The sequence below is a fragment of the Pseudomonas inefficax genome (assembly GCF_900277125.1).
GTDB lineage: Bacteria > Pseudomonadota > Gammaproteobacteria > Pseudomonadales > Pseudomonadaceae > Aquipseudomonas > Aquipseudomonas inefficax.
On record NZ_OPYN01000074.1, the window covers coordinates 55,534 to 111,644 of the forward strand.

The window sequence follows — 56,111 nt, forward strand, 5'->3', positions numbered from 1 at the left end:
TCGGCCATCGGCATTGCCGCGGCCTATGGCCTGGTGTTGGCCCTGGAAGAGCGGCTGGCCGAGGGTGGCGACTGGGAAATGGACCTGGAAGAAGACTTCCTTACCCTGGCTGAGGCGCGACCTACCGCCGCCAACCTGTTCTGGGCCCTGAACCGCATGCGCGAGCGCCTGCAGCGGCTGCGCCCGGACGAAGATGTACTGGCGGCGCTGGAGGCCGAAGCGCTGGCCATCCACGAAAGCGACCGCGAAGCCAACCTGACCATGGCCCAGCAGGGAATCGAGCTGATCCGCCGCCACCAGGGCAACGCCCAGGCCCTGCTCACCTACGGCAACGCCGGCGCCCTGGCCTGCGGTGGCTTCGGCACCGCGCTGGGGGTGATCCGCGCCGGCTATCTGGAGGGCATGGTCGAGCGGGTATATGCCGGCGAGACCCGCCCTTGGCTGCATGGCTCGCGCCTGACCGCCTGGGAGCTGGCCAACGAGGGCATTCCGGTGACCCTGTGCGCCGACTCGGCGCTGGCCCACCTGATGAAAAGCAAGGGCATCACGTGGGTGGTGGTGGGTGCGGACTGCATCGCCGCCAATGGCGATGTGGCCAGCAAGATCGGCACCTACCAGCTGGCAGTCAGTGCCATGCACCACGGCGTACGGTTCATGGTGGTGGCGCCGAGCACCAGCATCGACCTGAACCTGGCCACTGGCGAGGACATTCCGCTGGAAGAGCGCGCTGCCGACGAGTTGCTGGACATTGCCGGTACCCGGGTGGCGCCGGATGTCGAGGTGTTCAATCCGGTGTTCGATGTGACCCCGGCCGACCTGATCGACGTGATCGTGACCGAGCGCGGCATCGTCGAGCGGCCGGATACGGCCAAGCTGGCGCAGTTGATCTGCCGCAAGCGCCTGCACTGATTTTTGCACTGCCTGTGCCGGCCTCTTCGCGGGTAAACCCGCTCCCACAGGGATAGCACAAGGCCTGAGGGCGGTGGTGTACCTGTGGGAGCGGGTTCACCCGCGAAGAGGCCGGCACAGGCTATAAAAAATCCAGATTTTCGCTCACGTGAGGCCACCTGCCACATCTCCCCACCTCCCATGCCTTTGTGATAACATCCGGCAGTTTCCAAGACCGCCCATCACGGCGGCCTTCATTGCGCAGATCCATGGCACAACTCATTGATTTGTCGTAAGTCGTCGCACCCTTATGCGCTGCGGCGGCGAGCTTCGTTCGGCCCTTGATGGAGCTGCGAAGTTTCACCAGAAAAAGGAATCAGGCTTCTCATGGGCGAACTGGCCAAAGAAATCCTCCCGGTCAATATCGAAGACGAACTGAGACAGTCTTACCTCGACTACGCGATGAGCGTGATTGTCGGGCGAGCGCTGCCCGATGCGCGTGACGGCTTGAAGCCCGTGCATCGTCGCGTTCTCTATGCGATGAGCGAACTGGGCAACGACTGGAACAAGCCGTACAAGAAATCCGCCCGTGTGGTCGGTGATGTGATCGGTAAGTACCACCCGCACGGCGACACCGCGGTCTACGACACCATCGTGCGTATGGCCCAGCCGTTCTCGCTGCGCTACCTGCTGGTCGACGGCCAGGGCAACTTCGGTTCGGTGGACGGCGACAACGCCGCAGCCATGCGATACACCGAAGTGCGCATGGCCAAGCTGGCCCACGAGCTGCTGGCCGACCTGCACAAAGAGACCGTCGACTGGGTGCCCAACTATGACGGCACCGAGCAGATCCCGGCGGTCATGCCGACCCGTATCCCCAACCTGCTGGTCAACGGTTCCAGCGGTATCGCCGTGGGCATGGCGACCAACATCCCGCCGCATAACCTCGGCGAGGTCATCGATGGCTGCCTGGCACTCATCGACAACCCCGAAGTCACCATCGATGAGCTGATGCAGCACATCCCTGGCCCGGACTTCCCGACTGCCGGCCTGATCAACGGCCGCCAGGGCATCATCGAGGCCTATCGTACCGGTCGTGGCCGCATCTACATGCGCGCCCGTTCCGAGATCGAAGACATCGACAAGGTCGGCGGCCGCCAGCAGATCGTGGTCACCGAGCTGCCGTACCAGCTGAACAAGGCGCGCCTGATCGAGAAGATCGCCGAGCTGGTCAAAGAGAAGAAGATCGAAGGCATCACCGAGCTGCGCGACGAGTCCGACAAGGACGGCATGCGCATCGTCATCGAGCTGCGTCGCGGCGAGGTGCCGGAGGTGGTGCTCAACAACCTCTACCAGCAAACCCAGCTGCAGAGCGTATTCGGCATCAACGTGGTGGCCCTGGTTGACGGCCGTCCGCGCCTGCTCAACCTCAAGGACCTGCTCGAAGCGTTCGTGCGTCACCGCCGTGAAGTGGTGACCCGCCGTACCGTGTTCGAGCTGCGCAAGGCCCGCGAACGCGGCCACATCCTCGAAGGCCAGGCGGTCGCGCTGTCCAACATCGACCCGGTCATCGCCCTGATCAAGGCCTCGCCGACCCCGTCCGAAGCCAAGGAAGCGCTGATTTCCACCGCCTGGGAGTCCAGTGCCGTGCAGGTCATGGTCGAGCGCGCCGGCGCCGATTCCTGCCGCCCCGAGGACCTGCCGGAGCAGTACGGCCTGCGTGAGGGCAAGTACTACCTGTCGCCGGAACAGGCCCAGGCCATTCTCGACCTGCGCCTGCACCGCCTGACCGGCCTGGAGCATGAAAAGCTGCTGGCCGAGTACCAGGAAATCCTCGAGCAGATCGGCGAACTGATCCGCATCCTCAGCAGCGCCGAGCGCCTGATGGAAGTGATCCGCGAAGAACTGGAAGCCATCCGCGCCGAATATGGCGATGCCCGCCGTACCGAAATCCTCGATGCGCGCCACGACCTCAACTACGGCGACATGATCCCGGAAGAAGAGCGCGTGGTGACCATCTCCCACGGTGGCTACGCCAAGACCCAGCCGCTGTCCGCCTACCAGGCCCAGCGCCGTGGCGGCAAAGGCAAGTCGGCTACCGGGGTGAAGGACGAGGACTACGTCGAGCACCTGCTGGTTGCCAACAGCCACGCCACCCTGCTGCTGTTCTCCAGCAAGGGCAAGGTGTACTGGCTGAAGACCTACGACATTCCTGAGGCGTCCCGTGCCGCACGCGGCCGGCCAATGGTCAACCTGCTGCCGCTGGAGGAAGGTGAGCGTATCACCGCCATGCTGCAGATCGACCTCGAGGCCCTGCAGCAGAGCGCTGATGCCGACGAAGAGCTGGAGGATGCGGATGACACCGTGCTCGAAGGCGAAGTGGTCGAGGCCGAGGAAGTGGACGAGGAAGAGGGCGACACCCCTGAGTGGGTCGCCGAGCCGACCGGCGCCTACATCTTCATGGCCACCGCTTCGGGCACCGTGAAGAAGACCCCGCTGGTGCAGTTCGCCCGTCCGCGCTCCAACGGCCTGATCGCCCTGAAGCTGAAGGAAGGTGACACCCTGATCGCCGCGGCCATCACCGACGGTGCCAAGGAAGTCATGATGTTCTCCGACGCCGGCAAGGTGATCCGCTTCGCTGAAAGCGTGGTCCGCGAAATGGGCCGTAACGCCCGTGGCGTGCGCGGCATGAAGCTGGGCAAGGGCCAGCAGATCATCTCCATGTTGATCCCGGAATCCGGCGCGCAGATCCTCACCGCCTCCGAGCGTGGCTTCGGCAAGCGCACGCCGCTGTCCAAGTTCCCGCGTCGCGGCCGTGGTGGCCAGGGCGTGATCGCCATGGGTACCAAGGGGCGCAACGGCCTGCTGATCGGTGCCATCCAGGTGCAGGAAGGCGAAGAGATCATGCTGATCTCCGACCAGGGCACGCTGGTGCGTACCCGCGTTGGCGAAGTGTCCAGCCTGGGCCGCAACACCCAGGGCGTGACCTTGATCAAGCTGGCTACCGACGAGACGCTGGTGGGCCTGGAGCGAATCCAGGAGCCTTCCGAGGACGAGCTCGATGATGTGATCGAGACGGACGAAGAGGGTGTCGAGGCTGAAGCGCCAGACAACGAAGAAGCTGCTGGCGCCGAAGAGGCCCAGCAGGAGTAAGCAAGCGTAAAACCCGAACGGGGCGACCAAGGTCGCCCCGTTTGACTGATTACAGCAGGCAATGCTGAACCTCCCTTTGGTGGGGCGAGCTTTTTGTAGGAGCGGCCTTGTGTCGCGAAAGGGCTGCAAAGCAGCCCCAGGATTTCAGCGGCGCTGCAAAAAACTGGGGGCCGCTTTGCGGCCCTATCGCGACACAAGGCCGCTCCTACAAAGAGCAGTGAGTGGCCTGCAAGAAACGATTTTGTACCATTTGGCAGAGCGAGAGTGGATGTGAGCAAACGAGCCTTTAACTTCTGCGCAGGCCCTGCCGCGCTTCCTGACGCTGTTCTGCAGCGCGCCCAGGCCGAGATGCTGGATTGGCATGGCAAGGGCTTGTCGGTGATGGAAATGAGCCATCGCAGCGACGATTACGTGGCCATCGCCGAAAAGGCCGAGCAGGACCTGCGTGACCTGCTGTCCGTCCCCTCCAACTACAAGGTGCTGTTCCTGCAGGGCGGTGCCAGCCAGCAGTTCGCCGAAATCCCGCTGAACCTGCTGCCGGAGAACGGCACTGCCGACTACATCGAGACCGGCATCTGGTCGAAGAAGGCCATCGAGGAAGCGCGCCGCTTTGGCAGCGTCAACGTCGCCGCCAGCGCCAAGCCCTACGACTACCTGGCCATCCCCGGCCAGAACGAGTGGAAGCTGACCAGCAACGCTGCCTACGTGCACTATGCGTCCAACGAGACCATCGGTGGCCTGCAGTTCGACTGGGTGCCAGAAACCGGTGACGTGCCACTGGTGGTCGACATGTCGTCCGACATCCTCTCGCGCCCCATCGACGTGTCGCAGTACGGCCTGATCTACGCCGGCGCGCAGAAGAACATCGGCCCGAGCGGCCTGGTAGTGGTGATCGTGCGCGAAGACCTGCTGGGCCGCGCCCGCAGCAGTTGCCCGACCATGCTCGACTACAAGGTTTCGGCCGACAACGGCTCGATGTACAACACCCCGGCCACCTACTCCTGGTACCTCTCGGGCCTGGTGTTCGAATGGCTGAAAGAGCAGGGTGGCGTCGATGCCATGGAGCAGCGCAACCGTGCCAAGAAAGACCGTCTGTACGGCTTCATCGACAGCAGCGAGTTCTACACCAACCCGATCAGCCACAACGCCCGTTCGTGGATGAACGTGCCGTTCCGCCTGGCTGACGAACGCCTGGACAAGGCCTTCCTCGCCGGCGCCGATGCCCGCGGCCTGCTCAACCTCAAGGGCCACCGTTCGGTAGGCGGCATGCGTGCCTCCATCTACAACGCCCTGGGCCTTGAAGCAGTCGAAGCCCTGGTGGCCTACATGGCCGAATTCGAGAAGGAGCACGGCTGATGTCCGAGCACGAACTGAAGGCGCTGCGCGTTCGCATCGACAGCCTCGACGAGAAGATCCTCGAGCTGATCAGCGAGCGCGCCCGTTGCGCTCAGGAAGTGGCCAAGGTCAAGACCGCCTCGCTGGCGGAAGGCGAAAAGCCGGTGTTCTACCGCCCCGAGCGTGAAGCCGCCGTGCTCAAGCGCGTGATGGAGCGCAACAAGGGCCCGCTGGACAACGAAGAGATGGCGCGGCTGTTCCGCGAAATCATGTCGTCGTGCCTGGCCCTGGAAGAACCGCTGAAAATCGCCTACCTCGGCCCTGAAGGCACCTTCACCCAGGCTGCGGCCATGAAGCACTTCGGCCACGCGGTGGTCAGCCGGCCGATGGCAGCCATCGACGAAGTGTTCCGCGAAGTGGCGGCCGGTGCCGTCAACTTCGGCGTGGTGCCGGTGGAAAACTCCACCGAAGGCGCGGTCAGCCACACCCTGGACAGCTTCCTCGAACACGACATGGTGATTTGCGGCGAGGTCGAACTGCGCATCCACCACCACCTGCTGGTGGGCGAGAACACCAAGACCGACAGCATCACCCGCATCTACTCTCACGCCCAGTCGCTGGCCCAGTGCCGCAAGTGGCTGGACGCGCACTACCCGAACGTGGAGCGTGTGGCCGTGTCGAGCAATGCCGAGGCGGCCAAGCGGGTCAAGGGCGAGTGGAATTCGGCGGCGATCGCCGGCGACATGGCGGCCAACCTGTACGGTTTGACCCGCCTGGCCGAAAAGATCGAAGACCGCCCGGACAACTCCACGCGCTTCCTGATGATCGGCAACCAGGAAGTGCCGCCGACCGGCGACGACAAGACCTCGATCATCGTTTCGATGAGCAACAAGCCGGGTGCCTTGCACGAGCTGCTGGTACCGTTCCACCAGAACGGCATCGACCTGACCCGCATCGAGACTCGCCCGTCGCGCAGCGGCAAGTGGACCTACGTGTTCTTCATCGACTTCGTTGGCCACCACCGCGACCCGCTGATCAAGGCGGTGCTCGAGCAGATCAGCCAGGAAGCTGTGGCGCTGAAGGTGCTGGGCTCTTATCCAAAGGCGGTGCTTTGATTTGAGATGGTTGGGGCCGCTTCGCGCCCCATCGCGACAAAAGGCCGCTCCCACAGGAGTACGCAATCCCTTGTGGGAGCGGCCTTGTGTTGCGATGGGCTGCACAGCAGCCCCAATGGCCCTCACAGGCTGCCTAGATTTCTGAACAGGGTTCGCACCAGTGGTAAAAGCAGTAACAACCAAACCCGCGCCAATCATCAACCGCCTGGTCGTGGTCGGCCTCGGCCTGATCGGTGGCTCGTTCGCCAAGGGCCTGCGTGAAAGCGGCCTGTGCCGCGAAGTGGTCGGTGTCGACCTGGACGCCCCCTCGCGCAAGCAGGCCGTGGCCCTGGGCGTGGTCGATCGCTGCGAGGAAGACCTTGCCGCCGCCTGTGTCGGTGCCGATGTCATCCAGTTGGCCGTGCCGATCCTGGCCATGGAAAAAGTCCTGGCCCGCCTGGCTCAACTCGACCTCGGCGATGCCATCATTACCGATGTCGGCAGTGCCAAGGGCAACGTCGTCCGTGAGGCGCGAGCCGTCTTCGGTGCCCGCCTGTCGCGCTTCGTCCCCGGCCACCCCATCGCCGGCTCCGAGCAGAGCGGGGTAGAGGCCTCCAACGCCACCCTGTTCCGCCGGCACAAGGTCATTCTCACCCCGCTGGCCGAAACCGACCCGGCCGCCCTGGCCCTGGTCGACCGCCTGTGGCGCACACTGGACGCCGATGTGGAGCACATGTCGGTCGAACGCCACGACGAAGTGCTTGCCGCCACCAGCCACCTGCCGCACCTGCTGGCCTTCGGCCTGGTCGATTCACTGGCCAAGCGCAATGAAAACCTCGAGATCTTCCGGTACGCTGCGGGAGGCTTCCGCGATTTCACGAGAATCGCTGGCAGCGACCCGACCATGTGGCACGACATCTTTCTCGCCAACCGCGACGCTGTCCTGCGCACGCTTGATACATATCGCAGCGATCTCGACGCCTTGCGCGACGCGATCGCTGAAGGGGACGGGCACCAGCTGCTGGGTGTATTCACCCGTGCACGCGTTGCCCGCGAGCATTTCAGTAAAATCCTGGCCCGCCGGGCCTATGTGGACGCTATGAACGCCAACGATCTGATTTTCCTGGCCCAACCGGGTGGCCGCCTGTCCGGGCGGATCCGCGTACCGGGCGACAAGTCGATTTCCCACCGCTCGATCATGCTCGGCTCGCTGGCCGAAGGCACCACCGAGGTCGAAGGCTTCCTCGAAGGTGAGGACGCGCTGGCGACCCTGCAGGCATTCCGTGACATGGGTGTGGTCATCGAAGGCCCCAACCACGGCCGCGTGACCATTCACGGCGTTGGCCTGCACGGCCTCAAGCCGCCACCCGGGCCGCTGTATGTGGGCAACTCGGGTACCTCGATGCGCCTGCTGTCTGGCCTGCTGGCCGGCCAGCCGTTCGATGTGACCATGACCGGCGACGCTTCGCTGTCCAAGCGCCCGATGAACCGTGTGGCCAACCCGCTGCGCGAAATGGGTGCCGTGGTCGAGACCGGCCCTGAAGGCCGCCCGCCGCTGACCATTCGCGGTGGCCACAAGCTCAAGGCGCTGACCTACACGCTGCCTATGGCCAGTGCCCAGGTCAAATCCTGCCTGCTGCTGGCCGGCCTGTACGCTGAAGGCAAGACCACCGTCACCGAGCCTGCGCCAACCCGTGACCACACCGAGCGCATGCTGCGCGGCTTCGGCTACAGCGTCGACAGCAACGGCCCGGTCGCCTCGCTGCAGTCCGGCGGCAAGCTCACCGCGACCCGTATCGAAGTACCGGCCGACATTTCGTCGGCGGCGTTCTTCCTGGTGGCGGCGTCCATCGCCGAAGGCTCGGAGCTTGTGCTGGAGCACGTTGGCATCAACCCAACCCGTACCGGCGTGATCGACATCCTGCGCCTGATGGGCGGTGACATCACCCTGGAAAACCAGCGTGAAGTCGGTGGCGAGCCGGTGGCCGACCTGCGCGTGCGCGGGGCCAAGCTGAAAGGCATCGACATCCCTGAAGAGCTGGTGCCACTGGCGATCGACGAGTTCCCGGTGCTGTTCGTCGCCGCTGCCTGCGCCGAAGGGCGTACCGTGCTGCGGGGTGCCGAAGAGCTGCGGGTGAAGGAATCCGACCGTATCCAGGTCATGGCCGACGGCCTGATCACCCTGGGCATCAAGTGCGAGCCGACCCCGGACGGCATCATCATCGACGGCGGCCAGTTGGGCGGCGGCGAAGTGCATGGCCACGGTGACCACCGTATCGCCATGGCCTTCAGTGTTGCCTCGCTGCGCGCCAGTGCGCCGATCCGCATCCACGATTGCGCCAACGTCGCCACCTCGTTCCCCAACTTCCTGGCGCTGTGCGCCGAAGTGGGCATCCGCGTGGCGGAAGAGGGCAAGTCGTGAGTGCCCTGGCGCCGGTCATCACCATCGACGGGCCAAGCGGTTCGGGCAAGGGCACGGTCGCCGGGCTGCTGGCCCGCGAGCTGGGCTGGAGGCTGCTGGACTCTGGCGCGCTGTACCGGTTGCTGGCGTTCAACGCCAGCAACCACGGCGTCGACCTGACCAACGAAGAGCTGCTGACCAAGCTTGCCGCCCATCTGGATGTGCAGTTCGTCGCCGCCGAGCCCGGTAAGCTGCAACAGATCATCCTCGAGGGCGAGGACGTCAGCAACGTCATCCGCACCGAAACCGTCGGCGCCGGTGCCTCGATGGTCGCTTCGCTGCCGGCCGTGCGTGATGCGCTGCTGGTGCGCCAGCGCGAATTCCGCGAGGCGCCGGGCCTGATTGCCGACGGTCGCGACATGGGTACCGTGGTGTTCCCGGACGCGCCGTTGAAGATCTTCCTCACCGCCAGTGCGGAGGAGCGGGCACGTCGCCGCTACCTGCAGTTGAAGGGCAAGGGTGAAGATGTTAGTCTGTCGAGTCTGCTGGATGAGATTCGTGCGCGTGATGAGCGCGACACCCAACGTGCAGTGGCCCCGCTGAAGCCAGCGGTCGATGCCATTCAGTTGGACTCTACCGAGTTGTCCATCGAGCAGGTGTTGCAACGTATCAGGAGCGAGATCGCGCTACGCGACCTTCTCTGATAGCCAGGAGAGCAGGCAGGGGCACCAGTCAACGTCCTGCCGGCTTTCCTTTACTTAAAACAAACCCACATTGTCTGGAATGTGGCGATGGGCGTCTGTTTCGCCCGAATCTACAGGAATTAAAATGAGCGAAAGCTTTGCAGAACTCTTTGAAGAAAGCCTGAAAACCCTCAATCTTCAGCCGGGTGCCATCATCACCGGTATCGTTGTCGACATCGACGGCGACTGGGTTACCGTACACGCTGGCCTGAAGTCCGAGGGCGTCATCCCGCTCGAGCAGTTCTACAACGAAGCTGGCGAGCTGACCATCAAGGTCGGTGACGAAGTTCACGTTGCGCTGGACGCGGTCGAAGACGGCTTTGGCGAAACCAAGCTGTCCCGTGAAAAAGCCAAGCGCGCCGAGTGCTGGATTGTTCTGGAAGCAGCTTTCGCCGCCGAAGAAGTGGTCAAGGGCGTTATCAACGGTAAGGTTAAGGGCGGCTTCACTGTCGACGTTAACGGCATCCGTGCGTTCCTGCCGGGCTCCCTGGTTGATGTCCGCCCTGTGCGCGACACCACCCACCTGGAAGGCAAAGAGCTGGAATTCAAGGTCATCAAGCTGGACCAGAAGCGCAACAACGTTGTCGTTTCCCGTCGCAGCGTGCTGGAAGCCGAGAACTCCGCCGAGCGCGAAGCCCTGCTGGAAACCCTGCAGGAAGGCCAGCAAGTCAAAGGTATCGTCAAGAACCTCACCGACTACGGCGCATTCGTGGACCTGGGCGGTATCGACGGCCTGCTGCACATCACCGACATGGCCTGGAAGCGCATCAAGCACCCATCGGAAATCGTTAACGTTGGCGACGAAGTCGACGTACGCGTTCTGAAGTTCGACCGCGAGCGCAACCGCGTTTCGCTGGGTCTGAAGCAGATGGGCGAAGATCCGTGGGTAGCTATCACTGCCCGTTACCCAGAAGGTACTCGCGTACAAGCTCGCGTTACCAACCTGACCGACTACGGCTGCTTCGCTGAGCTGGAAGAAGGCGTTGAAGGTCTGGTACACGTTTCCGAAATGGACTGGACCAACAAGAACATCCACCCGTCGAAAGTCGTTCAGGTTGGCGACGAAGTGGAAGTCATGGTTCTGGACATCGACGAAGAGCGTCGTCGTATCTCCCTGGGCATCAAGCAGTGCAAGTCCAACCCATGGGAAGACTTCTCCGGCCAGTTCAACAAGGGTGACAAGATCACCGGTACCATCAAGTCGATCACCGACTTCGGTATCTTCATCGGCCTGGACGGCGGCATCGACGGCCTGGTTCACCTGTCCGACATCTCCTGGAACGAAACCGGCGAAGAAGCCGTACGTCGTTTCAAGAAGGGCGACGAGCTGGAAACCGTCATCCTGTCGGTCGACCCAGAGCGCGAGCGCATCTCCCTGGGCATCAAGCAGCTGGAAGACGATCCGTTCTCCAACTTCGTTGCTGTCAATGACAAGGGCGCTATCGTCAAGGGCATCGTGAAAGAAGTTGACGCCAAAGGCGCCATCGTCACCCTGGCCGACGACATCGAAGCTACTCTGAAAGCTTCCGAAATCAGCCGTGACCGCGTTGAAGACGCGCGTAACGTCCTGAAGGAAGGCGAAGAGATCGAAGCCAAGATCATCAGCGTTGACCGCAAGTCCCGCGTTATCAGCCTGTCCATCAAGTCGAAGGACGATGCTGAAGAGCGCGAAGCCATCCAGAGCCTGAAAAACGCTCCGGAAGCGGCTGCCGACACCACCATGGCTGCGCTGCTGCGCGAAGCAATGGCCAAGCAGAACTGAGTTCTGTTTGATCGGTAAAAAAAGGCGACCTTCGGGTCGCCTTTTTTTTATGCTGAAAGAAAGCCATGTCGGGGGATTGTGCGATGTTGATGTTTGGCGACGTCATTGAAGGTCGCGGGCGCGATAACAATTTCCTGATCATCAGGCTGCTGGCGGCAACTGCCGTAGTGGTGGGGCATTCCTTTGCGCTCTCCTATCGGGAGTGCCTGAGTTGCACCGACCCTGGGTTGCAGTTGGGTATGCCGGTGCCCGTTCACAGTTTGGGCGTGGAAGTATTCTTCATGGTCAGCGGTTTCCTGATCGCCGCCAGTGGTGAAAAGAATAGCGCCCGGGATTTCTACCTGGCCCGCGCATTGCGGATCTTGCCTGGCTTGCTTGTGTGCCTGCTGCTGATGGCCTTTGTGCTAGGCCCCGTCATTACCTCGTTGCCGCTGACCGAATATTTTTCCCAGCGCCAGGTTTACAGGTACGTCTATAGCCCATTGCTGGTTTTCAAGGATGCCCAGTTCCTCTTGCCTGGGGTGAGCTTTACCCCGCGGCCCTATGGAGATTCGATCAATGGCAGCTTGTGGACCATCCCATTGGAAATGCGCATGTACGTGGTGTTGTGGCTATTGGTGCTGGTGGCCAAGGTATGCCGGTGGCCGATGGCGGGGTTGACGCTTGCCGCGTTGGTGATTGCACTGGGGCTGCATACCCTGCATCCAGCCTTTGCGGAGTACCCGTTCAAGCTGGTGGTGTGCTTCCTGGTCGGGGCGGTGTTCTATTCGTACCGGGCGGTGATCCCGTATAACGGGTGGCTGTTGCTTGCCTGTGTTGCTTTGTTCTTGTTGGCCAAAGGTGGGCGCCTTGAGGTTTTTGCGTTTGCCGTTCTGACGATGTACGGCACGTTGTATGTAGCATATCGCCCGCAGTTGAAGCTTCCTTCGTTTTTGGAGGATTACTCGTACGGTATCTACCTGTACGCATTTCCGATCCAGCAAGTGTTGGCGGCGGCGATGCCGTGGGCCGGGCCTTACTGGCTGATGTTGGCTGCCGTACCGGCATCCTGGTTGGCGGGGTATGTGTCGTGGCAGTTGGTAGAGAAGCCTGCCTTGGCGATGCGCAAGCGCTTTTCCCGAGCGGGTTCCCGGCAGCAGTTGGCATAGGCGCCTGGCCTCCAACAGCTGGCGTGGCCGCGCACCAGAAGGTGAGCACTGAATTCGCAAGCGGTCCGCGTACCCTGTGGGGGCGGCTTTAGCCGCGAAGAATCCAACGCGATGCATGGCACCGGCTACGCCGGTGTTCGCGGGTGAACCCGCTCCCACATGGTCTGTGCCGGCCGCCAGTACTTGCACAGTCCTCTTGTAAACGGCCTTGTGTCGCGAAAAGCCCGCTCCCAACAGGTCGGTACCTGGCTTGAAAGCAGGCAGCATCTCTGCAGGGCCAGCGACCAGGCCAGATTTGCAAAAGCCTGCACGCCCCCTGTGGTAGCAACTGTCTTGGATATCTCTTCAAGCCAGCACTGGCCCTTGTAGGAGCGGCCTTGTGTCGCGATGGGCCGCGCAGCGGCCCCGGCAATCTTTGCTGCGAAGCTGAAAACCTCGGGCCGCTTCGCGCCCCATCGCGACACAAGGCCGCTCCTACAGATATTTGCACATGGCTTGAGGCCGGCGTGGTCGAGGTGGGAGCAACTGTCTTGCTCAATTTCTAAAGGCTGGTGCGCCCCTGTGGGAGCTGGCTTGCCGGCGATGGGGCCAACCCTGCCAACCCCCGCCAGCTAGACCATTCCTGTAAAACTTCAATCTTGAATTTTTTTATTAAGTCAAGAACCACCCTGTTCAAATCCCTCCCAGCGTGCTACAAACTGGTTAAGCAATGATCTAGCTGCTTGATAACGAAGGGAAAAATATGACGAAGTCGGAGCTGATCGAACGTATTGTCACCCATCAGGGGCTGCTCTCGTCCAAGGACGTGGAGCTGGCCATCAAGACCATGCTTGAACAGATGTCACAATGCCTTGCCACCGGCGATCGCATCGAGATTCGTGGTTTTGGCAGCTTCTCGCTGCACTATCGCGCCCCGCGCGTAGGCCGTAACCCGAAGACCGGCCAGTCGGTCAGCCTCGAAGGCAAGTTCGTGCCGCACTTCAAACCCGGCAAAGAGCTGCGCGACCGGGTCAATGAAGAAGAGCATGATGAGGCCCACACCTGATTCCACAAGGAGCAATCTGATGCGTAACCTCAAGCGCGCCCTGGCGGCGGTGTTCGTGCTGCTGTTGGCGGCTGTGGTGCTGTTCTTCGTGCTGGAGAACCAGCAAACCGTCTCGTTGGTCCTGTTCGGTTGGGCTGCCCCGGCAATGCCGGTCGCCGTCGTGGTCCTTGCCGCCTTGGTCATTGGCCTCGCAGTCGGGCCGCTGCTCGGTGCCTACGGCGTGCAGCGCAGCAAGCGCAAGATCAAGGCTTCTGCCCGACAGGCAGCATTGAGCGGTAATTAAGGACATTTCCTACATCAGTTTCGGAAAGCCTCACCTATGCCAGCACCGGCCGTCATGGAGTAATAGCGCACTTCATTTTCGGCCAAGGCGAGTGTGCGCAGCATGGAATATCCCGTCCTTTCCCATCACGGTGGCACCCGCGGCGTCACTGGCTCCTGCCATCAACTGCACCTCGATCCGTCCACCAGCCTGCTGATCGATTGCGGCCTGGAGCAGGGCAGCGATGCCGCGCCAGGCGCAGCATCGGCGCCGCTCGGCTTCGACGTGCAGGGCATTCAGGCCCTGGTCATCACCCATGTGCATCTCGACCATGTTGGGCGCATCCCGGCGCTGCTGGCTGCCGGCTGCCGTGGCCCAATCTTGTGCAGCGAGCCGTCAGCCCAGCTGCTGCCATTGGTGCTGGAAGACGCTTACAAGCTGAGCATCAGCAGCGAACCCGCCCATGTGGCGAGGTATCTGAAATTCATCCGCGATCTGGTCGTGCCCGTGCCTTTCGAACAGTGGCACACACTGGTCGAGCGCCCCGGTCTCAGCTGCCGCATTCGCCTGCAGCGCGCTGGCCATCTGTTGGGTTCGGCCTATGTCGAATGCGATGTGCGGCATGAACAAGCCAATACCCGATATGTGTTCTCCGGTGACCTGGGCTCCGGTGGCAACCCTTTGCTACGACCTTTGCAGCCCCCGGAACGAGCCGATGTGCTGGTACTGGAAAGCACCTACGGCGACCGCCTGCACCCGCCTGCGGGCGACCGTGAGCAGCGGCTGGAAGCGGCCATCGACCGCGCCCTGGCTGACCAAGGCACACTCCTCATTCCGGCCTTCAGTCTCGGCCGCACTCAGGAGTTGCTGTACGAACTCGAAGGCATTCTTCATCGGAAGGACTTGCTGAACAAAGCCGGCCCGGCCCCCGATGGCGACCCGCTGGACTGGTCGCAATTGCCCATCATCCTCGACTCGCCCCTGGCCCAGCGCATTACCTGTGTATATCGGGAGCTGCACGACTACTGGAATGCCGAAGCCCGGGCGCGCCTTGCCGAAGGACGCGACCCGTTGGGTTTCAGCCAGTTGATCAGCGTGGACACCCACGCCCGCCACCAGCAGGTGGTCAATTATCTGAAGAGCACCGGGCGTCCGGCGATCGTGATTGCAGGTAATGGCATGTGCTCGGGTGGGCGCATCGTCAATTACCTCAAGGCCATGTTGGGGGACTCGCGGCACGAGGTGATGTTTGTCGGGTATCAGGCCAAGGGTACGCCGGGGGCGGTGTTACAGGCCAGTGAAGGGGCAGAAGGGTTTGTGCAGATTGACCTGGATGGGCGGATGTATGAGGTGCGCGCAAAAGTTGTAACCTTGCCGGGTTACTCTGGTCATGCCGACCAGGCAGAGCTCGTGGCTTTTGCATCGCCGGACCGGGGCGGGGCAGGGCGCGTGGTGCTGGTACACGGTGATAACAATGCCAAGATGGCTCTGGGTAAGGCCATCGAAGAGAAAATCAAGCAGCAGGGGCGTTCGATCAAAGTCTTCATCCCATGAGGGCTATGCCAGCCAAATCTAGAGAGGGGCAATCTTTTTGTTGCAAACGCGGCACTTCTAAGGGTGTGTAGGTGCATCCGATGGATGGCAGGTTTTCTTTTGCGTTTTGAGGAACTTGCCGAAGCAAACGGTTGACTTAGCCAACGTGCCGACTCGGGGTTGAAGCGAGCCGCTCAGGATAGTAGCTTGATGGTCGTGATTTCGCATTGGAACGATAACCGATAGCAAGCTACATATTATAAATGATGGCCAAAGTATGGCTAAGGGCGGGTGGCTACAATAACATGCGCCAGCACCGGAGCGTGATTGGGGCAATGATCGTGGGGGGCTTGGCTTCTGGTATTCCGAATTTTCAGGGGTTGCGGCAGGTCAGTCACCGCGGCGCATAGTCGGTTTCCAGCAGGTCAGCGTTTGCGACTTGTTAACGATCATGCATGCCTCCATTAGAGTTCAGGGCACTTCATGCAGCGCCGACATCGCCACACCCAAAAGGATAAGTCAGTGTGACGCAAACACCTTTGAAAATTGCTGTGGTCAGCCAGTATTTTTTTCCTGAGAACTTTATCATCAACGATATCGTTCGGGAGTTGAGTGCGCTGGGTGTGCATGTTGAAGTTTTTACCGGCAAACCTAACTATCCAAGTGGTGAGGTTTTCCCAGGTTATACTGCCCATGATGCGGTTGAAGATCGCTTTGCTGGAACGATAGCTGTTCATCGAGCGCCCCTGCGGCCGCGCAAGAAAGGTGGGGCGAAAAACCTGATCCTCAATTATTTTTCATTCGTGGCCAACGGCGTCAGGTACTTCACACGCCATGCAAAGCGAGGCCAGTTTGATGCCTACTTCGTGTTTGCTCCATCGCCTGTCATTTCTGTAATTCCCGCACTCGCCATGAAACGCGCCCACCGTGCGCCTGTGTTTCTATGGGTACAGGACTTGTGGCCGGAAAGCCTTGCGGCCACCGGCTTCATTCGCAACAAGTTCCTATTGTCGATCGTCGGCTTGCTGGTGCGCGGCCTTTATTGGGCCGTGGATGTATTGCTGGTACAGTCACAGGCGTTCATTGACCCGGTCAAGCGCTACGCGCGTGCCGACAAGATCAATTACTACCCCAACTCTTACCTGCAACAGGATGATTCCGGCGAAATCTGCAAATTGCCTGAGTCGTTGACTGCCGTGTTGCGTAGTCACTTCTGCGTAGTGTTCGCCGGCAATTTGGGTAGCGCGCAAGGGCTGGCCACCATCGTCGAAGCTGCGCGGGTACTGCACGCCGAGCAATCGCAAGCCCTTATCGTGATGGTCGGCACCGGCAGCAAAGCCGACTGGCTGGCAGAGCAGAAATGCAAATGGGGCCTGGACAACCTGATCATTGCTGGCGCCTACCCTCGTACGGCGATGGCCGAACTGTTCGAGCTCAGTGCCGCATTGCTGGTTACACTCAAGCGAGATGAGATTTTCAGTTGTACCATTCCGAGTAAGGTGCAGGCCTACTTGGCAGCGGGTAGGCCGATAATTGGCAGCCTGGATGGTGAAGGTGCCCGCGTCATCAACGACGCTGCTGCCGGTATTACCTGCCCTGCCGAAGACGCGGCCGGGCTTGCAGCGTGCATAAGGTCGATGCTGGCCATGCCGCAGACGCAGCGAGAACAGATGGGCACACAGGCAAGGGCTTACTTCTTGAAACACTTCGAACTCAAGGCCCAGTGCAAGGCACTGGTGCGCATGTTCGAACAACGGATTGAACAGGACAAGGCGACGCAATGAACATATTGGTACTGGGTGTCTCGGGCATGCTGGGCAACGCCGTCTTCCGGTATTTCTCGGCCAATTCGCAGCACCGGGTGGTAGGCACGCTGCGCTCGTCGTCCGGGCGCAGGTTCTTCACGCCTGATCAGGCTGAGCATCTATTGTGTGGCGTAGATGTACTCGATGCTGACGCGCTGATGGCGGCTTTCGCTAAGGCTAAGCCGGATGTGGTGATCAATTGCGTGGGCCTGATCAAGCAACTGGCTGATGCCAAGGACCCGCTTACTGCACTGCCAATCAACGCCATGCTCCCGCATCGCCTGGCTACGCTCTGCCGCGTGGCTGGCGCGCGCCTGATCCATGTCAGTACCGATTGCGTATTTTCGGGTGCCAAGGGCATGTACCGGGAACAGGACGAGTCTGACTGCACCGACTTGTATGGCAAGTCCAAGTATATCGGCGAATTGCACGACCTTGACGATGCCGTAACGCTGCGTACGTCCATCATTGGTCACGAATTGCAAAGCAATGCATCGCTGGTCGACTGGTTCCTGTCCCAGCAGGGCAATGTGAAGGGTTTCACCAAGGCGGTTTTCTCGGGGCTGCCAACCGCAGAACTGGCCCGGGTGATGTTGGACTACGTCATTCCCAACCCTGCGCTGAAGGGGCTTTACCACGTTTCTGCAGAGCCGATCGACAAGTATGAGCTGCTCAGGCAGGTGGCGAAGGTTTACGGCAAGGACATCAATATCGTACCGGACGACAAACTGGTGATCGATCGTTCGCTGGACTCTTCCCGCTTCCGTGCAGATGCGGGCTACCAGCCACCTTCCTGGCCGGCGCTCATACAATTCATGCACGAGCAGCGTCAATAACGAATTACAAGGAGCGCACAGGTGTTCGATAACAAGATTCTGATGATTACCGGTGGTACCGGTTCTTTCGGCAATACGGTACTCAAGCGTTTTCTGAATACCAACGTCAAGGAAATCCGCGTTTTCAGCCGCGACGAGAAAAAGCAGGAAGACATGCGTATTGCCTTGTCCAACGACAAGGTGAAGTTTTATATCGGCGATGTGCGTGACTATCAAAGCGTGGCAGAGGCCATGGTCGGGGTGGATTACATCTTCCATGCCGCTGCGTTGAAGCAGGTGCCATCCTGCGAGTTCTATCCGATGGAAGCCGTGAAGACCAATGTCATCGGTACCGAAAACGTTCTGAACGCGGCCATCGCCAACGGAGTGCAGCGCGTGGTGGTGCTAAGCACTGACAAGGCAGTGTACCCGATCAACGCCATGGGCATTTCCAAGGCCATGGCGGAAAAACTGATGGTGGCCAAGTCACGGATGATTCCTCAGCAGGGCCCGGTGATCTGCGCCACCCGTTACGGTAACGTCATGGCCTCGCGGGGGTCGGTGATTCCGCTGTTTGTCGATCAGCTCAAGGCCGGCAATGAACTGACCGTGACCGACCCGAACATGACGCGCTTCCTGATGTCGCTGGAGGACTCGGTGGACCTGGTGCTGCATGCCTTCGAGAACGCCCAGCAGGGTGACATTTTCGTGCAGAAGGCGCCGGCCTCTACCGTGCAGGAGTTGGCAGAAGCGCTGCGCCAGTTGTTCAAGCGGGAAAACCCGATCAAGGTGATTGGGACCCGCCATGGCGAAAAGCTCTACGAATCCCTTATTTCCCGCGAGGAAATGGCCAAGGCCGACGACATGGGCCGTTACTACCGGATCCCGGCCGACAACCGCGACCTGAACTACAAAAAATACTTTGTCGAAGGCGAACAGCATATCTCCGAGCTGGATGACTACACCTCCCACAATACCGAGCGGCTCGACATCGATGGCATCAAGGCCCTGCTGCTGAAACTCGACTATATCCAGGAACAACTCAATGCTTAAGGTCATGACCCTGGTCGGCACCCGGCCTGAACTGATCAAGATGAGCCGCGTCATCGCTGAACTCGACGAGCAGGCCAACCATGTACTGGTGCATTCCGGCCAGAACTACGATTACGAGCTCAACCAGGTGTTCTTCGATGATCTGGGCATTCGCAAGCCGGATCACTTCCTGGGGGCGGTGGGGAGTACGGCAGCCGGGACTATCGCCGAAGTCATCGCCAAGTCCGATGAAATTTTCGAGCTGGAAAAACCCGACGCCCTGCTGCTGTATGGCGACACCAACACGTGCCTGGCCGTGATCGCTGCCAAGCGTCGGAAGATCCCTGTGTTCCACATGGAGGCGGGTAACCGCTGCTTCGATCAGCGGGTGCCGGAAGAGCTGAACCGCAAGGTGCTCGACCACCTCAGCGACATCAATATGGTGCTGACCGAGCATGCCCGGCGCTACCTGCTGGATGAAGGTATTCGCCCGGAAACCATCATCAAGACCGGTTCGCACATGCAGGAGGTGCTGGACTATTATCGACCTCGGATCGACGCCTCCACGGTGCTGGCGCGCGAGGGGCTGGAGGAGGGCAAGTACTTCATCGTCAGCACCCACCGTGAAGAGAACGTCGATACGCCCCAGAACCTGCGCGATCTGCTGGCCTCGCTGCGCGCCCTGGCCGATACTTATGGCTTCCCGATCATCGTCTCCACCCATCCGCGTACCCGCAAGCGCCTCGAGGACCTGGGCGAAAGCCTGGAGCATCCACTGATTCGCTTCGTCAAACCTTATGGCCTGCTCGACTATATCCGTCTGCAGATGGGCGCGTTGTGTGTGCTCTCGGACAGCGGCACCATCACCGAAGAGGCTTCGCTGCTGAACTTGCCGGCGGTCACGATCCGTAACGCCCACGAGCGCCCGGAAGGCATGGATGAAGGCACCTTGATCATGTGTGGACTTACCCCGGACCGAGTGCTGGATGCCGTGCGCGTGGTGATCAGCCAGCATGACCGTAACCAGCGGGTGATCCCGGTGGTGCAGGATTATCTGGGCGGGCCGGTCTCCAAGCAGGTGGTACGTATCGTGTATAGCTATACCGACTACATTAACCGTACGGTCTGGTCCAAGTAACCAGTCCAAGGCTAGTTCCCGTCAATCACGCTAATCGGGGCCGCCTTGTGGGCCATTGCCGGCAAGCCAGCGTCATTACTGAGCGGAGCTCAAGAATGGCGCGCTTTCTGTGGGAAGCTTGTCGACGAAGGACTGTGCAGCAGCCCTTTTTAGCCAGCTGACAGGTATCAGCGCTTACTAAACCCCGCCTTGGCTGATGGAGAAGCGAACGGCCTATGAACACGCTGGTAGTGATTGGGGGAAGCGGCTTCGTTGGCCGGCATTTCCTGGATGTATGTAACACGCTGGATGACACCGAGGTTATCTATGCGATCCACCGTACCGAGCCCGACTGGTTGACCAACGCCACGGTGCAGGTTGCACGCTTTGACGTGAATGACCCCACGAGCCTTGCAGCCATACTTGTACCTGGCTGCGCTGTGATCAATCTCTTGCGGCCCGATGGCAGTGGCTGGTTCGAACCGGCGATCGCCAATGTGCTCGCTGCATGCGATCAAGCGCGCATCAAGCGTTATGTGCACGTATCGAGTATCGATGTGTTCGGTGCCGCGCCGGACGCGGTGGTCGATGCCTCCACGCGGCTCGAACCAAGAACGCCATACGAGCGTGAGCACGCCGGTGCTGAAGCGCTGGCACGCGCGGTACCGGCTACCCGTTTCGAAGTGGTGGTGCTGCGCCTGGGAGCGGTGTTTGGTGATGGCGGGCTGAACATCGTGTCGTTCGTACGCGAAGTGTCCAGCGCGCCTGCTTGGAAGCTGGCATTACGCCGTATGCTTTACGGGCCTCGCCGCATGCACCTGGTCAGTGTTGAAAAGGTGGCGCAAACCTTGGCATTCGTTGCCCGGGTGCCACAGGTGCGCCAAGGGGAGGTCGTCCTCGTAACGGATGACGCGGCTCCGGAAAACAACTTTGGTTATTTGCAGGACGCCCTGATGCAGGCGTTTGGCCGGCCCTCGATCAGCTACTTGCCACACCTGCCGCAAGGTTTGCTCGGCTTACTGTTACGTATGCGCCGCATCAGCAATGCCAACCCGATGCGCCGCTTCAGTGAACGGCGGCTTGCTGAGTGGCAGCAGCCAACCACGGCCGACTTCAAACAGCAATTGCAGCGCTACATCGTACTGCTGAGGGCGTCGGCATGAGGGTGTTACTGGTGAATATTTCACTGGATGCCAAGCTCGGCGGTGGTACAGCGGAGCGCACTCGGCATCTGGCGCTGCACCTGGCCAAGGCCGGTAGCACATGCGAAGTCGTGGCCATGACCGGTAACTCGTGGCAGCAGGATTTTGACGAGCAGGGAGTGAAAAGCTATATCACCGGCCGCATCGGCCATCGCTTTCCGATCCCTTTGCTCAACCCCTTCCGGGCTTGGCGCGCGGTGCGCAACGCCGATGTACTGCACATCATGGGCTACTGGAATCTGTTGAGCGTCGCCATGGGCCTGCTGGCGGTGATTGGCCGGCGCCCCTATATTCTGTGCCCGGCGGGCGAATTTGCCTCAGTTGGTTCGCCACGACCGATCATGAAAGTGTTCCACTTGCTGCTGGGCCGGTGGCTGATCAAGTGGGCTTCAGGCTTTATCGCCATCACCGACCTGGAGCAGGGGCTGATTGCTCAGGTGGCAGGCATACCGGCGGCTTCTGTTCCGGTTATCGGCAATGCCGTGGCTGAGCCAGGTCCGACGCGGGGGGCAGGGGCTGTGCCACTGCCGGATGAGCCCTTCATTCTGTTCATGGGCCGGCTTGCCCCGGTCAAAGGGCCGGACTTCCTCATTCAGGCCTATCTCGACTCGCCCACGGCGCAGCGTTACCCCTTGGTGATGGCTGGTCCGGACTTTGGCATGCAGCAGGAACTTCAGGCTCAGGTAGATGCCTCGGGCCTGGCCGGGCGCATTCACTTCATCGGTTTTCTTGACGAAGCACAGCGTACCCAGGTGTATCGCCAGGCAATGATGCTGGTCATTCCTTCGCGTTCGGAGGCCATGTCGCTGGTTGCCCTGGAAGCCGGGGTTGTCGGTTTACCGGTTTTGCTCACCGATACTTGCGGTTTCGACCAGGTCGAGCAGGTGCAGGGTGGGCTGGTGGTCCCGGCCAGTGCTGCAGGTATCGCTTCAGGCCTTGAGCGTATGCTGGCTGATTCTGCCGAGCTCAAGGCCAAGGGCGGGCGACTCAAGGCCTACATTATCGAGCACTATACCTGGTCGGCCACGGTGCAGGTGATGTTGCAGCGTTTTACCCGCCTGTTGCGTACGGGTTCGATGGTCGAGTGAGCGTGCCTGTCGGCTTCGCCGGGGGGCATCGCAGTTGTGCTGGCTCCCCGGCGATGCAGGATGACGAGGCGCAGCTGTTCTTTCAATGATTCTTGGCGGTCAGGTTTGAAATGTCGGTGCTTGAGCGTTGTTATAAAGGCGTTACCCAGGCGCATGTGCTGTTTGCATTGTTTTTCTTGGCGATATTTTATGGAAATATCTATGCAAGGGTGACGCTACCGCTCGCGATATATATCTTGCCGATGCTGGCGTTACGCTTGAAGATCAGAACGATCAAGTGGCAGGCGGTGATGCCCGCGCTGGCTTGCCTGCCGGTAGTGTTTCAGTTTTTCGGTGCGTACCCACCGATCAAGAATGATATCTCCGTCTACTTTTGCTTCTTTTACTCTGCTGTATCCATCCTGGTGCTGAGCAGATGCAGGGTCGAAGAGTTGCTGGTTCAGAACTGCATCCTCTTCGGCTGTATATTGATTGCGTTCATCATGCTGGCGAATGCGGCGCTTGGTTATCGGGAACAGCTCGATTTCTACACCTTCAAGAATCTGGTTGCGACGCCTCTGGGAAGCTCCAACTACCTGGCCGTCTTTTTGCTGGTCGGTACTTTGGTGGCTTTGTATGCCAGGCAGTACCTGTGTGCCATTGCCCTGGTTGGAGCATTCATGTTCACGTTTTCCCGTACCGGGTATGTGATGTTGATGCTCGCTGTCACCATCTGGTTACTCGACACCAGAACCACCCTGCTTACCCGGTACCCCCGTTTTTTCGCCTTTTCGTTCATTACCTGCAGCCTGATAGTGTTCCTGACCGCTTTCTTCCTGAAAGACGGGTTGCCGGAGTCCTTGTCCATCCGCGCAGGCCTTTGGCATGCGGCGGTGTATCACATTGCCGACCATCCGCTGATCGGTACGCCACGCTCCGAATATTTCTACATATTCAATGGTTTGGCATGGGACCCGCACAATTCGATCTTGAATATGCTCCTGTTGCTGGGGGTGGGCGGTACTGCCGTCTACCTGTTTTATCTTTACTGCGTCATGCGGCTGTTTTCGCAACTGGCAAGCCGCTCGACGTTTTGGCGCTCGGTGTTCATAGCCTCAGCCGTTACACTGCTTTGGAGCCTCTTTGAGGTAGTTTTACTGACACCGGCTTATGATACTTTGCTGGCATCGCTGTTTGCGCTGGCTATCGCCAGAAGCTCAGGTGCCGAATTGGCCGCGTCGCCAGCTGTGTCTGAAAGTACCAGTGCCGGCCTGACCGTGGCGAGATAGGTTCAGCTTGCCGGTTGCACCTCGCTAGCCGATTTGCGGCGTCCTGCCAGGGTTGAGCTGCAAATGAACATGGTAAATGCATAGGGCATCCAAACGATCGGGCGCTGGTAGATGCTTAACGCAAACAGACCGAAGAACAGCAGCACCCACAAACGGCGCTTGGCATTGTGGGTTATAGCCAGGGTCAGGCTGATCATGGCCAACGCGAACAGCACGGCACCGATCAGGCCAAAATCTGTAAGTATGCGTGTCACCACCTGCGAAACCCCGCCATAGACCACGCTGGAATCGGCCCCCATGCCAAACAGCAGAGTACGGGTGTCTGCATCCAGATACCGGGTGAAGAGTTTGTCCATCTCCGGTAACGAGCGATTGTTGATGTACTCGGTCTGGCGTAATTGTTGGTCAGGTTCTGGCGGTTGCACTGCAATTGGTGCAGCAGACACTGGGGCGTCAGAGCTGGCCGATGATGTGGCGTATTCATCCAGCGGGATGACCAGTGCTTGTCGGGTCGAAGTGCTCGGGTCCAGGGCGTTTGTCCGTGCTGGCGTGGGTGCCGTTGGTTGCCGGTCCGGGCCGTCAGGCTTGATGATGCCCAGTACCAGCAGGCCGAACAGCCCGAGGATGGCCAGTGGAAGCAGGGTCAGCGGTGAGCGCGCCTGCATCAGACGGAACAGGAAGCCGATGGTAGCCATGACTATGAATGCCAAGGAAAACGACAGCACACCACCAACAAAGATGATGAGAAAGGGGAAAGGTTTGAGCCTGAAGCGGTTACCCGCCAGGAGGAATGCCGAAACTGTACCGACCATGCCGGGCTCGTCGTACATGGCGCACAGCCGGTAGAGTTCGCCACCCCAAGGTAGCGACACGTGGTTGCCGGATAGCAGAAGCGCCCCCGGTGCGTGCAAGTAGACCCCCCCGGCTTCAGCCATCACAGGGTTGAGCAGAGGCAGGTGGTCCATATGCACTGTCAGGCCGGCAATCTTGCACAGGGACACGACGATACCCGGGATCAGGCTGACCGCGAAGAACCAGGCGAACCATTGCAGTACCTTGCCGCGGCGCTGGTCTGAGAACACCGCAAGGGCAAAGATGGTTGGCAGCACGAAATACCAGCGCGTAGTACTGCCGTCGAGCTTGGGCAACATGCTGATGTAGAGTACGAAAAGGCAGATCAGGATGAACCCTGGCACCTCGCGCCGCCGCGGGCGGTCGCCGAGCAGGAAGGCGCCGATTGCCAGACAACCCGAAAGCATCCCGGCAATTGCCATGTGACGCAGCGAATTCCAGAGAAAATACGGGTTCAGTGTTACCCAGGCGCATAGCGCAAATAGCGGCGCCAGCATGGCGTCAATGGGTGCGCTCGAGCTGTAAGTCCTGATAGCCACAGTCATAGTGAGGGGATCTGCCTGATCACACCTGAGCCAGGCCGATCAACAGGCAGTATCGGCATGTGCTCGGCTTAGGGTTGGGAGGATTGACCTCGCTTTGACAAGTAGCGAGGCGCAGCGGTGCGATTATCTTTCGCACGTTCGTCGGATACCTCCGGCGATCCCCCTCTGTCCCTGAAGCCGAAACGATGAACTAAAGCGCTGGTGTGAGTGAAACCGGCCCCGTTCTTGGAGCGCTTACAATGATGCGCGCCAGATACAATCCCGCGATGAACCCAAGTAGTTCGATGAGGAAGAACATCTGTACGCGTGGGAAGTTGGTCTGTACCACCAGATAGGCCAAGGCCACACCAATGGTCGCGCGGGTGAATACATTACCCACGAGTTGGCTGGCCAGCCGTTCGGCAAGGATGCCCGCGGCAAACAGCAGGGTCAGGCCGGCGGCCAGCACTGCCAGGTTGCCGCTGTAGAGCAGAATGGCCAGGGGGCCGGGGATGGTCATGAACGTGAAGTTTTCGAAAGCCTGGTACTGTGCATTCGACATACGCTGGTAGATGGCCTGAGTGCCGGCTTCCGGGCGCTCGGCCAGGCTGCGCAGAAATAGAGGCCAGCCGGTGTTTTCGTGGCTTACCACCGCCAGTATGCCTTCCAGGCCAACCCAGCGGTCCACCACCAGTTTGCTCAGTTCCATCAGCATACCTTTCCAGCGGGCACGCTTGACCTCGGCGGTTTCCTCGAGAGGAGCCACGGTTACTGGAACAGGTTTTGCGTAGACAGGCGCCGCCGATACCGGGTTCGCGATCAGCCGCAGTTGAGGCAGTGCTGGTGCCAGTGCGCCAGCAACCGCCTGCGCTGAATCGGCCGGTGCTATGAGCAGGCTGGTAGATGGACGCGCAGGCGCCAGTTTGACGTCGCTCACCGCCTGCTCGCCGATAGCCATGGAGGCCACGACTGGCCGGGCTTGGGCGAACGACTGCAGTCGGTCGGCTGACACCAAAAGCAGTGATGCCACGAACAACACCGCCGTCACCAGCAGAATCCTGACCCATTGGACGAAGCGCAACGCAGTGACCAGATCGCGGCCATGCACCAGGTAAACCGCGAACGGCGCGGCCACATGCAGGATCATCTGCGCCCGACTGCCCATGGATACCGCGGTAACCGCGCCTTCCAGAATGAGAATGTAGAACAGCGTCTCGAGCTTCATCTGGCGCGCCTGTACCAGCCAGTAACCCAGGGTGGCAAGCAGGATCAGGTTGCCCCAGGCGATCATGAACGAGACCAGTACGTAGACGTAGCTGTGGAGCTTCAGCGCAGGCTCGGTGCCCACCTTGAGAATGGCGAACTTGAAATTCGCGGCCAGTAACAGGGCCGTGAGCAGTATGGCCAGCCACATGGACGGTTTGAGCAGCCCGCGCGGCCGTTCGATAGGGATGACTGGTGGCGGCTGTAGGCGCGAAGCAACGGCTTGGCAGGCCAGTAGTGTGGCAAATGCGATGTTCAGGGCCAGCATTGCCGAATCCCATGCCTTCGACGAATTATCGAAGGCACCGATTGGTTCGATGAACTGGGTGCCGAGAATGAAATGCAGCACCAGCTTCGCCCAGCAGCCGAGAATCAGGAATGCCAACAGGAAGAACGAGAAGAAGCTGGTGCGGTTGGACAGCAAGCTGCGTACCAGCAAGCCGGCCAGAAAACCGTTAAGCAGCAGCGGCGCCAGGGACGCCGGATAGTCCACTGCTGCGGCCAGGGTGGCCACGGCAACCAGCAGTAGCGCACTGACATGCAAGTAGCGGTTACCCAGCAAGTGGGCTTGAACACTCTTCATCCGCGCGCTCCAGGAGGGGGGGAGAATGGTTTTGCTGCTCTCGATACCTGCGGGACCGCTGAACCTACAGGCGCTGCACAAGATTAACGGATTTGGGGGCAACCATCGATTGCCCCGGAAACTCAGGCTTTGGACTTGGGCCTGAAAATGGTCAGCACGTAACTTACCATCTTGCGGGAAAGAATCGACGGCGGGTCCAGCAGCGCGGCCTTGCCCATGCGTATCACGAACATTGCATAGCGCCCGGAGAAACCGTGCATGAAGCCCGAAAGCATATGGGCATTGGCAACCGCCTTGCGCTTCCAGCCAAGGATGGAAGGCGACAGGCCGCTGGTCTGGTAAAGGCTGTTGATTACCTTCAGCGGCTCGTCGGAACGTTCGGCGTTGCATGGGTTGTAAGTGGTCGAGCCAGAGTGTATGCGGAAGTCTGCCAGTGGCTCGGCCACCCGAGTAAATGGCCCGTATTGGCAAAGGCGCAGGAAGAAGTCCATGTCCGGGATATTGCGCAGCCCGGTGTTCCAGCCACCAACCTTGTCCCACACCGAACGCCGGAATAGCGCCCCGGGGCCTGGCAGGCACTGGAAGTTTGCGATCAGCAGGCGCTCTTCGTAGTCGGGTGTCTGCACAGTGCGCACGTGCTTGGAGTCTTCATCGATGACGCAGAAGTCCGGGTAGGCCAGCACGGCCTCAGGCTCCTTGGCCATGGTTGCGACGATGGCCTCAACGGCGCGCGGGTGCAGGCGGTCGTCGGCGCTCAGGTAACCTAGCAGCTCGCCACTACTTTGCTGCCAGCCAAAATTCATCGCCGCACTCTGTCCGGCGTTGACTTGGCGGTAACGAATGAAATTGCCCGGGTGTTGCTCCAGCAGTGCCGCGGTGTCGTCGGTGGAGCCATCGTCGACGACGATCAGCTCTACGTTCGGGTAGGTTTGCTGTAGCACACTGTCGATCGCATCCAGAACATAGCGCCCGGTATTATAGGTAGGGATGATGATCGACACCTTGGGCATTATGTTGCTAGCGTCCATGAGATACCTTTCGACGGTAATAGAGGCGCATGAACCTGCGCAATGAAGAGTAATCGGCGGTAGTGCTGAGGTTGAATATGCGTTTGACGCAATAGATCTGTGCCAGCGATTGGCAGACCCCACCGAGGCTGTATACCACGGCCAAACCGATGATTCCATACAGCCACATGGCCAGTAGTCCGGCCGCAATCATGCATAGGCCGCTGATCACGGAAATACGCATGGCCACGTGCTGTTTCTGCAACATCATCAGCACAAACCCGGCAGTACCGGCGTAAGTTTGCGCCAGTTGCGAAACGCCGAGGATGGCAAAAATATAGTATGCATTGGCGTATTCGCTGGACCAGACATGGGCCAGCAGGAACTGGCCGCACAGAATGAACAGTAGGTAGCCCGCCAGGCCGAGCACCGTCGCTGCACCAGCGCCCACCCCCAGCACGCGCTGCAGGTAGCGCCTTTTGCCCCGAACCCAGATGCGCCCGATGGAGGGTGCCACCACCGTGTTGATCACTGCCAACGGTATCAGTACTAAGGCTGCCAGGCGTGAAGCCAGGCCATAGATGGCCAGCCCGGCCGCATCACCGAACCAGGCGATGATCCACAAGTCGGCCTGCGACATGATGAACAGCACCACGGTAGTGGTGAGGTTGGGGCGGGTTTCACGCAGCAGGGTGGTATAGCCGATGTTGCTGGCTGGCTTGTCCTGCTGCTGCGCCCGATACCATCGCCGCAGACTCCAGGCGCCCAGCAGCGTGGTGCAGCCGGCCCCCACCGCACCGGCCAGGATCAACGTGCTCAGCTCTATGTGCAATTCGCCGCGCCAGGCCAGGATCACCGTTGCTGCGCTGGCCAGGCTGGCCCCGGTGGTCAGGAAGCTGGCTTGCACGAAGTGGCCTAGCGCCCGGTGCTGTTCGGACAGGATAGTGCTCATCGCTGCCAGGATCATGCTCAGCGACACCAGCGGGGCAATACCGTGCAGCAGGCGCAGCAGGTCGTCGCCTTCGTAACGCGACAACACCTGCATGAAAACGTTGAACCCGATGGCCAGGGCAATGGTCGAAAGCACCGCCAGCAGCAAGGTGCGGCGTAATACCTGTTTGACCTGACCACCGTCGCGGTGCCCCTGTGCTGTGGAAATACAGGCCGGTGCGGTGATGCTTAGCCCCAACTGACCCAAGGTAGCGAGTGCGGCAATCAGCGATTGCGCCAGAAAGAACAGCCCCACCGAAGTTTGCGGCATGGTCAGAGGAATGATGATGCCCGTCAGGGCGCCGGTACCCAGCAGCAGGAAGCGGCCAAATATGGCGGCAATACTTGCGGCTATGGGGGAGGATAGCGCGTTGGTGACTTTCCCTGTGGACATGGATTCTTATAGGTACCAGGAACGGAGGAGGGATTCTGTTTTGTTTTGCATAGGCTGTCTATGCTCTGTATGCAAAGGCACCGAGGCATTTTGATATCGCTCATGGATATGAGCTGGTATACCGACAGCCGATTTGTAGTTTTGGTTCGGATTCATTAGGGTCGTGTATACGCTGTTCAGCCTTGCGCAAATTAGCTGATGCCTGGGTGTACTAGACCAAGGTTTTGTCAGAAATTTCTGCACGTTACGTGCGATCCTTCAATTGTCATGCGTTCTGTCCGATAGTAATAACCACTAAACCCAAAAAGTGATCAGGTGCGAATGAAAGTAATTTTGACGGGCGCGTCCGGTTTCGTCGGGGGGGCAGTACTGAAGGCGCTCAGTCGTAATGCAAACGTCGAAACAGTCGTCCCTTTGCGTTCACCATTGCGCCAGATGCCAGCTGGGGTTGTCAGTTACCCGATTGGCGACCTCACCGATGACCAGAGCGCGCAGTTGCTGGCCCACCGTCCCGATGTGGTGGTGCACTGTGCATCGCGCGTGCACATCATGAGCGACACCGCCAGCGACCCGCTGGCAGAGTTTCGCCGCATCAACGTTGACGGTACCTTGGCCTTCGCCCGCGCTGCCAGCGCGGCCGGTGCCCGCCGTTTCGTGTTCATCAGCTCTATCAAGGTCAATGGCGAGCAGACCCAGCCTGGCCAGGCCTATAGTGCCGATGACATGCCGCACCCGGTCGACCCCTACGGTATTTCCAAGCACGAGGCGGAGCAGGGGCTGCTGGCGCTGGGAGCGCAAACCGGTATGGAAATCGTCATCATCCGGCCGGTACTGGTGTATGGCCCGGGGGTGAAGGCCAACTTCCTCAGCATGATGCGCTGGCTTGACCGTGGCGTGCCGTTACCTTTTGGCGCCATTCACAACCGTCGCAGTCTGGTGGCGCTGGACAACGTGGTGGACCTGGTGCTGACCTGCATCGACCACCCGGCAGCGGCCAACCAGGTGTTTCTGGTCAGTGATGGCGAAGACCTGTCCACCACCGAACTGCTGGCGCGCATGGCCAGAGCCCTGGGCAAGCCGGCACGTCTGCTGCCGGTGCCGGCCTGGCTGTTGAGCAGCGGCGCCAAGGTACTGGGCAAGGGTTCGCTGTCCCAGCGCCTGTGTGGCTCGCTACAAGTAGACATCGATAAAACCTGTAAACTGCTCGACTGGCGACCCCCGGTGCGGGTGGATGCGGCCCTGTTGGCAGCAGCCAGGTACTATCAGGAAAAAAACAATCAATGACGCTCTTTTGGGCTTTACCCACCGTACTGCTGCTGTCCTTGCTGATGACCGCCGGCCTGCGCCGCTACGCGCTGGCGCGAAGTGTCATCGACGTGCCTAATGCCCGCAGTTCGCACACTGTGCCTACGCCACGCGGTGGTGGTGTGGCGATCGTGGTGACTTTCCTGCTGGCTATTGTCGGTGTAATGCTCAGCGGAGCAGGGGAGAGCCGCACGCTGATGGCCCTGGGTGGCGGCGGTGCGCTGATCGCCATTATCGGTTTTATGGACGACCACGGTCACATTCCGGCTCGCTGGCGTCTGCTGGGGCATTTCATAGCCGCCACCTGGATGCTGGTCTGGATGGGCGGGCTGCCGCCGCTCACTTTCTTTGGCTGGCAGGTGAATCTAGGTTGGCTGGGGGGCGTACTGGCCGCCGTATACCTGGTGTGGCTGCTGAACCTTTACAACTTCATGGACGGCATCGACGGCATTGCCAGCGTCGAAGCCATCACTGTGTGCCTGGGAGCGGCTTCGCTATACTCTTTGGCGGGCTTGGGGGGGCATGCCGTGCTGCCATTGCTGCTGGCCGCTGCGGTGGCCGGGTTCCTGTTCTGGAACTTCCCGCCGGCAAAAATCTTCATGGGTGACGCTGGCAGCGGCTTCCTCGGCATCGTCCTCGGAGGCCTGTCTTTGCATGCGGCCTGGTTGGCCCCGGAGCTGCTCTGGTGCTGGTTGATCCTGCTCGGGGTGTTCATCGTCGACGCAACCTATACCTTGGTGCGCCGCCTACTGCGCGGTGACAAGGTGTACGAGGCCCATCGCAGCCACGGCTATCAGTTCGCCTCGCGGCAATTCGGCAGGCACCTACCGGTAACGCTGGCGGTAGCCGCGCTGAACCTGTGCTGGTTGCTGCCGATAGCTTTTTGCGTTGCGCGGCTAGGCCTGGATGGCACAGTGGGCGTGTTGCTTGCCTATATCCCGCTGGTGCTGCTGGCGGTGCGCTTTCGCGCTGGCCAAATTGAAGAAAGACTTTAAGGTGATGTGAGCGACTTGATGTCAGGGAATTTCTGGAAACGTTTCAGAGGAGCGATGGACAAGGTGCGCGCTAAACTGCTTGCTCTACCACGTAGATACAAACGCTTGCTGCAGGTAATGACCGATGTGGTCCTGATCTGGGCTGCCTTGTGGCTGGCGTTCGTGGTACGCCTTGGCATCGACGAGTTGGCCAACCCCATCCTCGACCACGGCTGGCTGTTCCTCGTCGCGCCGATGGTAGGCATCCCTCTGTTCATCCGCTTTGGTCTGTACCGCGCGGTAATGCGCTACTTCGGCACTGACGCGTTGATTGCCATTACCAAGGCTGTAACCCTGTCCGCGCTGATTCTCGGTTTTATCATTTATTGGTCAAGCAACCATCAAAACGTAGTGCCACGCTCCATCACCTTCAACTACTGGTGGCTGAGCCTGATCATGGTCGGCGGCCTTCGTCTGGCCATGCGCCAGTACTTTCTTGGCGACTGGTTTACCACCGCCGTGCAGCACGTGCCCTTTACCAATACCAGCCGCGGCGACGGTTTGCCGCGGGTGGCCGTGTATGGTGCTGGTGGTGCCGGCAACCAATTGGTTGCAGCGTTGCGGTCCGACCGAGCGCTGCGCCCGGTAGCGTTCATCGACGATGACCCGAGCATCACCGACAGGGTGATTGCAGGCCTGCAGGTGTACCGCCCTGACCAGTTGCAAGACATGATTGATGCTACCGGCGCCCAGGAAATTCTGCTGGCCATACCATCCTCCACCCGCACCCGCCGCCGCGAGATCCTCAACTTCCTTGAAGGCTACCCGCTGCATGTGCGCAGTATCCCCAGCTTCATGGATCTGGCCAGCGGCAAAGTCAAGGTGGACGACATCCAGGAAGTGGACATTGCTGACTTGCTGGGTCGCGATGCGGTGCCCGCTCAAGCCGACCTGCTGGAGCGCTGCATCGTCGAGCAGACCGTGATGGTGACCGGTGCTGGCGGCTCTATCGGCTCGGAGCTGTGCCGGCAGATTCTGGGCCAGGCGCCGAAGACCTTGCTGCTGTTCGAGCACAGCGAGTTCAACCTGTACAGCATCCTCTCCGAGCTTGAGCAGCGCATTGCCCGCGAGTCGCTGTCTGTGTGCCTGGTACCGATCCTGGGATCCGTCCGCAACCAGTCGCAACTGCTCGACATCATGAAAACGTGGCGGGTCGATACCGTCTACCACGCCGCCGCCTACAAGCACGTGCCGATGGTAGAGCACAACATCGCCGAAGGCCTGATGAACAATGTCATCGGCACTCTGCACACAGCCCAGGCTGCGTTGCAGGCTGGCGTTGCCAACTTCGTGCTGATCTCCACCGACAAGGCCGTGCGCCCTACCAACGTGATGGGCAGCACCAAACGCTTGGCGGAAATGACCCTGCAAGCCCTTAGCCGCGAAGTGGCGCCAGTGCTGTTCGGCGACAGCGGCAATGTCTCCCAAGTGAACAAGACCCGCTTCACCATGGTCCGCTTCGGCAATGTGCTGGGTTCGTCGGGCTCGGTCATTCCGCTGTTCCACAAACAGATCAAGGCCGGCGGCCCGCTGACCGTCACCCACCCGAAGATCACCCGTTACTTCATGACCATTCCCGAAGCAGCACAGCTGGTAATCCAGGCGGGTTCCATGGGCAAGGGCGGTGATGTATTCGTACTGGACATGGGCGAACCGGTGAAAATCGTGGAGCTGGCCGAAAAGATGATTCACCTGTCTGGTTTCAGTGTGCGCTCCGAGCGTAACCCGATGGGGGATATCGCCATCGAGTTCACCGGGTTGCGGCCAGGAGAAAAGCTCTATGAGGAACTGTTGATTGGCGATAATGTGATTGCCACCCGCCACCCGATGATCATGAGCGCCAACGAAGACTTCCTCTCTTGGGAAACGCTCAAGGACACCCTGCGCCAGTTGCTGGCGGCAGTGGAGACCGATGATTTCGTGCGGGTAAGGCAGTTGCTGCGCGAAACCGTGAGCGGCTATTCACCGGAAGGCGAAATCGTGGACTGGATTTACCAGCAGCGACGCCTCGAACCCTGACCCATCGAAGTGCAACGCCAAAGCAGCCGCCAGCTGCCCGGCGTTGCACGGCGCGCCCCCGAGGGCGGCCCGCCTGTATCCATTTTTCAAGGCAGTTCAATGAAAGCAACACCCCTCGCAATACCTGAAGTCCTTCTGCTCGAGCCAAACGTATTCACCGATGACCGCGGATTCTTCTTCGAAAGCTTCAACCACACGGTCTTCGAGCGCCTCGTACAGCGTCCCGTCAACTTCGTCCAGGACAACCACTCCAGCTCGCGCCGGCATGTACTGCGCGGCCTGCATTACCAGGTACATCAACCTCAAGGCAAACTCGTAAGGGTAGTGGCCGGTGATGTGTTCGATGTCGCTGTAGACTTGCGCCGTTCTTCGCCTACTTTCGGCCACTGGGTCGGCGCCCGCCTTTCAGCGCACAACAAGCAGCAGATGTGGATCCCGGAGGGTTTCGCTCACGGTTTTGTCGTGTTGTCCGACCATGCGGAATTCCTGTACAAGACCACAGACTACTACGCCCCCCAATTCGAACGCTGCCTGGCCTGGAATGATCCCGCAGTTGGTATTCAATGGCCTGTCGAGCGACCGCTTCTCTCAGACAAGGACCAGAGTGGCAAAGCGCTGCAGGACCTGGAATGCTTTGATTGAGCGACCAGCCCACGCAGGGAGGGGGCACGACGATATCATCTTCGCGCTCGGCAGCAGCGCCGAGCGGCTAGAATCCAGAAGATGGAAGAGCAGACATTGACAGCGGAAGCAGACGAACATGACCATTCTGGTAACCGGCGGTGCAGGCTTTATCGGCGCGAACTTCGTGCTGGACTGGCTGGCCGACAATGACGAGGCCGTGGTCAACCTCGACAAACTCACCTACGCAGGCAACCTGCAGACCCTGTGCAGCCTGCAAGGCGACCAGCGCCACATCTTCGTGCACGGCGACATCGGTGATTCCGAGCTGGTTGCCCATTTGCTGCAGGAGCACCAGCCGCGCGCCATCGTCAACTTTGCCGCCGAGTCGCATGTCGATCGCTCGATCCACGGCCCGGAAGACTTCATCGAAACCAACATCGTCGGTACCTTCCGCCTGCTGGAAGCCGTACGCGCCTACTGGGGTGGCCTGGATGAGCAGGCGCGCCAGGCGTTTCGCTTCCTGCACGTGTCCACCGACGAAGTGTACGGTTCGCTGGCCGCCGGCGAACCGGCTTTCACCGAAACCCACCAGTACCAGCCCAACAGCCCGTACTCGGCCAGCAAGGCCGCCAGCGACCACTTGGTGCGCTCGTACCACCACACCTACGGCCTGCCGGTGCTGACCACCAACTGCTCGAACAACTACGGCCCTTATCACTTCCCGGAAAAGCTCATCCCGCTGATGATCGTCAACGCCCTGGCCGGCAAACCGCTGCCGGTGTACGGCGACGGCCAGCAGATTCGCGACTGGCTGTACGTCAAGGACCACTGCAGCGCCATCCGCCGCGTGCTCGAAGCCGGCAAGACCGGCGAGGTGTACAACGTGGGCGGCTGGAACGAAAAGCCCAACCTGGAAATCGTCAACCGCGTGTGCGCCCTGCTGGATGAACTGCGCCCCCGCGCCGACGGCAAGCCCTACGCCGAGCAGATCACCTATGTGACCGACCGCCCCGGCCATGACCGCCGCTACGCCATCGACGCCCGCAAGCTTGAGCGCGAACTGGGCTGGAAGCCTGCCGAAACCTTCGAAACCGGCATTCGCAAGACCGTGGCCTGGTACCTCGACAACCAGGAGTGGGTGCAAAACGTACAGTCCGGCAGCTACCGCGACTGGGTCGAGAAAAACTACGCAGGGCGCTCGGCATGAAGATTCTGCTACTGGGCAAGGACGGCCAGGTAGGTTGGGAACTGCAGCGCAGCCTGGCCCCGCTGGGCCAGGTGCTGGCGCTCAATTCCAGCAGCCAGGCACACTGCGGGGACCTGGCCAACCTACCGGGCCTGGCCGAAACAGTGCGCGCCTACGCCCCCGATGTAATCGTCAACGCCGCCGCCTACACTGCCGTGGACAAGGCGGAAAGCGACCGCGAACAAGCCTTCAAGGTAAACGCCGAGGCCGTGGGCGTGCTGGCCCGCGCCGCCGCCGATTACGGCGCACTGCTGGTGCATTACTCCACCGATTATGTGTTCCCGGGGCAGGGCACCCAGGCCTGGCGCGAAGACGACGCCGTCGGCCCGCTGAATGCCTATGGCGAAAGCAAGCTGGCCGGTGAACAGGCCATCCAGGCCGCCGGCTGCCAGAACCTGATCTTCCGCACCTGCTGGGTGTATGCCGCACGCGGCAACAACTTTGCAAAGACCATGCTGCGCCTGGCTGCGGAGCGCGACAGCCTGGGCGTGATCGACGACCAGCACGGCGCCCCGACCGGTGCCGAACTGATCGCCGACATCACCGCCCACGCCATCACCGCCACCCGTCGCGATCCGGCCCTGGCCGGCCTGTACCACCTGGCGGCGGCCGGCGAAACCACCTGGTGCGGCTACGCCCGTTACGTGCTGGAGCAGGCAGCGGCCCTGGGTGTGCCATTGAAAGCCCACGCCGAACAGGTCAACCCATTAGCCACCGATGCCTACCCGACCCCGGCCAAGCGGCCGGCCAACTCGCGTCTGGACACCCATAAACTGAAGCAAGCCTTTGCCCTGACCCTGCCAGACTGGCGCCTGGGTGTGGCTCGCATGCTTACGGAAATACACGAGAAATGACCAATGAAGCGTAAAGGCATCATTCTGGCGGGCGGGTCGGGTACCCGTCTGCACCCCGCGACCCTGGCTATTTCCAAGCAACTGCTGCCGGTTTACGACAAGCCGATGATCTACTACCCGCTGACCACCCTGATGCTGGCGGGCATTCATGACATTCTGATCATTTCCACACCGCAGGACACGCCACGCTTCGAGCAGCTGCTAGGTGACGGCCACTGCTGGGGCATCAATATCACCTATGCCGTGCAACCGTCCCCCGACGGCCTGGCCCAGGCTTTTTTGATTGGTGAAGCGTTCATTGGCGGCGCACCTACCGCATTGGTGCTAGGTGACAATATCTATTACGGCCACGACTTCCAGCAGTTGCTGTCCAGCGCCATGGACCGGCAGGGCAGTGCAAGCGTATTTGCCTACCACGTACAAGACCCTGAACGTTACGGTGTGGTTGAGTTCGACGAGCAGGGCAAAGCCATCAGTCTGGAAGAAAAGCCGGCCAAACCCAAGTCCAACTATGCCGTTACCGGTTTGTACTTCTACGACAACGATGTGATCGAAATTGCCAAGGGCATCCGGCCGTCTGCCCGGGGCGAGCTGGAAATTACCGATGTGAATCGCGCCTACCTGGAGCAGGGCCGATTGTCGGTTGAGATCATGGGGCGCGGGTATGCCTGGCTCGATACCGGGACGCATGACTCGTTGCTCGAGGCGAGTGGGTATATCGCGACCATTGAGCGGCGGCAGGGGTTGAAGGTGGCTTGCCCGGAAGAGGTGGCGTACAGGCAGGGGTGGATTGGGGCGGAGCAGTTGCTGAAGTTGGCGGAGCCGTTGGCTAAGAATGGGTATGGGCAGTATTTGAAGAGGTTGGTGGGGGATAGGGTTTATTGATAGGTTTTTTGGCCTTTACCCTTGAGGTGGAAGGCTTTTGGAACTTCAGATTTTACGTAAATCAAGAATCCCTAAATCAAATGTTCTTGATAAACGAAGCTTGTCAGCAAGTCGGAGGTTCTTACTTCCGACCCGCCGCCAGTATTTGGGTGGGTCGGAAGCTCTGGGGTGATAAAAACAGAATGTTTAGAATTATTGAGTGCTATTCCTGCCTAGCTGTTGTGCTTTTGAGGCCAGGGCGGCAATAGGCTGCGGCAAGGTTCCGGTCTTAATAACCTCTCGGCCAATGAGTTCCGATCCAATCATGCTCAGGTGGCCACGATCATAGTAAAGCAGCGCGCCATCCTTATAGGCAGAGCAAACTCCGCTTTTGCAAACTTGATCCCTGACGCCAAAAGTGCTGACATTCGGATATCGGTCCGCCAATTCTACGAGAAAGGCATTTGTTTTGCTATCCGATGTCGACGCGAAGATGGCTTTTGAAACGCAATCCATACCAGGGAAGCGGATAGCTTTGGCACTGCACATGCGATCGAGCTCTTCAAACACAGGAACGTTCAAGGCGATGAGCACTTGGTTACCGTTGCTGGCCAATTCGGCAATAGTCTTCTCGAACTGTGCCTGCCCATTCGCTTTTGCGTAGTTATCCCAAGCTGCACCAATGATCACAGTGCGATAGTTTTTTGACTCGGCAAACGCTTTGTTATTGAATTCTTGGCACGATTGCTGTTGAGCCGAAGGTACCAAGCCTTTTAGCTCGCGGACCGGCGGGCAGGAGGAGTGTGAGATATTACGGAGAGCGAAGTGAGAGTTTTCTGCTACAACCTTTAAGTAGCCCACATAGTGGGCTGCATTGGAGTCGCCCCACAGCAGCGTCTCGGCCGGCGTCGACTTATCACCGATCAGGCATCGATCTTGAGTCCATAACTCTGGATCATTCTTGAACATTTGGCAATTGAACGGGAACTTACTTGCTGCTTTCGTGTTGAAATCATGCTGATTCAGTTGCGCGAGATACACTTTGCCAGAAGCTGTGGACCATAGCCCTTTATTTTGGACCAGAACATAGCTCACGGCAATAACTGCAAGGCTTGTTGCAAAGATCGGAGTTGCTTTAGTGATTAGCCATCGCGGCGAATGCGATCGGAAGGGGGTTTCGATCAGACGGTAGGTGAGTTCGGTCAGTCCCCACATTAGCAGAGCACAGGTGATGCCCCCGGCCAGAGTGGGCTCTCCGTAGGCATAACGATAGAAAGCCAGCACCGGCCAGTGCCAGAGGTAGAGGGAGAACGAACGGAAGCCAATTTTCCGAGCAATAGGGTTTGCGAGAATTTTAGGAAGCAGGCCAGCCTGATTGGATCCCCCAAGAATCAAAAGGGCCGCACCAACCGATGGGATGATAGAGCGAATGCCAGGGAATCCTCCTTTCTCATCGAGCATGACTAGTGACACAGCGATGAGCGCTAGGCCCACGAAGCTGGCAACATTCGCCACAGCAGTGCTAACACGGCGAGAATCCTGCCACAGGAAAAGCAATGCGCCGATCAGCAATTCGCCTGCACGAGAAGGCAGCATATAGTAGGCAAATGATGGTTCTCGAGTTACGTAGTATTCGCTTACCGCGAACGAGGCGATCGCGATAATCACAGCGCTGGCCGCAAGCAAGCGCTTACCACCCAGTTTCATGGCAATGATCATCAGGGCTGGCCACACTAGGTAAAACTGCTCTTCAACACCCAAAGACCACATGTGTAGTAGGGGCACGGTTTCAGAGGATGGCGCGAAATAGCTGGTGTCCAGGAATAGCCAGAAGTAGATGTTCGCGGCTGAAAGTGCAGCAGCGATGGAGGAACCCGATAGATCTTTAACATCGGCCGGCATCATCAGCAGAGATCCAGTGATTAGCGTAATAGCTGTGACGAAGATCGCCGCCGGTAAGATTCGACGCACCCGGCGACCATAGAAGTCAGCGAATGAGAAACTCGGGCCGTTGCCATAGATGATTCCAGTGATCAGGAACCCGGAAATGACGAAGAACGCGTCTACACCGACAAAACCGCCGGGTAGCCATTGCTTGTTGAAGTGGAAGAGTGTTACAGCCAAGACGGCCAGTGCCCTCAGTCCATCGATGTCTGGGCGATAGGCTAATTTCTTACTATGCATTTACTGAATCCCTTGGAGCTTTCAAAGGTTACGATGATACCGTTTTGCTTTGCTCTTGGCCTAGGATTTCTCACAAGGACATGTTGGTTTGATGTATTGCCGCCAAATAGTGCGAAGGCGGCGAAGATTGAAAGATATCCTATTAGTTTTATCTGAATGGTCCAGAGTACATAGTTGTAGCGACTATCTCCCAGAGCTAGTGCGCCATAAATTGCGGCTCGGATCGCTCCGCCCCATGTAGCGTTGAATAGATAGAGTGTGGAAAGTACCGGGGTAGGAGTCACATTCGGAGCTCCATAAGCGCCGAGCTTCATGAGAGTACATCCGATCAGAACAGATATGGCGACGGGTACACCTAAGCAGACATAGCGTTTGACAGCGGCTTTGCGAATAGCATCCAGGAAATTTATGTGCCTTGAAACGCTATAGGTGAGAACTAGCCCGCTCAAAATAAAAAAACATTGAGACGGAGAAACCGCCACGGTAAAAAAAGAGAATGGGCTATCAGACCACTCTATTCCGTCTAGCGGGCGACCTTTGGTGCGTTGGTCTAGATGCATGGCTGGATAGTACCAGAATAACGCATGGGTAAATATCACGATCACGGCAGCAATGCCGTGAATCCATCCAGCTTGGATAGACTCATTTTTTGAGGTCCGCTTATCATTATTTATTTTAATCCTATAATTGTGCTTAGATGGTTATCTGCTTCAATTTTCGGTTAAAAAAATCAAAGGCGATTTTTTTGTTTAGCTGCTTGATTGGTAGTACTCGGTTGCGCTCAGGTGAGCTGTTCGGGTTCATGGCATGATGAGCGGGCGAGATACTTAGGGGAGATTTGCAATACATCTTGAGCCATTTTTTTCTTGATCTCGCGGCGGGAGAACTGTTGCACAAAATCATGGCGTGACGTTTTCTGTATCTTCAGACGGTGTAATGCATCAATAGCACTGTCGATATTGCAGGGAGGGAATAGTGCTGCGTTTTTGATTCGTTTCTGTGCGAACCTTCCAGCGTAGCCCGACAAGCCGCCCCAGATTGGTTTGTCTGTCGCGGCGTACTCGAAAAGTTTGGAGGGCAGTACGCGACGGAAGGCCTTTAAATTATTGAGATGTAGAAACAAAACATCAGCTTGCTGATAAATACGCAGCAATTGCTCGCGCTTCATCGGTGGCGAAATTCGTACGTTCTTGACTTCAGCGCGATCAAGAGCCTTTCTCAAAGTTTCCAGAGCACCGCCGGCTCCTATTAGATGAAAATCGACCTTGTCAGCCAAACGCTTAGCCAATTCGGGAAGGATTTGATGTAGCCCTTGCCCAGTTCCAATATTGCCGGCATATACAACCTGCAACTTTTCAGAGCGGTCTTGGGGAGCAGGCAGTTGAGGGGTTGGAAACTGCTCGATGAATAGATCATCTACACCATTGGTGTAAAGCGTGAACTCCCGTCCAGGGTAGCGGGTGGTAAAATAAGGCAAGAAACCTGGAGAGATAAGGTTCACCCTCGTTGCTTGGCTGACTGTCCACCGCTCTATGGGGGAGAAGATTGATGCAGCTAATTGGCCCCAGCGAAGTGGGAGTAATTCTCGTAAGGTGTCTACGAAGATGTCGCGAATGTCGAGATATAGGCCGCATCCGTTGCGTTTTGAGATCAGGGCACCTAGAGATGCTGTCATCAGTCGTGATGATGTAGCAAAAACCAGATCATACTTTTTCTTACGAGTGATCTTTAAGGCATTGAAAGCGAAGCTGGCAAATGCTCTCGCTTGATCCCTAATACCACTCCGATGCGCAGGAACGTCAATCCGCCTGATTGTCAGTAGCGGTAAGCGCTCAATATTCACCGCAGTGGCCCTGAAGGAGTGGTATCGGTTCGGTTGAGTGGTAACAACTTCAATCTCAACGTGATCGCCCAGTTCGGCACGAAGTGCATTGACAAGTGCTTCCGCACGGAATGAACCAGCAGAAAGGTCTGGTGGATAGTAGAAACTCAGCAGGAGGATCCGCGTGGTCATGATCTTGCCTGCGGTGAGTTTGATGCCGGGGAAAGGACCTGTTGGTACAAATCAATCAGACGCGACTCCTGCTCCTCCCAGTTCAAGGTGCTAGAAGTAATGCGTGCATTCTGCGAATAGACGTTACGCAAGCTGGCATCGGAAACCAGTTTGCTGAGGGCTTTTGCAAGAGCCGTTGCATCATTGGCTGGAACGAGCAGTCCAACATCATGGCTACGCACGATGCGGCGGATCTCCGGAAAATCCGTCGCGACAACTGGTAACCCGGCATTCAAGTACTCAAACAATTTATTCGAGTCGGTGGTGTAGTGATTAAGGCAAGTGTTCTCAATCGGTTGTACACCAATGTCCGCAGAGGCCGTATAGCTGGGCAGTTCTGCAAGCGCCACCGTTGGTATGAAGCGCACTCGCTCTTGCAACTCCAGCTCTTCACTAAGCCGCATCAGGCTGTGAGTTAGGCGTCCTCCACCGATGAACACGAAATAGGCATCTGGTACATTTGCGGCGGTATAAATGAGTTTTTCGAGGCCACGGCCTTGTTGCAGGCCACCTTGATAAACAATGATTGGCCAATGCTCAGTCAGACCAAGCTCCTCACGAATTCGGTTTGTGGGGCTGCAATGCGTCAACCGTGGACGGTTCTGGAGCACTGTCGGTCGTGTGATGTGATATGCCCGGGCAAAATACTTTGCGCGAGCATCCGTGGTCGTGATCGTGCCATCTGCTGTGGGCATAAGTCGTTTCTCAACCATGCCCACCAGTCGGCGGAAGCTGTCGTAACCTTCACGACTGGTACTGATTTCATGGGCGTCGTAAACCAGGCGTGCACGGCTCAACCGAGAGGCCAGCCAAGCTGTCGGCAGTGTGTTTACATCGTGTGAGTGGACCACGCTTGCGCCATAGCGGACCATATGAACGAGAAGGCCTATGTGGGTCCAGGCGCGGGCGATGAGGCGCAATATCTGATGTTTAAAACTTAGTTTACCAATGGGTCCCTGACTTGTGCTGGTCTGAGAGGACTTTGCGGAAGCGGTTCTTCCTTTACGCCAACGCCACAGCGGGCTACGTGCTACGCGGAAGACTTCGATTCCGCCTTCCAAGCTCTCTTGCTGCTGTGTAATGCCGGGAGTGTGTAAGGCGAATACTCGGACTTGATAACCCGCCCCTTGCAATGTCTGGGCTTCCTTGAGTACTCGGGCATCATTAAGAAACTCATTCCAGACGATCATAGCGATTTTTTTCATTTAATAGACTCCTGCCCAACTTTTTGGGGTTTTTCTGCCTCAGTTGCAGCAAGAATGTCATCCAGCAGCCTTAATGCAGCTGGATAGTCCTTCCTTAGCAGGAATTTTTCAAAACTATACATGAATGCCGACAGCACAATATCATCGGTAGTCGTGTTTACGAGGCTTGGGCGCTGGCTGCGAGCAGCTTCGATAGCCTTGCAAAGGCGCTCCTTTTCACCGACGGGCCAGTTGCTTCCAACAGCTTCAATCCGCCAACTACTCCAGTGGCTAAGTTGATACTGATGTGAGGCGGAAACAAGTAGTGCCTCTGAAGTGATGTCCAGTGATACGATCTGTCGCGGTAGATCGTTGAGTCTTCCGACAATCAGCTCAAAAGAGTCGAGAAGGCGTTCTACCTTATCTGCCTCTTCAGGGGTGGAGCAGACAAAACGCAGCGGTTCTATGATGTTCCTGTCCAGGCGTTGCTCCAGATAAGGGCGGGTACGGCTGAAACGCAGTATTAATTCTCTGGCTGGTTCGCAACGAAGAAGCTGCTCGTTAATTGCTACGACGCCATCGCCAATTTGACGACGGATCAGTTTCTTATGGCCATTTAGGCGGAAGAGGTGGCAATCGACTCCATGTAGCAAGTAATGTCCAAGCCACTTGAGTGATGGCAGATCTGGTTGATACTTGAGTAGCAAACGTTCCTGCTCAGCCAGAGTGGCAATGTTGTTGCCGAATAGCTTGGCTAAGTACTCTTGAGGGTTTTCGTTATCCAGTACGGTGATGTGAAATGCATAAACATCTACAGCATCAATCTGGTGCCAGCTGATTTGCAGCCCATTGCTAGTATCGACACCCGCTTGGCCCATGAGTGTTTCTGCCCAGGCTTCACGACTGGAAGGACTAAGCAGGCATTCGAGTTGCTGGTTGTTCTGCCGTTGTTCGAGTAATGGCTGGGACTGGAAGAACATGGCATTGATCTGACGATGCTGCATGCGCAAGCTGACAACGTCCTGCACCATGCTGGTCAAGCGCTGCAAGGCTTGGCGCATAACCAGTACCGCAATGACTGCATGAAATATGCGCTGGTGTGGGAAGTACAAGAAGTCGGCAACCAAGCAAAAAAAACTAAGCAGGAACCCAGTGGCTGAAAGCGCATTGAGAATGTTGCTGTGGTTTTGCTGGAAATGGACCTGAGCTTTCGGGCTGAAATTGTACGCCGTGATGCACAATAGTGTGGCAAGCACGGTGTAGCCGAATACGACGACTAGTAGCTTTGGATAGATTATCAGGAGGGTCATGGTGCTAATGACAAAGAAAAGCGCCGCAGCCATGGCTCGAGTGAATCTCGAGTATGCATAGACCGCAATTTTTTCCTGATTTTCAAACATATTTAGTTTGGCGCTGCGTAATAGCAAAGCTCGCGCACCTTGACGGCAGCGGTAAGCGATCAACAGCTCACTGAGCAGATAGAGCACATAGCACACTGCCGCGGCCGCACTAAGAGATACGATCAAGTGGTTTTTCTTTAGTACTTGGAAAGCGCTGGGAAAGTAATTCGGTATTTTTTCCGAGCCCAGTAAGATAATTACCTTTAATGGAAGGAAAAAGGCGAGCAGCAGGAAAAACTGGCTCGCCAGGGTTGTGATCTGCACAGTAATGGTCGTGAAGGGCACAACCCGCAGAAGCTTGATGCCTATCGACAGGCACCAGCCTAGCGTCGATCTAATATGATGCTGAAGCTTCATCTGGAGATGATATTTTCAATAGTGTGGTTCGACGCTGGTTTGATCATTTTTCTTGCCAGTAAAGAGTTGCAATGGTCATAGTCTTTGCGTCGTTGTTGACAGTGGTATAAATGCCGCCGATTACTGGCAGGTCTTTCTTGTAGTACTGGACCTTGAATTGGCTGCTGTCACTGCTGATAATCTTGCGAGTAAAGCCTGCGTTCTGCAAGTGCATGTATACATCGTTCTCGGCCAGTTTGTCTGCGGTCGAATAGCTGTATTCGTGCAAGCTCATTTTCCCGGCGCTGTTCGGCTTTGCATAAGACTTCATGTGCTTGGCGTTCAGCTGTAAGATCGAACCGTCGGTCAGAGTAAGTTTCGCTTTAGACATCGCACTTTCTGCGGCTTGGGAGTCAGTTTTTGCAGGGTCGATGTCTTGTTGATCGCAGCCGGAAATGGCGAATGCAAACAGGGAAAGTAGAGCGGCGGTTTTGATTTTCATGTTCCGGTTATTCCTTTGGATCAAATCATGACTCGTGCGAGTAGCTGTTTGGCAACAGTTTTGTAGTAGGTGCTGTCGTAGTGGTAGGGACAGAATGCCCACTTATGATCGCCACCCGCAACCAGCCCAGCTTCCAAACCACCTATTTGCTCAACGGCGGTGGAGGAGTCTTCAAGGCTGGCAAGCATGGGGTCAATAATCGAATTATTAAGTTCGATCAAACGTTCAAATTCACCGCCTTTGAAACTTTCAACTGTATTGTCAGACCTATAGTTCTGCGCCCAAGTCGCCTTGTGAACAAAAATATTCGGACAGATAGTCGAAACTCTATCAATGAATGCGGGAAGGGCCCACTCCCGAAGCTGCTGGACCTCAGGGCTCCAAGGTCGCTTAATTTCATGGGCGATGCCTTTGCGTTCAAGTGCTTTCAATAGCGGACCGCTAGCAGACATGAGCGAGTTTTGGTGCTGAATTATACCGATTCGCTCGTCAATGAAATCTATAATTACGATGTCAGGTCTTGACTGCTCAAGCAACTGCCAATGAGATTTCATTTTGTCCAATTGGGAGCAGGACCCCTCAAAAGAACTGGAATCAATTGTGATCCTGGGGTCAGTGCACGGAGGAGCCATCCACGAGATTACAGAAGTTCGTGCCATGTAGAAGCAAACTTCAAAATTGCTTAACGCGCCCTTCTGGAAGTCGAACAAATCTCGCGTGGCTGGTGATCCGAGAATTGCAACGCGGATTTTATCCTTGAGTGGGCCAGCAGGATTAGGGCGTACTGCGGTACGTTCAAGCCTTGCTTTTCTGGCCATTAGAGCATCAAGGGCGGTATTTGGTTGCTCTGTGCCTTTATTCAGCTCTACCTTAATTTGGTTGCGCACGTTACCAAGTTTTTCAAGATACTTGTGCGGCATGCCAATAGGTGATTGCTTCAGAAGCGCCGAAAGGAAATCGAGGCGCTGTTGGCTCAGGCCGAAAGCACGCAGCTGTGATTCTTCTAGCCCCGTAGTTTTGTTTGTGTCACCAAGAATGCGTGCTCGGGCACCGAAAAAGTAGGAGTCACTCAAAGGATGCTTGGTATAGGTGTAAAGCGGCTGCTTTGACTTGAGCAGAATGTGCTTGGCGTTGACCTCCTGCTTTTTCAGGGTTTCAACCACCATATGGTGGGCATACTGAGTGATGCTCCGAGTCTTTTTGCCGCTAGTCTTGTCCACCAGTGTCAGAGCAAGTGCCAATGTGTCGTAGGTCACGGCACGGTAGCAGTCATCGGATGGAAGGAACTCAAGGCCATTGTGCAGCGAAATCAATAGCATGCCTTCGGAATGTTCTTCCGACCGCGCATGCTGCTGGATGGTATCTATCACATCGTGATGAATGCAGTCATCGTCATCTATTCGCGATGTGAGCACAATATCATCACGCGTCTGATCCAAGATTTTAGTCACTTCCCTGTTGGTCAGTGAGTAATCACTGACCTTAAGCGTCTTGGCATTTAAGCCCGACGAAATAATTGCCGCCTCAAGGCGCGCTAGGTGTAGGACTGGGAGAGCTTCGTCTATGAAGATCGTCCACTCAAAGTCTCTGTTGCGTTGGTTGGCGAGGGACGGGAAGACCGTATTGGTGAAAATCTCCAGCCGATACGACAACCACAGTTCATCCTTGATTCCGATGCCAAAGTTGGTGAAAACGTAATGTTTCAAAGACTTGCTCATATCTACTTCAAACGTCTCGGAATATATTTAGTTCAAGGGTGGCCATCTTCTTCCAATCGCTTTGGCTGCGCACGCGTTCTGCGGCTTGGCGCGACAGTGTAGAGAACAGCGCTTGATTCAGGTATATGCGTTCAAGTGCCTCGGCCAGTTGTACCGCGCTTTCAGGTTCGACGACAAAACCACTTTCGTTATCCACGAACTCAGGGATTGCTGCCACACCGGTGGTGACAGGGACGAGCCCGGATGCCATGGCCTCGTCTCGTGATACGCCTTGGGTATCCATACGGCTCGGGCACAGGAATACTCCGTGCTCTTTGTGCAGCGCGGCGATTTCTCCGTGGTTGAGGAAGCGGCGCTCGATGTGCACATTTGAGTAAGAACGCAGCGGTGCGAGAGTCTCTTCAAACAACGGCCCGTCGCCCACGAGTCGGAACGTCATGTCCTTGAACCATGGTTTTTCGGCCAAAAGCTCAATGGCTTTGACGGTCAGATCATTCGCGTATGTCCGCGACGTATACGGGCGGATAGATAGTACATTTTTACGCTGTTCTACTGTTTTCTCAACGTAGTTGAAATTTTCGGTATTGATGGGGTTGTGAATAATCTCATACTGGCCTTCTGGCAGGCGGAAGCCGAGGTCTTCCATGACTTCTTCTGCAAAATAGCGGGAAACGAACACCAGCTTCAGGTTCTTGTGCATTGGCTGCAGTATTTCACGCCAGAAGCTCATGCGTTTGTCGCTGGCGAGCTTGCCCAACTGCAGTTGTTCGTCAGTACTGAAATTGTATTCGCGGCGCCACCATGGTTGGATTTCAGCACCATGAACCCATACAGTGATCTGGGTGGAATTCAGATGCGGGTGTAGCACACTCCACATATTCTCGTCCAGGAAATGAACGAGAATTGATTTGTAGCTGTTCTTTTCAAGCATTTTTGCCAAAGTAGAGCGGCAGCCGGTAACCACATCGATGTTTTGGAACTCGTGATAGCTGACGGTCTCATTGTCGCGCAGGCGGAAGACATCTACTTCGACGCCTTGTTGCTGATATGCCGACACTCGACTATGTACAAACTTGTTGCGATATAGGTCTGCGTAAGCCGGGTAATGGTTGGTCAATAACAAGTGTTCTCCGCGGCCCATCATTTCAGATGGCTGCAGGTTGCGGTGTCCCAGAACCAGCGCCTTCAGTTCGGTGCTACCCGCAGAGTACGCACGTAGACCGAAGCGAACGTAGACAGCTTCCGGTGGAATATCGGAGGTTTGGTTACGGTTGGCATGTTGCATCACATGGCTGATGCGCTGCTTGTCGGCATCCAGGAACAGCACGACCAATTGGAGGTTCAGGCCTGGCGTGCAGTCAACAAACAGCTTGAGGCGACCATCTTCACAACCCAGTTCATCTACACGGACTTCCTGCTGGGCGTAGATGTACTCATGCTTGCCGTCGGCGAGCTTGGAGTGCACACGCCAGGTATCGCCATCAACGACCAGATCAACGAACTTGTTGCGTATGATGCCAAACATCTCGGCCAAATCGCGCCCCGTGATTTCCGGTGCGTCATGGTTGATCTCTAGCGGGGCAATGGATTGCGCACGCGCTTGCAGTTGATCGATGGTCATGCCGAGGTTCAGCTCAAGGTCATTAACCTTGGCGCTGATGCTTTCCTGGTGTGCAGCACCGTTCTCACAGTAGTTGAACGGGTCGATGGCCAAGCCTTGAGCATGGGTATACTGCAGAGTCGGCAGATTCTTCAGCCAACTGCGCAGTTGCTGGTTGGCTATGATCCCGGTTGCAACCAGCGAGCGGCGGGCGCTCAGCGTCTGGGCTGGGCGGTAGGCTTGTTCATTCGAAAGCAGTTCAACACTTTGGCTTTTGCAAATGAAGTGGGCCGCTTTACCGACAACTTGGGCGCGGCTGTAGCGGGTTGCCAGCGCCAGATCCAGCAGGTAGTTCGGACCGTAGTAGTCGCCAGGCACAAAAGCGGCGACCCAAGGTGAACTGCCAACCAGTTCACTGAGTGTAGTTTTCTTCAAATCGCCAGGCTTAAGCACCTGGATGCGTGGATCATCGCCGACTATGCTGCTCTGATAGGCATCGCTGATGATGACCATTCTGACTTGGCTATAGGTCTGGCGATCCAGGTTGGCACGCAACAAATCGAACTGCTGGCGGTCTTGCGCTTCGCCAATGACCACAATCTCCGGCAGGCGCTGGGCCTTTGCGGTACCGGTGACCTTGCTCATCACGTATTCCAGGCGCTGAGTGTAGGTATGCTCCTGCATTACTTTGCGCAGGGCAGCCAGCCGCAGCTTGTCGGTGTTCAGCGGGTCTTCCGCCAGCAGTTGCAGGCGGCGGAGCATTTCTTCGCCGTTGTCGGTGGTAACAACCAGGTCGCCGAACAGCAGGCGTACGCCGCGAGAGAAGTTGCTCACGGTGAGGGTATTGCAGCCGAGCAGTTCGAAGACGCGACGGGCAAACATCGATTGCGATTGCTTGATCGAGTTCAGGTTGATCGCGTAGCGATAGCCCTTGTAAGCCGTGTCGATTTTTTCGAAGGGCAGGGTACCGACGATGTACGGCTGGTATTCCGCAGGGAACTGGTAGTTGACGTCGTTCTTGCCGAAGTTGCGATCGAAGATTTCCAGCGGACGGAACTTCGGCAACTCGCAGACGAAGTTGCCCAGGTCGCGGGTACGCTCCGGGTAACGCGCGTAGTAGGCACCAGCGAAGCAGAAGGCGTCTTTGCGCTCGTACAACTCGATCGGGTTATGCAGCGCTGGCTGGCAGGCGAACGGCAGCAGGTAGACGCGGTCGTGACCGAGCGCACTTTTATAGCGGTGAATGCAGTCGATATCGGTGGTGAATACATGATCGAACTGCTTGGCCGTGGTCAGGAAGGTCTCGAAGTGAACCGGATCTTCCTTGTTCCAGAACAAAGTTGGTACCTTGTTCTGACGGCACCAGGCCAGAATGTCCTGCAGTTCCTGGCCGTTGTGGCCTACTTTGCTGCCCCACAGGTCATCCTTGCCGCGCCAGGCGGACTCGATGAACAGCAGTTCTGGAGCAAACCCTTCGATTTCTGCTTTCCAGTTGGCTGGCGTCAGCGGCCTCAGGTCGCATTCAAAGCGGTAGGATCCGAAAGTGAACTCATCCATCACGCACGCCACTTTCAGACGGCTGACAGGCTGATCGACCTGGCGTAGAAGAGTAGTACGGCTCTGCTCGCTGGTCGGCAGGGCCGCCGGCAGCTTCAGGTAGTTCTCGTCCTGTACGACAGGTGGTGGCGGCAGCACCTCCTTGCGTGGTTCGTTGGCCAGCAACTTCTGCTCGTTTTGCTGGCGTTGCTGGCTGGCTTTGCGGTACAGGCGTAGCAGGCGTACGGGCAGCTTTACCAGACCGCCCAGCGAGGTGGCGCTGTTCTTTATCTGGTAGCCCAGCTGATAGGTCATGCTTGCGCGGGTTTTCACCAGGCGCTGCTCTGCCAGGTTGCGCTGGGCGTTAGCGCGACCGAGGCTTTCATTGAGCTCATCGATCTTCTGTTGTTGAGCGGCGCTGCGTTCAAGCAACTGACTGATGCTGGCCTTCAATTGCGGGATTTGTTCGCCTGTCAGGGCGCGGTACTTCATGTTTGCTGCGCCAAGGCCTGCCTTGGACGAGTTGAGCTCGGTTTCAAGTTGTTGGCGCAGACCTTGCCACTCTTTGTTGGTGGCAGCGAGGCTGGCTTCGGCTGCCTGGCGGCTGGTGCTTTCAAGCATCAGCTGCTCTTCAAGCATGTCTTTGGCCTGGCCAAGCGACTCAACGGCTTCTGTCAGAGTCGCTCGCGCTTCTTCAGATTCAGTGTTGGCGAGTGCCAGCTTATGCAACTGTTCTTCCAACTGGGAACGTTGTTCAACCAAGGCATTGATGGAGCTTGCCTGGGCACTGTGCTCACGCTGGCTTTGCGCTTGAGCGTCGTACATTAACTGCAACTGCTCTTCCAACTGGGAACGTTGTTCAACCAAGGCATTGATGGAGCTTGCCTGGGCGCTGTGCTCACGCTGGCTTTGCGCTTGAGCGTCGTACATTAACTGCAACTGCTCTTCCAACTGGGAACGTTGTTCAACCAAGGCATTGATGGAGCTTGCCTGGGCACTATGCTCACGCTGGCTTTGTGCTTGAGCGTCGTTCATTAACTGCAACTGAGCTTCCAATGCAGCTTGTTGAGCGCGCAGATCAGTGATGGTGGCGATATGGCTATCGATGACTTCTCTCGCCTGAACCAACTGATTGGTTACATCTTTTAACTGCTTTTCCTGCGCCAGTTGCTTCTCTGCGGCGCCCCGCAGTTCCTCAGTAGTCTGCGTCAATTGCCTTTGTGTTTCGGCGTGCTGATCCTGTAGCTTCTGGTAACGCTGTTCCGCGCCTGCGAGGCTTTGTACGCGAGACTCCTCAACCGCCACGAGTTTTTGTTCCTGTAGTCCATATTGTTCGGTAACTACACGATACTTTTTGTTGGCCTCCACCAGCCGCTGCTTGACCTCTTCAAACTCATGGGCAATCTGAGCCTTGGAGTCGAGGCATTCCTGGTTGGTTTTTTGCAGCGTTGCAATGTCTGCTTCGCGGTTTTGCAACTGTTTGGCAAGCGCATCAGCCTTTTGGGCCTCGGGTTTGAGCTGGGCGATCTGCTCAGTAGCACTGCGGTACTTTTTGTTCGCTTCATCCAGACGCTTGCTGATTGCGCCGAGATTTCCCCGCAACGTGCGCTCGATGGCTTCGAACGCCTTTTCCAGTTCACGAATGCGATCAACAGTCAGCGAGTCGATTACACCTGGCTTATGCGTTTCGCTCTTCACCGCAACGATGCCCAGCCACTTGCCGAGGACCTTGACTTCGACAATCTGCAAGTGCTCGGCCAGCAACCGGAACGGTTCCATCAGGTAGAAGGTGTGTTTGTGGTCAATGAAGTCATTGACCCCGAACGGTACGGTAATCACCAGGCGGCCACCCTGCTTGAGCAGGTCGTGGGCCTTCTCGACGAACAGCTCCGGTCGTACCAGGTGTTCGAGCACTTCGCTGATGACAATGGTTTCCGGTTCTACCTCGAGCGTATCCAGCGCGAGGAAGTCTGAATTGATATACGTGACGTTCTGCTGGATGTGGGCAGGTTCGGCAGACAGGTAACCCTTGGCCTCTGCGATGGCCTGCGGGCTGGTGTCCACACCGGTGACCTGGCAGCCCTCACGGGCCAGCAGCAGGGGCACGATACCCTGCGAGCAGCCGACATCCAGGATCCGGCGCCCTTTGACCTGAGCGCAGATCCAATGGATGCGGGACTGCGTTTCCCGCATGAACTGCTCCCCCAGCTTGCCGTAATAGGCTTCCATCACACGGTCATGAATATCGGCCAAAGGTGAAGGCAGCTCTGTGTTCACGGTAGGTTTCTCAAGCGTGGGGTTGTTCATGCGGTTTGCTCCATCAGGCCTGGGTAACGCCAGCGGCGTCGATCACGAATGCTGCGTCGCGCACGTTGAAGGTGCCGCGGAATTCGCGATGCTTCACCAGCAGTACGTGGATGTCGGCGCTGTCCTGGGCAAAGTCGAAGTCCACGTGCTCGTGGCGCGCCAGGCGCTGTGGCAGGGCTTCGATGTTCGGCTCGACCAGTTGCAGGGTGGCTTCCAGCTCATTGCCCAGGCGCTCGGCAATGCTCAGGGCAGGGCTTTCGCGCAGGTCGTCGATGTCGGCCTTGAAGGCCAGGCCGTAGCAGGCAATTTTCACTTGCTGGGCCGACTTGCCCGGGTTCTTGATCAGGAAGTTGGCCAGGGCCATCTTGACCTTGTCGATCACCCACTCAGGCTTGCTGTCGTTGACCACGCGGGCAGTGCGGATCAGGCGCGCCTGTTCTGGGGTCTGGCTGACGATGAACCACGGGTCGACGGCAATGCAGTGGCCGCCCACGCCCGGGCCTGGCTGCAGGATGTTGACGCGCGGGTGGTGGTTGGCCAGGCGAATCAGCTCCCACACGTCGATGTCCAGCTTGTCACAGATGATCGACAGTTCATTGGCGAAGGCAATGTTCACGTCGCGGAAGCTGTTTTCGGTCAGCTTGCACATTTCTGCGGTGCGGGCGTTGGTGACGATGCACTCGCCTTCAACGAAGGTGCGGTACAGGCGTACGGCCGCTTCAGAGCACTTTCTGGTCATGCCGCCGATGATGCGGTCGTTTTCCACCAGCTCGCGCAGTACGTGGCCTGGCAGCACGCGCTCGGGGCAGTGGGCCACGCGGATGTCGGAATCTTCACCGTGGGTTTGCGGGAAACTCAGGTCCGGGCGGGCCTGGGCGAGCCAGAAGGCCATCTGCTCGGTGGCGCCCACCGGGGAAGTGGACTCCAGGATGACTAGGTCACCCTTTTTCAGCACGGGCGCGATGGCCTTGCTGGCGGACTCGATGTAGCCCAGGTCCGGCTGATGGTCATCCATGAACGGCGTCGGCACGGCGATCAGGAAGGCGTCGGCAGCTTCCGGAACGGTAGAGGCGCGCAGGAAGCCTTCAGTCACGGCAGCGTGTACCACCATGTCCAGCTCAGGCTCGACGATGTGGATTTCACCACGGTTGATGGTGTCGACTGCGTGCTGGTTTACATCGATACCGATTACCTGTTTCTTGCGGGCGGCGAAAACGGCAGCGGTTGGCAGGCCGATATAGCCCAGGCCTACGACGGAAATCTTGTTGAAGCTCATGCTGCGTCCTTGGAGTTAGAGAAGGCGGAAAGTGCGTCGAGGATTCGCGCGCACGCTTTTCCATCGCCGTAGGGGTTATGGGCGAAGCTCATTTCGCGATAGGTCGCATCGTCGGTCAGCAATTTCGCCAGGTTTTCCGTAATCGATTCCACGTCGGTGCCCACCAGTTTGACGGTACCGGCGGCCACGGCTTCCGGGCGCTCGGTGGTGTCACGCATGACCAGTACCGGCTTGCCCAGCGCTGGGGCTTCTTCCTGGATGCCGCCGGAGTCGGTCAGGATCAGGTACGAGCGGGTCATCAGGTAGACGAACGGCAGGTAGTCCAGCGGCTCGATCAGATGGATGTTGTTGACGTCGGCCAGCAGGCGGTTGACCGGTTCGCGCACGTTCGGGTTGAGGTGTACCGGGTAGACGATGTCCACATCAGGGAATTGACGCGCGGTTTGCACCAGAGCCTGGCAGATGCGCTCGAAGCCGCCACCGAAGTTTTCGCGGCGGTGGCCGGTGACCAGCACCATGCGGCGCTCGGGGTTCAGGAAGCTGAACTGGCTTTCGAACTTGTTTTTCAGCTCGGGGCTTTCCAGCTTGCGGACCACTTCCAGCAGCGCGTCGATCACGGTGTTGCCGGTGGTATAGATGGTCGCGGCGTCGGTGCCCTCACGCAGCAGGTTGTCCTGCGAGGTGGAGGTAGGCGCGAAGTGCAGTGCGGCCAGCGCGCCCGTCAGGCGGCGGTTGCCTTCTTCCGGCCATGGCGAATACAGGTTGCCTGTGCGCAGGCCGGCTTCCACGTGGGCAATCGGAATCTGCTGGTAGTACGCGGCCAGGCTGGTGGCCAAGGTTGTTGCGGTGTCGCCGTGCACCAGTACCACGTCGGGCTTGAACTCGGCCAGCACAGGCTTCAGACCCTGCAGGATGGCAGTGGTCACATCGGTCAGGTCCTGGCCGGGCTTCATGATGTTCAGGTCGTAGTCGGGCGTGATCTCGAACAGCTCCAATACCTGATCGAGCATCTGGCGGTGCTGGCCAGTTACGCAGACACGCGACTCGAAACGGTCGTCCTGGGCAAGGTTGAGGGCCAGCGGGGCCATTTTGATGGCCTCTGGGCGGGTGCCAAATACGGTGAGGGTCTTGAGGGACACGGCGACGGTCTTCTGTGTTTTGAGTGAAGGCGATGGGATCTGGTGTTACGGGGGCAGATCACAGGTACTACGCAAATCGGCCGGGGGGAGTGGCCTAGGGGGCTCCACCCACGCGAGCGGGGGGCTTTGAAGGTGGTGAAGAAAAATTCATGTGGCTCGGATCCTTCCAGCTTAGCGGTTGTCCAATGACCGCAAATTTATCATTTCGTCATCAAGATGACATCCCGTATGGCACGTTTTTTTCCGCTGATCGTCCGAATTCGTCCGTATATATCGGAAGATTGGATCCTATTTTTGAAGTTAGTATCAAGAAAAACGATTGTTTGATGTTGTTCAGGCGTTATGCCAAAAAAGTCAATAAGCCGATGTATACGACGAATGGGTGGGAGCCTTGTCCGGCAAGGCTTGTGGGAAAAACAACAGCTTTTGGTCTGAATGAAACCCAGGTTAAACGGGAATTTACCTGGCGGCGATTTGCCATTGCCTCGATTTCATGAAGTTAGCGTGAAATATGGCGTAATGCCATTGTTTTTGGGTTGGCGAAGTTGCTTTTTTTAATGTTGGATTCGGTAACGATTCATCGGATCAAGCGCCTTTTTGCAAAATGGCAGAACCGCTAGGGTTGATTGCACAGCCGAAGGAAACCGGCTGTTGGAAAATGACCAACCTAAGGAGTGTTCACCATGCGTAACAACGTTCTGTCGTACCTGCTGCTGCCGCTGTTCGCCAGCCTGTCCTTTTCCCTTAGCGCCGCCCCGGCCAGCACTACGGCGGTACCCGAGCCGGCACCGGTGGTAATCCAGCAGCAGGGCCAGCAGCCGCAGCGGCTGGATTTGAATACGGCTGATGCGCTTACTTTGCAGAAGGAGCTGAACGGAATAGGCAAGGCCAAGGCCGAGGCCATAGTGGCCTATCGGGAGGCCAATGGGCCGTTTGCTTCGGTGGATGAGCTGCTGGAGATCAAGGGGATTGGTAATGCGTTGCTGGAGCGTAACCGGGACAAAGTGATGGTGGAGTAAGGAGGGGAAGGGCTGGGGTTTGTGTCCTGGCCCTGACCTGTGGGAGCGGCCTTGCGTCGCGAATGGGCCGCAAAGCGGCCCCCGGTTTCGGCGGCACTGCAGGAATAGCTGGGGCTGCTTTGCAGCCCTTTCGCGACGCAAGGCCGCTCCCACATGGACCGTATCAGCCGGTCAGATTGTGCCAGCGCCGCCGGGCGTGCTAGCGGTCCTGCGCATCCTTGGCATCCGCTTCGGCATTGCGTTCATGCACCTTGCGCAGCTGTTCTTCGGTCAGTGGCAGTTTTTTTGCCGTATCGCGCAACAGCATCAGCCCGCCGACGATCGAGCCGAGGGCTATGATGAGTATCAGCCAGGCATACCAGGGCATTGTCGTTCTCCTTTGCTGGTGATGGGCAGCGCTTGTACAAATGTTGAGCAATTGCCCGTTCCGTTGGTTCAATTATAGGAGCCAGCCACTGCCGGGCCAATTCCGTGACCCGCGGGCCCCACAGCCTGTGCCACATCGTTTACAATTCGCGCCGTCTTCGACTTGCCACGCGACCCTGCCATTTCCGCCTGCCAGACCCCCCTGAGCGTCGCCCTGGATTTCCCTACCCGTGCGGCCGCC

41 protein-coding genes and 1 pseudogene (1 of these 42 running past the window's edge) are annotated in these 56,111 nt (G+C 58.1%); 28 read left to right on the forward strand and 14 right to left on the reverse strand.

Annotated elements, in window-relative coordinates; translation table 11 throughout:
* The 18 genes from mtnA to JV551A3_RS09605 form a co-directional block, all read left to right on the forward strand.
* Positions 1 to 909, forward strand: the 3' portion of a protein-coding gene (mtnA, locus tag JV551A3_RS09510; protein WP_133970657.1) for an S-methyl-5-thioribose-1-phosphate isomerase. 168 nt of this gene lie to the left of the window's left edge; only the last 909 of its 1,077 coding nucleotides appear in the window; its start codon lies beyond the left edge, outside the window; its stop codon occupies positions 907 to 909.
* A gap of 366 nt (positions 910 to 1,275) precedes the next feature.
* Positions 1,276 to 4,041 carry a DNA gyrase subunit A gene (gene gyrA / locus JV551A3_RS09520; protein ID WP_133970658.1) on the forward strand — a complete coding sequence of 922 codons (2,766 nt, stop codon included), beginning with the start codon at positions 1,276 to 1,278 and terminating at the stop codon, positions 4,039 to 4,041.
* A gap of 270 nt (positions 4,042 to 4,311) precedes the next feature.
* Positions 4,312 to 5,397 carry a 3-phosphoserine/phosphohydroxythreonine transaminase gene (gene serC / locus JV551A3_RS09525; protein ID WP_133970659.1) on the forward strand — a complete coding sequence of 362 codons (1,086 nt, stop codon included), beginning with the start codon at positions 4,312 to 4,314 and terminating at the stop codon, positions 5,395 to 5,397.
* Complete coding sequence (pheA, locus tag JV551A3_RS09530) at positions 5,397 to 6,491, forward strand: prephenate dehydratase (RefSeq protein WP_112249310.1); 1,095 nt, start codon at positions 5,397 to 5,399, stop codon at positions 6,489 to 6,491. Before serC ends, pheA begins: the two co-directional genes overlap by 1 nt.
* A gap of 193 nt (positions 6,492 to 6,684) precedes the next feature.
* On the forward strand, positions 6,685 to 8,892 hold the full coding sequence (locus JV551A3_RS09535; protein ID WP_235874556.1) for a bifunctional prephenate dehydrogenase/3-phosphoshikimate 1-carboxyvinyltransferase: 2,208 nt from the start codon (positions 6,685 to 6,687) through the stop codon (positions 8,890 to 8,892).
* On the forward strand, positions 8,889 to 9,575 hold the full coding sequence (cmk, locus tag JV551A3_RS09540; RefSeq protein ID WP_112249308.1) for a (d)CMP kinase: 687 nt from the start codon (positions 8,889 to 8,891) through the stop codon (positions 9,573 to 9,575). The genes JV551A3_RS09535 and cmk overlap by 4 nt, the downstream gene beginning before the upstream one ends.
* A 124-nt stretch (positions 9,576 to 9,699) precedes the next feature.
* A complete protein-coding gene (rpsA, locus tag JV551A3_RS09545; RefSeq protein WP_003252673.1) occupies positions 9,700 to 11,376 on the forward strand; it encodes a 30S ribosomal protein S1 in 1,677 nt (558 codons plus the stop codon).
* A gap of 83 nt (positions 11,377 to 11,459) precedes the next feature.
* On the forward strand, positions 11,460 to 12,524 hold the full coding sequence (locus JV551A3_RS09550; RefSeq protein WP_133970661.1) for an acyltransferase family protein: 1,065 nt from the start codon (positions 11,460 to 11,462) through the stop codon (positions 12,522 to 12,524).
* 742 nt (positions 12,525 to 13,266) lie between these two features.
* Positions 13,267 to 13,569 (forward strand): integration host factor subunit beta, encoded by a 303-nt coding sequence (gene ihfB / locus JV551A3_RS09560; RefSeq protein ID WP_087501542.1) that lies wholly within the window; start codon positions 13,267 to 13,269, stop codon positions 13,567 to 13,569.
* 19 nt (positions 13,570 to 13,588) lie between these two features.
* Positions 13,589 to 13,852, forward strand: coding sequence for a lipopolysaccharide assembly protein LapA domain-containing protein (locus JV551A3_RS09565; protein WP_133978595.1), 264 nt, complete (start codon positions 13,589 to 13,591; stop codon positions 13,850 to 13,852).
* A 102-nt stretch (positions 13,853 to 13,954) separates the two neighbouring features.
* Positions 13,955 to 15,385 carry an MBL fold metallo-hydrolase RNA specificity domain-containing protein gene (locus JV551A3_RS09570; protein WP_133978597.1) on the forward strand — a complete coding sequence of 477 codons (1,431 nt, stop codon included), beginning with the start codon at positions 13,955 to 13,957 and terminating at the stop codon, positions 15,383 to 15,385.
* A 503-nt stretch (positions 15,386 to 15,888) separates the two neighbouring features.
* Positions 15,889 to 17,148 carry a glycosyltransferase family 4 protein gene (locus JV551A3_RS09575; RefSeq protein ID WP_235874555.1) on the forward strand — a complete coding sequence of 420 codons (1,260 nt, stop codon included), beginning with the start codon at positions 15,889 to 15,891 and terminating at the stop codon, positions 17,146 to 17,148.
* On the forward strand, positions 17,145 to 18,005 hold the full coding sequence (locus JV551A3_RS09580; protein WP_133978599.1) for a dTDP-4-dehydrorhamnose reductase family protein: 861 nt from the start codon (positions 17,145 to 17,147) through the stop codon (positions 18,003 to 18,005). The genes JV551A3_RS09575 and JV551A3_RS09580 overlap by 4 nt, the downstream gene beginning before the upstream one ends.
* 21 nt (positions 18,006 to 18,026) lie before the next feature.
* On the forward strand, positions 18,027 to 19,037 hold the full coding sequence (locus JV551A3_RS09585) for a polysaccharide biosynthesis protein (RefSeq protein WP_133978601.1): 1,011 nt from the start codon (positions 18,027 to 18,029) through the stop codon (positions 19,035 to 19,037).
* Positions 19,030 to 20,154, forward strand: coding sequence for a non-hydrolyzing UDP-N-acetylglucosamine 2-epimerase (gene wecB / locus JV551A3_RS09590; RefSeq protein ID WP_133978603.1), 1,125 nt, complete (start codon positions 19,030 to 19,032; stop codon positions 20,152 to 20,154). The genes JV551A3_RS09585 and wecB (JV551A3_RS09590) overlap by 8 nt, the downstream gene beginning before the upstream one ends.
* Positions 20,155 to 20,369: 215 nt before the next feature.
* The gene (locus JV551A3_RS09595; protein ID WP_133978605.1) at positions 20,370 to 21,296 is read left to right on the forward strand and encodes an NAD-dependent epimerase/dehydratase family protein; all 927 of its coding nucleotides are present in this window, start codon (positions 20,370 to 20,372) and stop codon (positions 21,294 to 21,296) included.
* Positions 21,297 to 21,307: 11 nt separating this feature from the next.
* Positions 21,308 to 22,423, forward strand: a complete 1,116-nt coding sequence (locus JV551A3_RS09600) for a glycosyltransferase family 4 protein (protein ID WP_167494823.1) — start codon at positions 21,308 to 21,310, stop codon at positions 22,421 to 22,423.
* Between the two features lie 110 nt (positions 22,424 to 22,533).
* Positions 22,534 to 23,691 carry an O-antigen ligase family protein gene (locus JV551A3_RS09605; protein ID WP_133978608.1) on the forward strand — a complete coding sequence of 386 codons (1,158 nt, stop codon included), beginning with the start codon at positions 22,534 to 22,536 and terminating at the stop codon, positions 23,689 to 23,691.
* A 2-nt stretch (positions 23,692 to 23,693) separates the two neighbouring features.
* Here JV551A3_RS09605 and JV551A3_RS09610 read toward each other — a convergent pair whose 3' ends face one another.
* From JV551A3_RS09610 to JV551A3_RS09625, 4 genes are all read right to left on the reverse strand, one after another.
* Positions 23,694 to 24,965, reverse strand: a complete 1,272-nt coding sequence (locus JV551A3_RS09610; protein WP_137010661.1) for a hypothetical protein — start codon at positions 24,963 to 24,965, stop codon at positions 23,694 to 23,696.
* Between the two features lie 313 nt (positions 24,966 to 25,278).
* Entirely contained in the window at positions 25,279 to 26,913 is a 1,635-nt protein-coding gene (locus JV551A3_RS09615) for a hypothetical protein (RefSeq protein ID WP_133978612.1), read from the reverse strand.
* A gap of 122 nt (positions 26,914 to 27,035) precedes the next feature.
* Positions 27,036 to 27,941, reverse strand: a complete 906-nt coding sequence (locus JV551A3_RS09620; RefSeq protein WP_133978614.1) for a glycosyltransferase — start codon at positions 27,939 to 27,941, stop codon at positions 27,036 to 27,038.
* Positions 27,931 to 29,304, reverse strand: a complete 1,374-nt coding sequence (locus JV551A3_RS09625; RefSeq protein ID WP_133978616.1) for a lipopolysaccharide biosynthesis protein — start codon at positions 29,302 to 29,304, stop codon at positions 27,931 to 27,933. The genes JV551A3_RS09620 and JV551A3_RS09625 overlap by 11 nt, the downstream gene beginning before the upstream one ends.
* A gap of 321 nt (positions 29,305 to 29,625) precedes the next feature.
* Here JV551A3_RS09625 and JV551A3_RS09630 point away from each other — a divergent pair, with 321 nt between their 5' ends.
* From JV551A3_RS09630 to rfbA, 7 genes are all read left to right on the forward strand, one after another.
* Entirely contained in the window at positions 29,626 to 30,588 is a 963-nt protein-coding gene (locus JV551A3_RS09630) for a UDP-glucose 4-epimerase family protein (RefSeq protein WP_205125940.1), read from the forward strand.
* Positions 30,585 to 31,604 carry an MraY family glycosyltransferase gene (locus JV551A3_RS09635; RefSeq protein ID WP_133978619.1) on the forward strand — a complete coding sequence of 340 codons (1,020 nt, stop codon included), beginning with the start codon at positions 30,585 to 30,587 and terminating at the stop codon, positions 31,602 to 31,604. The genes JV551A3_RS09630 and JV551A3_RS09635 overlap by 4 nt, the downstream gene beginning before the upstream one ends.
* Before the next feature lie 54 nt (positions 31,605 to 31,658).
* The gene (locus tag JV551A3_RS09640) at positions 31,659 to 33,662 is read left to right on the forward strand and encodes a polysaccharide biosynthesis protein (RefSeq protein ID WP_133978621.1); all 2,004 of its coding nucleotides are present in this window, start codon (positions 31,659 to 31,661) and stop codon (positions 33,660 to 33,662) included.
* A gap of 99 nt (positions 33,663 to 33,761) precedes the next feature.
* Positions 33,762 to 34,304, forward strand: coding sequence for a dTDP-4-dehydrorhamnose 3,5-epimerase (rfbC, locus tag JV551A3_RS09645; RefSeq protein ID WP_133978623.1), 543 nt, complete (start codon positions 33,762 to 33,764; stop codon positions 34,302 to 34,304).
* A 118-nt stretch (positions 34,305 to 34,422) separates the two neighbouring features.
* On the forward strand, positions 34,423 to 35,493 hold the full coding sequence (rfbB, locus tag JV551A3_RS09650) for a dTDP-glucose 4,6-dehydratase (RefSeq protein ID WP_133978625.1): 1,071 nt from the start codon (positions 34,423 to 34,425) through the stop codon (positions 35,491 to 35,493).
* Positions 35,490 to 36,386 carry a dTDP-4-dehydrorhamnose reductase gene (gene rfbD, locus JV551A3_RS09655; protein WP_133978627.1) on the forward strand — a complete coding sequence of 299 codons (897 nt, stop codon included), beginning with the start codon at positions 35,490 to 35,492 and terminating at the stop codon, positions 36,384 to 36,386. The genes rfbB and rfbD overlap by 4 nt, the downstream gene beginning before the upstream one ends.
* Before the next feature lie 3 nt (positions 36,387 to 36,389).
* Entirely contained in the window at positions 36,390 to 37,271 is an 882-nt protein-coding gene (gene rfbA, locus JV551A3_RS09660; protein WP_133978629.1) for a glucose-1-phosphate thymidylyltransferase RfbA, read from the forward strand.
* Positions 37,272 to 37,463: 192 nt separating this feature from the next.
* Here rfbA and JV551A3_RS09665 read toward each other — a convergent pair whose 3' ends face one another.
* From JV551A3_RS09665 to wecB (JV551A3_RS09710), 9 genes are all read right to left on the reverse strand, one after another.
* On the reverse strand, positions 37,464 to 39,434 hold the full coding sequence (locus tag JV551A3_RS09665) for an acyltransferase family protein (RefSeq protein WP_133978631.1): 1,971 nt from the start codon (positions 39,432 to 39,434) through the stop codon (positions 37,464 to 37,466).
* A 781-nt stretch (positions 39,435 to 40,215) separates the two neighbouring features.
* Positions 40,216 to 41,448: a glycosyltransferase family 4 protein gene (locus JV551A3_RS09675; protein ID WP_133978633.1), complete on the reverse strand. Its 1,233-nt coding sequence runs from the start codon at positions 41,446 to 41,448 to the stop codon at positions 40,216 to 40,218.
* On the reverse strand, positions 41,445 to 42,692 hold the full coding sequence (locus tag JV551A3_RS09680; protein ID WP_133978635.1) for a glycosyltransferase family 4 protein: 1,248 nt from the start codon (positions 42,690 to 42,692) through the stop codon (positions 41,445 to 41,447). The genes JV551A3_RS09675 and JV551A3_RS09680 overlap by 4 nt, the downstream gene beginning before the upstream one ends.
* Complete coding sequence (locus tag JV551A3_RS09685; protein WP_133978637.1) at positions 42,689 to 44,335, reverse strand: hypothetical protein; 1,647 nt, start codon at positions 44,333 to 44,335, stop codon at positions 42,689 to 42,691. Before JV551A3_RS09685 ends, JV551A3_RS09680 begins: the two co-directional genes overlap by 4 nt.
* A 136-nt stretch (positions 44,336 to 44,471) precedes the next feature.
* Positions 44,472 to 44,909, reverse strand: coding sequence for a hypothetical protein (locus JV551A3_RS09690; protein WP_133978639.1), 438 nt, complete (start codon positions 44,907 to 44,909; stop codon positions 44,472 to 44,474).
* Positions 44,910 to 44,929: 20 nt separating this feature from the next.
* The gene (locus JV551A3_RS09695; protein ID WP_133978640.1) at positions 44,930 to 46,627 is read right to left on the reverse strand and encodes a DUF6270 domain-containing protein; all 1,698 of its coding nucleotides are present in this window, start codon (positions 46,625 to 46,627) and stop codon (positions 44,930 to 44,932) included.
* 7 nt (positions 46,628 to 46,634) lie between these two features.
* Complete coding sequence (locus JV551A3_RS09700; RefSeq protein ID WP_133978642.1) at positions 46,635 to 52,070, reverse strand: glycosyltransferase family protein; 5,436 nt, start codon at positions 52,068 to 52,070, stop codon at positions 46,635 to 46,637.
* Between the two features lie 13 nt (positions 52,071 to 52,083).
* Positions 52,084 to 53,346 carry a UDP-N-acetyl-D-mannosamine dehydrogenase gene (gene wecC, locus JV551A3_RS09705; protein ID WP_133978644.1) on the reverse strand — a complete coding sequence of 421 codons (1,263 nt, stop codon included), beginning with the start codon at positions 53,344 to 53,346 and terminating at the stop codon, positions 52,084 to 52,086.
* Entirely contained in the window at positions 53,343 to 54,485 is a 1,143-nt protein-coding gene (gene wecB / locus JV551A3_RS09710) for a non-hydrolyzing UDP-N-acetylglucosamine 2-epimerase (protein ID WP_133978646.1), read from the reverse strand. The genes wecC and wecB (JV551A3_RS09710) overlap by 4 nt, the downstream gene beginning before the upstream one ends.
* Before the next feature lie 149 nt (positions 54,486 to 54,634).
* Here wecB (JV551A3_RS09710) and JV551A3_RS09715 point away from each other — a divergent pair, with 149 nt between their 5' ends.
* Both JV551A3_RS09715 and JV551A3_RS09720 read left to right on the forward strand, forming a co-directional pair.
* Positions 54,635 to 54,982 (forward strand): hypothetical protein, encoded by a 348-nt coding sequence (locus JV551A3_RS09715; protein ID WP_133978648.1) that lies wholly within the window; start codon positions 54,635 to 54,637, stop codon positions 54,980 to 54,982.
* A 186-nt stretch (positions 54,983 to 55,168) separates the two neighbouring features.
* Positions 55,169 to 55,504: a ComEA family DNA-binding protein gene (locus tag JV551A3_RS09720; RefSeq protein WP_133978650.1), complete on the forward strand. Its 336-nt coding sequence runs from the start codon at positions 55,169 to 55,171 to the stop codon at positions 55,502 to 55,504.
* Between the two features lie 199 nt (positions 55,505 to 55,703).
* Here JV551A3_RS09720 and JV551A3_RS09725 read toward each other — a convergent pair whose 3' ends face one another.
* Positions 55,704 to 55,871, reverse strand: a complete 168-nt coding sequence (locus JV551A3_RS09725; RefSeq protein ID WP_010952850.1) for a DUF2897 family protein — start codon at positions 55,869 to 55,871, stop codon at positions 55,704 to 55,706.
* A 144-nt stretch (positions 55,872 to 56,015) separates the two neighbouring features.
* Here JV551A3_RS09725 and JV551A3_RS09730 point away from each other — a divergent pair.
* A pseudogene (locus tag JV551A3_RS09730) lies at positions 56,016 to 56,111 on the forward strand (orotidine-5'-phosphate decarboxylase); the annotation flags it as partial.

What these genes read in the sequence shown, in the direction of transcription:
- JV551A3_RS09700 (WP_133978642.1), bottom strand. Translation starts at nt 52,070, where the DNA reads ATGAACAACCCCACGCTTGAGAAACCTACCGTGAACACAGAGCTGCCT.
- JV551A3_RS09695 (WP_133978640.1), bottom strand. Translation starts at nt 46,627, where the DNA reads ATGAGCAAGTCTTTGAAACATTACGTTTTCACCAACTTTGGCATCGGA.
- JV551A3_RS09665 (WP_133978631.1), bottom strand. Translation starts at nt 39,434, where the DNA reads ATGCATAGTAAGAAATTAGCCTATCGCCCAGACATCGATGGACTGAGG.
- JV551A3_RS09725 (WP_010952850.1), bottom strand. Translation starts at nt 55,871, where the DNA reads ATGCCCTGGTATGCCTGGCTGATACTCATCATAGCCCTCGGCTCGATC.
- JV551A3_RS09565 (WP_133978595.1), top strand. Translation starts at nt 13,589, where the DNA reads ATGCGTAACCTCAAGCGCGCCCTGGCGGCGGTGTTCGTGCTGCTGTTG.
- rfbA (WP_133978629.1), top strand. Translation starts at nt 36,390, where the DNA reads ATGAAGCGTAAAGGCATCATTCTGGCGGGCGGGTCGGGTACCCGTCTG.
- JV551A3_RS09715 (WP_133978648.1), top strand. Translation starts at nt 54,635, where the DNA reads ATGTGGCTCGGATCCTTCCAGCTTAGCGGTTGTCCAATGACCGCAAAT.
- JV551A3_RS09615 (WP_133978612.1), bottom strand. Translation starts at nt 26,913, where the DNA reads ATGAAGAGTGTTCAAGCCCACTTGCTGGGTAACCGCTACTTGCATGTC.
- JV551A3_RS09720 (WP_133978650.1), top strand. Translation starts at nt 55,169, where the DNA reads ATGCGTAACAACGTTCTGTCGTACCTGCTGCTGCCGCTGTTCGCCAGC.
- wecB (WP_133978603.1), top strand. Translation starts at nt 19,030, where the DNA reads ATGCTTAAGGTCATGACCCTGGTCGGCACCCGGCCTGAACTGATCAAG.
- rfbD (WP_133978627.1), top strand. Translation starts at nt 35,490, where the DNA reads ATGAAGATTCTGCTACTGGGCAAGGACGGCCAGGTAGGTTGGGAACTG.
- JV551A3_RS09620 (WP_133978614.1), bottom strand. Translation starts at nt 27,941, where the DNA reads ATGGACGCTAGCAACATAATGCCCAAGGTGTCGATCATCATCCCTACC.
- JV551A3_RS09595 (WP_133978605.1), top strand. Translation starts at nt 20,370, where the DNA reads ATGAACACGCTGGTAGTGATTGGGGGAAGCGGCTTCGTTGGCCGGCAT.
- gyrA (WP_133970658.1), top strand. Translation starts at nt 1,276, where the DNA reads ATGGGCGAACTGGCCAAAGAAATCCTCCCGGTCAATATCGAAGACGAA.
- JV551A3_RS09550 (WP_133970661.1), top strand. Translation starts at nt 11,460, where the DNA reads ATGTTGATGTTTGGCGACGTCATTGAAGGTCGCGGGCGCGATAACAAT.
- JV551A3_RS09605 (WP_133978608.1), top strand. Translation starts at nt 22,534, where the DNA reads ATGTCGGTGCTTGAGCGTTGTTATAAAGGCGTTACCCAGGCGCATGTG.
- JV551A3_RS09610 (WP_137010661.1), bottom strand. Translation starts at nt 24,965, where the DNA reads ATGGCAATTGCCGGGATGCTTTCGGGTTGTCTGGCAATCGGCGCCTTC.
- JV551A3_RS09640 (WP_133978621.1), top strand. Translation starts at nt 31,659, where the DNA reads ATGGACAAGGTGCGCGCTAAACTGCTTGCTCTACCACGTAGATACAAA.
- ihfB (WP_087501542.1), top strand. Translation starts at nt 13,267, where the DNA reads ATGACGAAGTCGGAGCTGATCGAACGTATTGTCACCCATCAGGGGCTG.
- wecC (WP_133978644.1), bottom strand. Translation starts at nt 53,346, where the DNA reads ATGAGCTTCAACAAGATTTCCGTCGTAGGCCTGGGCTATATCGGCCTG.
- pheA (WP_112249310.1), top strand. Translation starts at nt 5,397, where the DNA reads ATGTCCGAGCACGAACTGAAGGCGCTGCGCGTTCGCATCGACAGCCTC.
- rfbC (WP_133978623.1), top strand. Translation starts at nt 33,762, where the DNA reads ATGAAAGCAACACCCCTCGCAATACCTGAAGTCCTTCTGCTCGAGCCA.
- JV551A3_RS09570 (WP_133978597.1), top strand. Translation starts at nt 13,955, where the DNA reads ATGGAATATCCCGTCCTTTCCCATCACGGTGGCACCCGCGGCGTCACT.
- JV551A3_RS09625 (WP_133978616.1), bottom strand. Translation starts at nt 29,304, where the DNA reads ATGTCCACAGGGAAAGTCACCAACGCGCTATCCTCCCCCATAGCCGCA.
- JV551A3_RS09690 (WP_133978639.1), bottom strand. Translation starts at nt 44,909, where the DNA reads ATGAAAATCAAAACCGCCGCTCTACTTTCCCTGTTTGCATTCGCCATT.
- JV551A3_RS09630 (WP_205125940.1), top strand. Translation starts at nt 29,626, where the DNA reads ATGAAAGTAATTTTGACGGGCGCGTCCGGTTTCGTCGGGGGGGCAGTA.
- JV551A3_RS09580 (WP_133978599.1), top strand. Translation starts at nt 17,145, where the DNA reads ATGAACATATTGGTACTGGGTGTCTCGGGCATGCTGGGCAACGCCGTC.
- JV551A3_RS09675 (WP_133978633.1), bottom strand. Translation starts at nt 41,448, where the DNA reads ATGACCACGCGGATCCTCCTGCTGAGTTTCTACTATCCACCAGACCTT.
- JV551A3_RS09635 (WP_133978619.1), top strand. Translation starts at nt 30,585, where the DNA reads ATGACGCTCTTTTGGGCTTTACCCACCGTACTGCTGCTGTCCTTGCTG.
- rfbB (WP_133978625.1), top strand. Translation starts at nt 34,423, where the DNA reads ATGACCATTCTGGTAACCGGCGGTGCAGGCTTTATCGGCGCGAACTTC.
- rpsA (WP_003252673.1), top strand. Translation starts at nt 9,700, where the DNA reads ATGAGCGAAAGCTTTGCAGAACTCTTTGAAGAAAGCCTGAAAACCCTC.
- JV551A3_RS09680 (WP_133978635.1), bottom strand. Translation starts at nt 42,692, where the DNA reads ATGAAAAAAATCGCTATGATCGTCTGGAATGAGTTTCTTAATGATGCC.